This window comes from Methanococcus maripaludis, assembly GCF_002945325.1.
GTDB classification, from domain to species: Archaea; AGJL01; Methanococci; order Methanococcales; family Methanococcaceae; genus Methanococcus; species Methanococcus maripaludis.
In genome coordinates, this window is record NZ_CP026606.1 from 288,356 (window position 1) to 344,800 (window position 56,445).

At 32.4% G+C, this 56,445-nt stretch carries 65 protein-coding genes and 1 pseudogene (2 of these 66 only partly in view); 34 read left to right on the forward strand and 32 right to left on the reverse strand.

Annotated features, from left to right (window positions below; all coding sequences use genetic code 11):
• The 5 genes from ftsY to MMJJ_RS01495 all read left to right on the forward strand — a co-directional run.
• A protein-coding gene (gene ftsY / locus MMJJ_RS01475; RefSeq protein WP_104837369.1) for a signal recognition particle-docking protein FtsY crosses the window boundary here: on the forward strand, window positions 1–1,080 show its 3' portion. 72 nt of this gene lie to the left of the window's left edge; only the last 1,080 of its 1,152 coding nucleotides appear in the window; its start codon lies beyond the left edge, outside the window; its stop codon occupies window positions 1,078–1,080.
• Between the two features lie 99 nt (window positions 1,081–1,179).
• Window positions 1,180–1,746, forward strand: a complete 567-nt coding sequence (locus MMJJ_RS01480) for an ECF transporter S component (protein WP_104837370.1) — start codon at window positions 1,180–1,182, stop codon at window positions 1,744–1,746.
• A gap of 162 nt (window positions 1,747–1,908) precedes the next feature.
• Window positions 1,909–3,150: a uracil-xanthine permease family protein gene (locus MMJJ_RS01485; protein ID WP_104837371.1), complete on the forward strand. Its 1,242-nt coding sequence runs from the start codon at window positions 1,909–1,911 to the stop codon at window positions 3,148–3,150.
• Window positions 3,151–3,186: 36 nt separating this feature from the next.
• Window positions 3,187–3,882, forward strand: a complete 696-nt coding sequence (gene upp / locus MMJJ_RS01490) for a uracil phosphoribosyltransferase (RefSeq protein ID WP_013998949.1) — start codon at window positions 3,187–3,189, stop codon at window positions 3,880–3,882.
• 90 nt (window positions 3,883–3,972) lie between these two features.
• Window positions 3,973–5,550: a Na+/H+ antiporter NhaC family protein gene (locus MMJJ_RS01495; protein WP_104837372.1), complete on the forward strand. Its 1,578-nt coding sequence runs from the start codon at window positions 3,973–3,975 to the stop codon at window positions 5,548–5,550.
• A gap of 121 nt (window positions 5,551–5,671) precedes the next feature.
• On the opposite strand, the gene MMJJ_RS01500 is transcribed toward MMJJ_RS01495, so the two are convergent.
• Entirely contained in the window at window positions 5,672–6,652 is a 981-nt protein-coding gene (locus MMJJ_RS01500; RefSeq protein WP_104837373.1) for a transcriptional regulator, read from the reverse strand.
• A 122-nt stretch (window positions 6,653–6,774) separates the two neighbouring features.
• Between MMJJ_RS01500 and MMJJ_RS01505 the strand changes: the two genes are divergently transcribed.
• The 4 genes from MMJJ_RS01505 (at window position 6,775) to MMJJ_RS01520 (ending at window position 9,475) form a co-directional block, all read left to right on the forward strand.
• Window positions 6,775–7,251: a DUF2124 domain-containing protein gene (locus MMJJ_RS01505; RefSeq protein WP_104837374.1), complete on the forward strand. Its 477-nt coding sequence runs from the start codon at window positions 6,775–6,777 to the stop codon at window positions 7,249–7,251.
• A 110-nt stretch (window positions 7,252–7,361) separates the two neighbouring features.
• Window positions 7,362–8,744 (forward strand): ATP-binding protein, encoded by a 1,383-nt coding sequence (locus MMJJ_RS01510; protein WP_244901543.1) that lies wholly within the window; start codon window positions 7,362–7,364, stop codon window positions 8,742–8,744.
• A gap of 130 nt (window positions 8,745–8,874) precedes the next feature.
• On the forward strand, window positions 8,875–9,261 hold the full coding sequence (locus tag MMJJ_RS01515; RefSeq protein WP_104837376.1) for a DUF2178 domain-containing protein: 387 nt from the start codon (window positions 8,875–8,877) through the stop codon (window positions 9,259–9,261).
• Window positions 9,262–9,271: 10 nt separating this feature from the next.
• Complete coding sequence (locus MMJJ_RS01520; protein WP_104837377.1) at window positions 9,272–9,475, forward strand: helix-turn-helix transcriptional regulator; 204 nt, start codon at window positions 9,272–9,274, stop codon at window positions 9,473–9,475.
• Window positions 9,476–9,489: 14 nt separating this feature from the next.
• Here MMJJ_RS01520 and MMJJ_RS01525 read toward each other — a convergent pair whose 3' ends face one another.
• From MMJJ_RS01525 to rpsB, 6 genes are all read right to left on the reverse strand, one after another.
• Window positions 9,490–10,410, reverse strand: coding sequence for a ketopantoate reductase family protein (locus MMJJ_RS01525; protein ID WP_104837378.1), 921 nt, complete (start codon window positions 10,408–10,410; stop codon window positions 9,490–9,492).
• A 102-nt stretch (window positions 10,411–10,512) separates the two neighbouring features.
• Window positions 10,513–10,707, reverse strand: coding sequence for a YwbE family protein (locus MMJJ_RS01530; RefSeq protein WP_011170615.1), 195 nt, complete (start codon window positions 10,705–10,707; stop codon window positions 10,513–10,515).
• Between the two features lie 9 nt (window positions 10,708–10,716).
• Window positions 10,717–11,607 carry a DMT family transporter gene (locus MMJJ_RS01535; RefSeq protein ID WP_104837379.1) on the reverse strand — a complete coding sequence of 297 codons (891 nt, stop codon included), beginning with the start codon at window positions 11,605–11,607 and terminating at the stop codon, window positions 10,717–10,719.
• A gap of 85 nt (window positions 11,608–11,692) precedes the next feature.
• Window positions 11,693–12,382 (reverse strand): 30S ribosomal protein S3ae, encoded by a 690-nt coding sequence (locus MMJJ_RS01540; RefSeq protein ID WP_104837380.1) that lies wholly within the window; start codon window positions 12,380–12,382, stop codon window positions 11,693–11,695.
• A gap of 12 nt (window positions 12,383–12,394) precedes the next feature.
• Entirely contained in the window at window positions 12,395–13,003 is a 609-nt protein-coding gene (locus MMJJ_RS01545; RefSeq protein WP_104837381.1) for an HVO_0476 family zinc finger protein, read from the reverse strand.
• 29 nt (window positions 13,004–13,032) lie between these two features.
• Complete coding sequence (rpsB, locus tag MMJJ_RS01550) at window positions 13,033–13,695, reverse strand: 30S ribosomal protein S2 (protein WP_011170611.1); 663 nt, start codon at window positions 13,693–13,695, stop codon at window positions 13,033–13,035.
• 367 nt (window positions 13,696–14,062) lie between these two features.
• Here rpsB and MMJJ_RS01555 point away from each other — a divergent pair, with 367 nt between their 5' ends.
• Entirely contained in the window at window positions 14,063–15,688 is a 1,626-nt protein-coding gene (locus tag MMJJ_RS01555) for a Na/Pi cotransporter family protein (protein ID WP_104837382.1), read from the forward strand.
• A gap of 62 nt (window positions 15,689–15,750) precedes the next feature.
• Here the strand turns inward: MMJJ_RS01555 and MMJJ_RS01560 are convergent, their stop codons facing one another.
• Genes MMJJ_RS01560 through MMJJ_RS01580 form a run of 5 tightly spaced genes read right to left on the reverse strand, consistent with a single transcriptional unit; the run spans window position 15,751 to window position 19,641 of the window.
• Entirely contained in the window at window positions 15,751–16,239 is a 489-nt protein-coding gene (locus MMJJ_RS01560; RefSeq protein WP_104837383.1) for a DUF2115 domain-containing protein, read from the reverse strand.
• A gap of 43 nt (window positions 16,240–16,282) precedes the next feature.
• Window positions 16,283–16,843 (reverse strand): TIGR00267 family protein, encoded by a 561-nt coding sequence (locus MMJJ_RS01565; RefSeq protein WP_104837384.1) that lies wholly within the window; start codon window positions 16,841–16,843, stop codon window positions 16,283–16,285.
• A 27-nt stretch (window positions 16,844–16,870) separates the two neighbouring features.
• Window positions 16,871–18,490, reverse strand: coding sequence for a SulP family inorganic anion transporter (locus tag MMJJ_RS01570; RefSeq protein WP_011170607.1), 1,620 nt, complete (start codon window positions 18,488–18,490; stop codon window positions 16,871–16,873).
• Window positions 18,491–18,538: 48 nt separating this feature from the next.
• Window positions 18,539–18,769, reverse strand: a complete 231-nt coding sequence (locus tag MMJJ_RS01575) for a KEOPS complex subunit Pcc1 (protein ID WP_104837385.1) — start codon at window positions 18,767–18,769, stop codon at window positions 18,539–18,541.
• Complete coding sequence (locus tag MMJJ_RS01580) at window positions 18,766–19,641, reverse strand: phosphoadenosine phosphosulfate reductase domain-containing protein (RefSeq protein ID WP_104837386.1); 876 nt, start codon at window positions 19,639–19,641, stop codon at window positions 18,766–18,768. Before MMJJ_RS01580 ends, MMJJ_RS01575 begins: the two co-directional genes overlap by 4 nt.
• Before the next feature lie 204 nt (window positions 19,642–19,845).
• On the opposite strand from MMJJ_RS01580, the gene MMJJ_RS01585 reads away from it, so the two are divergent.
• The 5 genes from MMJJ_RS01585 to MMJJ_RS01605 all read left to right on the forward strand — a co-directional run bounded on the left by MMJJ_RS01585 (window position 19,846) and on the right by MMJJ_RS01605 (window position 24,310).
• Window positions 19,846–20,970, forward strand: coding sequence for a type I restriction endonuclease (locus MMJJ_RS01585; RefSeq protein WP_104837387.1), 1,125 nt, complete (start codon window positions 19,846–19,848; stop codon window positions 20,968–20,970).
• Window positions 20,971–21,178: 208 nt separating this feature from the next.
• Window positions 21,179–21,697 (forward strand): adenine phosphoribosyltransferase, encoded by a 519-nt coding sequence (locus MMJJ_RS01590; protein WP_104837388.1) that lies wholly within the window; start codon window positions 21,179–21,181, stop codon window positions 21,695–21,697.
• Window positions 21,698–21,739: 42 nt separating this feature from the next.
• Entirely contained in the window at window positions 21,740–22,951 is a 1,212-nt protein-coding gene (locus tag MMJJ_RS01595) for a U32 family peptidase (RefSeq protein ID WP_104837389.1), read from the forward strand.
• 91 nt (window positions 22,952–23,042) lie between these two features.
• On the forward strand, window positions 23,043–23,936 hold the full coding sequence (locus tag MMJJ_RS01600; protein ID WP_104837390.1) for a radical SAM protein: 894 nt from the start codon (window positions 23,043–23,045) through the stop codon (window positions 23,934–23,936).
• A gap of 101 nt (window positions 23,937–24,037) precedes the next feature.
• Window positions 24,038–24,310, forward strand: a complete 273-nt coding sequence (locus MMJJ_RS01605) for an ACT domain-containing protein (protein ID WP_011170601.1) — start codon at window positions 24,038–24,040, stop codon at window positions 24,308–24,310.
• Window positions 24,311–24,385: 75 nt separating this feature from the next.
• Here MMJJ_RS01605 and MMJJ_RS01610 read toward each other — a convergent pair whose 3' ends face one another.
• From MMJJ_RS01610 to ilvC, 3 genes are all read right to left on the reverse strand, one after another.
• Complete coding sequence (locus MMJJ_RS01610) at window positions 24,386–24,937, reverse strand: methanogenesis marker 17 protein (protein WP_104837391.1); 552 nt, start codon at window positions 24,935–24,937, stop codon at window positions 24,386–24,388.
• Window positions 24,938–25,012: 75 nt separating this feature from the next.
• Window positions 25,013–25,207 (reverse strand): MoaD/ThiS family protein, encoded by a 195-nt coding sequence (locus tag MMJJ_RS01615; protein WP_104837392.1) that lies wholly within the window; start codon window positions 25,205–25,207, stop codon window positions 25,013–25,015.
• A 57-nt stretch (window positions 25,208–25,264) separates the two neighbouring features.
• Complete coding sequence (gene ilvC / locus MMJJ_RS01620) at window positions 25,265–26,257, reverse strand: ketol-acid reductoisomerase (protein WP_011170598.1); 993 nt, start codon at window positions 26,255–26,257, stop codon at window positions 25,265–25,267.
• A gap of 119 nt (window positions 26,258–26,376) precedes the next feature.
• Here ilvC and MMJJ_RS01625 point away from each other — a divergent pair, with 119 nt between their 5' ends.
• Window positions 26,377–27,342 carry a bile acid:sodium symporter family protein gene (locus MMJJ_RS01625; protein ID WP_104837393.1) on the forward strand — a complete coding sequence of 322 codons (966 nt, stop codon included), beginning with the start codon at window positions 26,377–26,379 and terminating at the stop codon, window positions 27,340–27,342.
• Between the two features lie 21 nt (window positions 27,343–27,363).
• Here MMJJ_RS01625 and MMJJ_RS01630 read toward each other — a convergent pair whose 3' ends face one another.
• Window positions 27,364–27,816, reverse strand: coding sequence for a hypothetical protein (locus MMJJ_RS01630; RefSeq protein ID WP_104837394.1), 453 nt, complete (start codon window positions 27,814–27,816; stop codon window positions 27,364–27,366).
• Between the two features lie 604 nt (window positions 27,817–28,420).
• Between MMJJ_RS01630 and MMJJ_RS01635 the strand changes: the two genes are divergently transcribed.
• Both MMJJ_RS01635 and MMJJ_RS01640 read left to right on the forward strand, forming a co-directional pair.
• Window positions 28,421–29,944, forward strand: a complete 1,524-nt coding sequence (locus tag MMJJ_RS01635; protein WP_244901544.1) for a DUF4041 domain-containing protein — start codon at window positions 28,421–28,423, stop codon at window positions 29,942–29,944.
• An 18-nt stretch (window positions 29,945–29,962) separates the two neighbouring features.
• Window positions 29,963–30,379, forward strand: coding sequence for a zinc-ribbon domain-containing protein (locus MMJJ_RS01640; RefSeq protein ID WP_104837395.1), 417 nt, complete (start codon window positions 29,963–29,965; stop codon window positions 30,377–30,379).
• 86 nt (window positions 30,380–30,465) lie between these two features.
• Here the strand turns inward: MMJJ_RS01640 and ilvN are convergent, their stop codons facing one another.
• A complete protein-coding gene (gene ilvN / locus MMJJ_RS01645; RefSeq protein ID WP_104837396.1) occupies window positions 30,466–30,975 on the reverse strand; it encodes an acetolactate synthase small subunit in 510 nt (169 codons plus the stop codon).
• A 13-nt stretch (window positions 30,976–30,988) separates the two neighbouring features.
• On the reverse strand, window positions 30,989–32,752 hold the full coding sequence (locus tag MMJJ_RS01650; RefSeq protein WP_104837397.1) for an acetolactate synthase large subunit: 1,764 nt from the start codon (window positions 32,750–32,752) through the stop codon (window positions 30,989–30,991).
• A gap of 161 nt (window positions 32,753–32,913) precedes the next feature.
• Here MMJJ_RS01650 and MMJJ_RS01655 point away from each other — a divergent pair, with 161 nt between their 5' ends.
• The 3 genes from MMJJ_RS01655 to MMJJ_RS01665 are packed head-to-tail and all read left to right on the forward strand — an operon-like array spanning window position 32,914 to window position 35,893.
• A complete protein-coding gene (locus tag MMJJ_RS01655) occupies window positions 32,914–34,449 on the forward strand; it encodes a carbamoyltransferase C-terminal domain-containing protein (RefSeq protein ID WP_104837398.1) in 1,536 nt (511 codons plus the stop codon).
• A gap of 10 nt (window positions 34,450–34,459) precedes the next feature.
• Window positions 34,460–35,473 (forward strand): RNA 3'-terminal phosphate cyclase, encoded by a 1,014-nt coding sequence (rtcA, locus tag MMJJ_RS01660; protein WP_104837399.1) that lies wholly within the window; start codon window positions 34,460–34,462, stop codon window positions 35,471–35,473.
• Window positions 35,474–35,476: 3 nt separating this feature from the next.
• Window positions 35,477–35,893: an archease gene (locus tag MMJJ_RS01665; protein ID WP_104837400.1), complete on the forward strand. Its 417-nt coding sequence runs from the start codon at window positions 35,477–35,479 to the stop codon at window positions 35,891–35,893.
• 1 nt (window position 35,894) lies between these two features.
• Here the strand turns inward: MMJJ_RS01665 and MMJJ_RS01670 are convergent, their stop codons facing one another.
• Window positions 35,895–36,095 (reverse strand): hypothetical protein, encoded by a 201-nt coding sequence (locus MMJJ_RS01670; RefSeq protein WP_011170590.1) that lies wholly within the window; start codon window positions 36,093–36,095, stop codon window positions 35,895–35,897.
• A gap of 213 nt (window positions 36,096–36,308) precedes the next feature.
• Here MMJJ_RS01670 and MMJJ_RS01675 point away from each other — a divergent pair, with 213 nt between their 5' ends.
• Complete coding sequence (locus MMJJ_RS01675) at window positions 36,309–37,253, forward strand: malate dehydrogenase (RefSeq protein ID WP_104837401.1); 945 nt, start codon at window positions 36,309–36,311, stop codon at window positions 37,251–37,253.
• A 16-nt stretch (window positions 37,254–37,269) separates the two neighbouring features.
• Complete coding sequence (locus MMJJ_RS01680; protein WP_104838572.1) at window positions 37,270–38,145, forward strand: cation diffusion facilitator family transporter; 876 nt, start codon at window positions 37,270–37,272, stop codon at window positions 38,143–38,145.
• A 4-nt stretch (window positions 38,146–38,149) separates the two neighbouring features.
• Here the strand turns inward: MMJJ_RS01680 and MMJJ_RS01685 are convergent, their stop codons facing one another.
• A complete protein-coding gene (locus tag MMJJ_RS01685; RefSeq protein WP_104837402.1) occupies window positions 38,150–39,163 on the reverse strand; it encodes a DUF354 domain-containing protein in 1,014 nt (337 codons plus the stop codon).
• Window positions 39,164–39,305: 142 nt separating this feature from the next.
• Here MMJJ_RS01685 and MMJJ_RS01690 point away from each other — a divergent pair, with 142 nt between their 5' ends.
• The 4 genes from MMJJ_RS01690 (at window position 39,306) to MMJJ_RS01705 (ending at window position 41,262) form a co-directional block, all read left to right on the forward strand.
• Complete coding sequence (locus tag MMJJ_RS01690; protein ID WP_104837403.1) at window positions 39,306–40,283, forward strand: methanogenesis marker 12 protein; 978 nt, start codon at window positions 39,306–39,308, stop codon at window positions 40,281–40,283.
• Window positions 40,284–40,430: 147 nt separating this feature from the next.
• Window positions 40,431–40,784: a 50S ribosomal protein L7Ae gene (gene rpl7ae, locus MMJJ_RS01695; protein ID WP_011170585.1), complete on the forward strand. Its 354-nt coding sequence runs from the start codon at window positions 40,431–40,433 to the stop codon at window positions 40,782–40,784.
• Between the two features lie 39 nt (window positions 40,785–40,823).
• Window positions 40,824–41,054, forward strand: coding sequence for a 30S ribosomal protein S28e (locus tag MMJJ_RS01700; RefSeq protein WP_011170584.1), 231 nt, complete (start codon window positions 40,824–40,826; stop codon window positions 41,052–41,054).
• Between the two features lie 19 nt (window positions 41,055–41,073).
• Complete coding sequence (locus MMJJ_RS01705) at window positions 41,074–41,262, forward strand: 50S ribosomal protein L24e (RefSeq protein WP_011170583.1); 189 nt, start codon at window positions 41,074–41,076, stop codon at window positions 41,260–41,262.
• Window positions 41,263–41,356: 94 nt separating this feature from the next.
• Here the strand turns inward: MMJJ_RS01705 and MMJJ_RS01710 are convergent, their stop codons facing one another.
• The 8 genes and pseudogenes from MMJJ_RS01710 to MMJJ_RS01745 all read right to left on the reverse strand — a co-directional run bounded on the left by MMJJ_RS01710 (window position 41,357) and on the right by MMJJ_RS01745 (window position 50,290).
• A complete protein-coding gene (locus MMJJ_RS01710) occupies window positions 41,357–43,594 on the reverse strand; it encodes a beta-propeller domain-containing protein (RefSeq protein ID WP_104837404.1) in 2,238 nt (745 codons plus the stop codon).
• A 109-nt stretch (window positions 43,595–43,703) separates the two neighbouring features.
• Window positions 43,704–44,249, reverse strand: a complete 546-nt coding sequence (locus MMJJ_RS01715) for a winged helix-turn-helix domain-containing protein (RefSeq protein WP_104837405.1) — start codon at window positions 44,247–44,249, stop codon at window positions 43,704–43,706.
• A gap of 39 nt (window positions 44,250–44,288) precedes the next feature.
• Window positions 44,289–45,521 carry a COG1361 S-layer family protein gene (locus tag MMJJ_RS01720; protein WP_104837406.1) on the reverse strand — a complete coding sequence of 411 codons (1,233 nt, stop codon included), beginning with the start codon at window positions 45,519–45,521 and terminating at the stop codon, window positions 44,289–44,291.
• Between the two features lie 215 nt (window positions 45,522–45,736).
• Window positions 45,737–46,462: an ABC transporter ATP-binding protein gene (locus MMJJ_RS01725; RefSeq protein WP_104837407.1), complete on the reverse strand. Its 726-nt coding sequence runs from the start codon at window positions 46,460–46,462 to the stop codon at window positions 45,737–45,739.
• Between the two features lie 2 nt (window positions 46,463–46,464).
• Window positions 46,465–47,658: an ABC transporter permease gene (locus MMJJ_RS01730; RefSeq protein WP_104837408.1), complete on the reverse strand. Its 1,194-nt coding sequence runs from the start codon at window positions 47,656–47,658 to the stop codon at window positions 46,465–46,467.
• A gap of 154 nt (window positions 47,659–47,812) precedes the next feature.
• Complete coding sequence (gene rbr, locus MMJJ_RS01735; RefSeq protein ID WP_104837409.1) at window positions 47,813–48,394, reverse strand: rubrerythrin; 582 nt, start codon at window positions 48,392–48,394, stop codon at window positions 47,813–47,815.
• Between the two features lie 142 nt (window positions 48,395–48,536).
• Window positions 48,537–49,703 (reverse strand): ATP-binding protein, encoded by a 1,167-nt coding sequence (locus MMJJ_RS01740; protein WP_104837410.1) that lies wholly within the window; start codon window positions 49,701–49,703, stop codon window positions 48,537–48,539.
• Between the two features lie 181 nt (window positions 49,704–49,884).
• Window positions 49,885–50,290: pseudogene (locus MMJJ_RS01745) on the reverse strand (metal-dependent transcriptional regulator).
• 111 nt (window positions 50,291–50,401) lie between these two features.
• Here MMJJ_RS01745 and MMJJ_RS01750 point away from each other — a divergent pair.
• The 4 genes from MMJJ_RS01750 (at window position 50,402) to MMJJ_RS01760 (ending at window position 53,522) form a co-directional block, all read left to right on the forward strand.
• A complete protein-coding gene (locus MMJJ_RS01750; RefSeq protein ID WP_104837411.1) occupies window positions 50,402–50,608 on the forward strand; it encodes a FeoA family protein in 207 nt (68 codons plus the stop codon).
• A 114-nt stretch (window positions 50,609–50,722) separates the two neighbouring features.
• Window positions 50,723–50,860 carry a hypothetical protein gene (locus tag MMJJ_RS09260; protein WP_013999028.1) on the forward strand — a complete coding sequence of 46 codons (138 nt, stop codon included), beginning with the start codon at window positions 50,723–50,725 and terminating at the stop codon, window positions 50,858–50,860.
• Between the two features lie 15 nt (window positions 50,861–50,875).
• Entirely contained in the window at window positions 50,876–52,819 is a 1,944-nt protein-coding gene (gene feoB / locus MMJJ_RS01755; protein ID WP_104837412.1) for a ferrous iron transport protein B, read from the forward strand.
• 94 nt (window positions 52,820–52,913) lie between these two features.
• Entirely contained in the window at window positions 52,914–53,522 is a 609-nt protein-coding gene (locus MMJJ_RS01760) for a GNAT family N-acetyltransferase (RefSeq protein WP_104837413.1), read from the forward strand.
• A gap of 101 nt (window positions 53,523–53,623) precedes the next feature.
• On the opposite strand, the gene MMJJ_RS01765 is transcribed toward MMJJ_RS01760, so the two are convergent.
• On the reverse strand, window positions 53,624–54,022 hold the full coding sequence (locus MMJJ_RS01765; protein ID WP_104837414.1) for a winged helix-turn-helix domain-containing protein: 399 nt from the start codon (window positions 54,020–54,022) through the stop codon (window positions 53,624–53,626).
• A 167-nt stretch (window positions 54,023–54,189) separates the two neighbouring features.
• On the reverse strand, window positions 54,190–54,396 hold the full coding sequence (locus MMJJ_RS01770; protein ID WP_011170572.1) for a TOBE domain-containing protein: 207 nt from the start codon (window positions 54,394–54,396) through the stop codon (window positions 54,190–54,192).
• Between the two features lie 323 nt (window positions 54,397–54,719).
• Between MMJJ_RS01770 and MMJJ_RS01775 the strand changes: the two genes are divergently transcribed.
• From MMJJ_RS01775 to MMJJ_RS01785, 3 genes are all read left to right on the forward strand, one after another.
• Window positions 54,720–54,989 carry a 50S ribosomal protein L34e gene (locus MMJJ_RS01775; RefSeq protein ID WP_011170571.1) on the forward strand — a complete coding sequence of 90 codons (270 nt, stop codon included), beginning with the start codon at window positions 54,720–54,722 and terminating at the stop codon, window positions 54,987–54,989.
• Between the two features lie 9 nt (window positions 54,990–54,998).
• The gene (gene cmk, locus MMJJ_RS01780) at window positions 54,999–55,535 is read left to right on the forward strand and encodes a (d)CMP kinase (protein WP_104837415.1); all 537 of its coding nucleotides are present in this window, start codon (window positions 54,999–55,001) and stop codon (window positions 55,533–55,535) included.
• Window positions 55,536–55,617: 82 nt separating this feature from the next.
• Window positions 55,618–55,851 carry a 50S ribosomal protein L14e gene (locus MMJJ_RS01785; RefSeq protein ID WP_011170569.1) on the forward strand — a complete coding sequence of 78 codons (234 nt, stop codon included), beginning with the start codon at window positions 55,618–55,620 and terminating at the stop codon, window positions 55,849–55,851.
• Between the two features lie 119 nt (window positions 55,852–55,970).
• Here MMJJ_RS01785 and MMJJ_RS01790 read toward each other — a convergent pair whose 3' ends face one another.
• Complete coding sequence (locus tag MMJJ_RS01790) at window positions 55,971–56,372, reverse strand: pyridoxamine 5'-phosphate oxidase family protein (RefSeq protein WP_011170568.1); 402 nt, start codon at window positions 56,370–56,372, stop codon at window positions 55,971–55,973.
• Between the two features lie 63 nt (window positions 56,373–56,435).
• A protein-coding gene (locus MMJJ_RS01795) for a TIGR00266 family protein (RefSeq protein ID WP_104837416.1) crosses the window boundary here: on the reverse strand, window positions 56,436–56,445 show its 3' end. Its footprint extends 659 nt past the window's final position; the window shows 10 of its 669 coding nt (coding positions 660–669); its start codon lies beyond the right edge, outside the window — the gene reads right to left on this strand; it ends in the stop codon at window positions 56,436–56,438.

Sequence of the window (56,445 nt, forward strand, 5' to 3'; positions counted from 1 at the left end):
GAAGCTAAAGCTGTAGAAGAATCCAACTTAAAAGAAACTCCCGAAATAATTGGTGAAGAAAATAAAACCAATTTAGAAAAACCAGAAAAAGATTTAAAAGAAATAAACACTGAATCTTTTGAAAAAAAGGAAAAAATTGGATTTTTAGACAAATTAGCCGTTACAAAAAGCATTAAAAAAGTTCTTGGAAAAGATGTGATATTAACAGAAGACGATATTGAAGACGTGCTTGAAGAAATGGAAATGGAACTTTTTGAAGCAGATGTTGCATTTGATGTCGTTGAAAAAATCATTGAATCATTGAAAAATCAGCTTGTAGGGCTTAAAATATCTGCAAAAGACGATCCAGAAGAAATAACCATAAATGCACTTAAAAAATCGATAAAAGAAATATTGTCACAAGAAAAAATTGATGTCTTTAACCTTATCGATGAAAAAAAGGCTAATGAGGAACCTGCAGTATTATTATTTGTTGGAATAAATGGGACTGGAAAAACGACCTCAATATCTAAACTGGCCTACATTTTAAAAGAAAAGGGTTATTCTGCAGTAATGGCTGCAGGAGACACATTTAGAGCCGGCGCAATAGAACAGCTTGAAGAACACGGTAAAAATACGGGAATAAAAGTTATAAAGCACCAGAAAGGGGCAGACAGTGCTGCGGTAATTTATGATGCAATAAGCCACGCAAAAGCAAAAGGATTAAACGTAGTCCTTGCAGATACTGCGGGAAGACAGACTACAAACATTAACTTAATGGATGAAATCAAAAAAGTAGTCCGAGTTACAAAACCAGATTTAATCATTTTTGTTGGAGATTCACTTGCTGGAAACGATGCAATATCCCAGGCAGAAGAATTTAACAATGCAATCAATATCAATGGTGCAATACTTACAAAAACAGATGCTGACGCAAAAGGGGGCGCTGCACTCTCAATTGCTTATTCGATTGGAAAACCAATTTTATTCATGGGTGTCGGTCAAAGGTATTCTGACCTTCAAGAATTTGATGTTGATTGGATGATAAAAAAGCTCTTTTCAGAGGAGAGTACTAAATTATCGTCTGAAAGGCAATTTTAATCCATAATTTTATCATTATAGGGATTATCGCCCAAATTAATTGGTAAATTATATAAATATTAAAAACCTAACTTTTTTAACTAATTTACCGGTGGTATCGTGAATAATAAATTACCTTATTTGATAACTGCCTTTGGTATATCAATTAATGTTTTGGGCGGCTTCATTGCCACATCTTATGATTTACCAATATTTCTAAACAATTTGGGCACTATATTATGTGGATTACTACTGGGACCTGCAGGCGGGGCACTAACGGGCCTTTTCTCAAATTTAATTATTGGTTCTACGGTTAATTCTGTTTATATTCCGTTTACAATTGTAAATGTTGTTGTTGGTTTTGTCGCAGGTTACGCTGCAATTAAGCATGATCGAGAATTTACTTCGATGATATTACATGCTTTTTTGATATCAATTATAGCACTGTGTTTAGTAATACCAATAGAAATGTTTATTTTTGGAGGTCCGCTTGATCAGACCATTCTTTCATATGCAACGACTATCAATCTAAATACTGGATTAAATATCTCTGCAGCAATATACTTTGCAGAATTTCCGTTAATGATCGCAGACATTGTTTTATCCGCAATTTGGGCTTATGTAGTTTTAATGCTACTTCCTAAAAAAGTGCTGGATATATTAAAAATTAACAATGAAAATATCTAATTTTTTTAATTTTTAAATAATTCATTTATATATTCCTAAATTCTAAAAAAATAAATCATTTTAATATTCTTCTTTTTTGAGATATTTTATATAATATTTTATCCATATTTATTTGGATAAACACGTTTTTAATTGTTAATACTTTTTTGGAGGATACAAAAAATGAAAAGAATAGCACTAGGTTTTCAACACGTACTTGCAATGTTTGGTGCAACAGTAACAGTTCCCCTTGTTGTAGGTTATGCAATCGGACTTTCGATGTCTGAAATCGCATTATTACTCCAGGCGGTACTTCTTGCAATGGGGGTTGCAACACTGCTTCAAACGTTTGCAGGTTCAAGATTTCCAATTGTACAAGGTTCAAGTTTTGCATTTATACCAGGATTAATTGCAGTTGGCTCTGGAATGGGTCTTGCTGCAGTTGAAGGTGCTTTGATTATAGGCGGTGTTATCGAAGCTGCCACAGGTGCATTAGGACTTATTGGAAAATTAAAAAAGCTTTTTTCACCAATTGTTACTGGTGTTACAATCATGCTTATTGGTTTTAGTCTTGCAGATGTTGCTGTTCAATATTCGTTTAATTACTTTGCAGACCCTGCAGGAAGTTCGATAGTAACTTCAATACTTGTTGCTGCACTCACATTTATCACAACAATACTCGTATCGTTACAGGGAAAGGGAACATTAAAAGCAATGCCTGTTATAATCGGGGCTGTTGTCGGGTATGTTATAAGCATGTTTTTAGGTCTTGTGGATTTTTCAATGATGAACCAGCTTTCATGGTTTGCACTGCCAAAACTTATGCCTTGGGGAATGCCTGTTTTTGATGTTAATGCAATTATAATATTATTGTTTGCATTTATGGTCAGTATTATCGAGAGTGTCGGAGATTACCACGCAATTTCAACGATTGCAGATTTAAAAATCGATGATAACAAGATAAATAGAGGTATCGCTTCAGAAGGATTTTCCTGTACCCTTGCAGGGCTTTTTGGTGCATGCGGTACAACAAGTTATTCAGAAAATATAGGTCTTGTTGCTTTAACAAAAGTATCAAGCGTTCAGGTAGTTCAAATTGGTGCTGTAATATTGGTTCTTCTGTCAATGATTCCTAAATTCTCAGGTCTTTTGGCATCCATTCCTGCACCGGTCTTGGGAGGACTTACAACCGCACTCTATGGTATGATCAGCATTACAGGTCTTAAATTAATAAAAGATAAAGTTGAATTAAATGATAGAAACACGCTCATATTAGCAAGTGCACTCGTACTTGGTCTTGGTGCACCGCAACTTCCTGCAGAATTTTTAAGCCTGTTTCCAAAAATCATTTCAAGCATTTTAGAATCAGGAATGGCAGTTGGTGCAATAACCGCAATATTAATGGACCAGTTGTTAAAAAAATAATATTATAAAATAAATTAAGGATTTAGAGGGTAAATTATGATAAAAGATGAAAGATGGGAAGGAGTTTATTCCTTTGAAGATTCACCTTATTTGATGGAAACACTGACCAATTTAAGAAATGTAAGCACTGAAAATATTTCTTTTAGAAAAGGGCTTGTTAGACTTGGAAGATACATGGGTTACGAACTCACAAAAACCATGGAATTTGAAGAAATGCATGTTCAAACACCTTTAGAAAAAACCAAAGGAATTTTTCCAAAAGATAGGTCAAATGTAGTCATTATAACCATTTTAAGAGCTGCATTTCCATTAATGGAAGGATTAATAAAAAATTTTGAATCTGCAAAAGTAGGAATCGTTTCTGCATCAAGAGGACATGCGCCTGATTTTAAAATAGAAATGAACTACATAAAAGTTCCACAAGTTACGCCCGAAGATACGGTTATTGTATCTGACCCAATGATTGCAACAGGATCTACACTAATTCATGTTTTAAAAGAGTTTAAAGATTCTAAACCTAAAAGACTGATGATAGTTGGAGTTCTTGCAGCGCCAGAAGGAATAAATGCAGTAAAAGCAGAATTTCCAGATGTCGAAATATTCGTAACGAAAATCGATGATAAATTAAATAACGACGGCTACATCGTACCGGGACTCGGGGATGCTGGAGATCGAGCTTTTGGGGAACCTTTCAAAGTTTCAATGCTTCCACAAATGCACAATTTAGAATAAGCATTTATATGTTTCTATTTCTTTTTTTAAGTAATTTATATATAGAATTTATTAATAATGTATTAAAATAGACTTTTTGGAGGTATATTTATGGATTTTGGCATACTATCTTTATTGCCACCTGTTGTAGCAATTGGATTGGCCTTGATTACTAAAAGAGTTTACATGTCTCTTTTCTTGGGTATCTTGGCAGGATCACTCCTTTACAACAACTGGAATATTGTTGCATCTGCATCACATATTGTAAATACAATTATTGGAAGTGTTGAATTAACTTCGATTACAGGAATTTCATCATTCACGGGCGTTGGAAATCTCTGGAATTTGTTAATATTATTGTTTTTAGTAATGCTTGGTATATTGATTGCATTAATCACGAGAGCAGGCGGAGCTCTTGCATACGGAAACTGGGCATCTACAAAAATTAAATCAAAAGAAGGTGCAAGCCTTTCCACATCGTTACTTGGTATTTTGTTATTTATTGATGATTATTTTAACTGTTTAACTGTTGGAACAGTAATGAAACCAATTACTGACAAATTCAAAATCTCAAGAGCCAAACTTGCATATATCATCGATTCAACAGCAGCACCAGTATGTATTTTAATGCCTGTTTCAAGCTGGTTTGCAGCTGTTGTTGGAAATTTAGGTGAATCAGGTGTTGGAACAGGAGCTCTTTCAAGCATGAGTCCATCAGGCGTGTTCTTTTCAGCGATACTATACAATACATATGCACTTGTTGCGCTGTTCATGGTTGCATTTATCATATCCTTTAAAAAAATGGATTTTGGTCCAATGAAAGTTCACGAAAAAGTTGCTACGGAAACTGGCGATTTATTCAATGGCGATGCAGAAACTGCAGCAATCGAATCAGAAATTGAACCATTAAGCGGCGGAAAAATTTCCTACCTTGTTCTACCATTAGTAGTTCTCATTTTAGCAATTATCTTTGCATTTATGATTTCAGGAGGCCTTTTTGCAGGCGCCGGAGTTATTGAATCATTCTTAAGCATGGATGCATCATGGGGTCTTTTCTGGGGAGGTTTAATATCGTTATTGTTTACAGTGATCTACTTTACAGCTTCAAAAGCAGTTCCTGTAAACGATATTGCAGGCCTTTTTGCAAAAGGTTCAAAATTAATGCTCCCTGCAATTACAATCCTTATACTTGCATGGTCCTTAGGTTCAGTAATTGGGGACCTTGGAACTGGAACATACCTTTCATCATTAATCCAAAACAGCTTGCCGGTTCAAATTTTACCTGCAATACTTTTCCTGTTATCCGGATTCATGGCATTTTCAACAGGTACTTCATGGGGTACTTTTGGAATCATGCTCCCGATTGCAGTTCCTATGGCAGTTGGACTTGGAATGCCTGAATTCGTTGTTCCATTCGTTGCTGCAGTTTTAGGTGGTGCAATATATGGTGATCACTCATCCCCAATATCTGATACAACCATTATGAGTTCAACAGGGGCAGGTACGAAACACATCGACCACGTCCAAACACAACTCCCATACACGACCTTGATAGGAATCATGGCGTTTTTAGGTTACTTGATTGTAGGATACACCATAAATTTAGGTTACTGGGTAAGTGGACTTATTAACCTTGCATTCGTAGCTTTTGCAGTATATATTGGTGCAAGCTTCCTTTCAAAAAAGTAAAATATAATAATAACTTTTTTTAATTTTTTTAAAATAAAATAAAATAAAATAAAATAAAATAAAATAAAATAATTTTAAAAATAGAATTCTTTAAAAAATTTAAAAAATAGTAATTTTATAATTATTTCGTTGTTTTTTTCCTTTTTTCTATAAAGTCGAGTAAATCTACGGTATCTCCAATTTTTTCAAGTTCGGATATACTCATACTTGTAATTCTCTTATCTTCATTGGTTTTTTTCTCAAGAACGAGCAAAGAATGACTGTTTAATATTTTAGAAATTTCATCAACAATCATTGCCTTTCTTCTTATCTCTTCATTCTCAGTTTCTTGAATATTTGTAAATATAATATTTTGATTTTCTGCATCTTCCCCTTTTGATTCTTCTGCTACGGCATCAAAAGGAGCTTTTGTAGTTTCAAGTAAATTAAAGCCCATATCGCCTAAAATATCAATAACGCGTATCTTAAAATCTTCTCCTTCTTTCAATATCTTTTCAAAAGCATCATCACGACTTTTCTGGGATTTTAATCCATCTATACAGTCCATTATGTTAATTCCTTTAATTAATGGAACATCTAGATATTCTTCTATTTTTATTGCAACTTCAGCAGAAGGATTTGCTTCGTTCTGTTCGTATTTATAGATTGTTTTTCTTGAAACTCGAGATACTTCTGCAAGTTCTCCAACAGAAATCTTTAATTTTTCACGAGTTTCCCTTAAAACCTTTCCATCAATATTTACAAAAAATCCGCCCCTGTTTGCATAAACTACTGGAGGCTCGCCCACCAATTGCTCCCGAAACGTATTAAAAGTAACTGCTTTTATACCGTATCGCTCATATACGGCCCCTTCTTCCATTACTGAATTTCTCGTACGAGTTCCAATAATTACAGGTACTGCTTGAAGCATTTTTGAAATATTTAACAGTTCTTCAGACTGTTCAGTGCTCAAACTATCTATGTTTTTCAAAATCTTTATTAATAATCTTAAATTCCCTTTTTTAGCGATTAAATCAAAACAAGACCTTCCAAAAGGTTTTGATATCACAAAATGGGATTCATAAAGCAGATCGATGCATTCTGAAAGTAAAACTTCTCTCATAACAATTACCAGTGTGGTTTTAAACCACATATTTTTAATTCTAAATCTAATCCACAAAGTATTTATGTCTTGCGGAAAATCTATATAATAGTATATAAATATTGGCCAATGGCGGTGATAATGTGAAAAAAATAGCAGAAGATAAGGGAATTTCTTCACAATTAAGACATTTTAAAGCAGCAGTATCAGAATATGGCTCTAAAAGTATCCTTTACAGCGGTTCAAAAGGAGTATGTCTTCCTTTTGCATTATTAAATGCTTATGCTGTAAGAACTATTGAAGAACAATATTTTACCCCTGATGCAAAATTAGATGAAATTTCAAAACTTAATTTGGGAAGTTTGGGCTACAATTACAGTAACTTGGATAATAATACCGAAATTAATCCAGAAATGCTGGTATTAATGGGAGGGCTTGCAATGCCTCATTCCAAAGTTACCACCTCAGATGTAAACGCACTAATTGATAAAATAAGCCCTAAAAAAGTAGTAGGGATCTGTTTCTCGAGCGTTTTTCAAAAACAAGGCTGGGATAAGGATATTGATTTTGACTTGATAATAGACAGCCAGTTAGAGCCCGTCACAGTTTATGAAAAATAAAATATAATATTTAGTTTTTTAATCGCAACTAAATTATAAAATGAATTTTAAATTAGTTCATAAGTAAATTCTTAAATTTAAAACGGTGTAATCTAATGGTAAATCCCCAGATGTCATTTCTTAATAACCAAAATTCAATGAAATTTAAGTTTAGAAAGCTTCTAATCGACTCCAATAGGATTATAATATATAGAAATCTTCTTGACGATAAAATAATAGGCTATTTAATAAATATAATACGAGAACTCTCAGAAGATAAACCGGATGAATCAATAGTGGAAAAAAATTACTATGGATTAACCCATGATTTGATTATAAAAGCTGAAAATGAAAATCTCAGCGGAAATATTTTAAAATCATACATCATGAACGCCATTTTAAAAGATGAAAATATATTCGCGATATCTTGTGAAAAGCATTATGGTAACTTGGAAAGCCTTTATGAACTTGCATTTAAAGATATAGGCGTTTTAAAACGAATTATGGATATAGACACCAAGCATTTACGGAACATTATGGATTCAGAAGATGAAACCATTGAAAATTACACACCCACACTTTACAAGGATGAAAAAACCGTATTTTCAGATTATAGGGAAGAACTTTTAAATATTGATTCTGTTCCTGAACTTTTAGATTCTATTATCGAATATTATTATAAAATCGGTTCCGGTGAACTGGTAGACCACGTAGCATTTAGGTGGAATAATAAAACCGGATTTTCAGGAATTAAATACTGTGATTTAGTGGATATGGAAAACATTGTTGGATACAATTACCAAAAAGAAATTATTTTGAAAAATACCTCTGCTTTTATCGAAGGAAATCCTGCAAATAATATTTTACTTGTCGGATCTAGGGGAACTGGAAAATCATCCCTTGTAAAATCCCTTGTAAAAGAATACTGTCTTGATGGTTTAAGAATTATCGAACTTAAAAAAAGCCAATTAAAAGATTTTGGACAGATGGTAGACCATTTACGGAATAGAAATAAAAAATTTATAGTATTTCTCGATGATTTATCCTTTGAAGATAATGAAACTGAATATAAAGAATTAAAATCAGTTCTTGAAGGAACCTTAGAAAAAAAACCGGAAAATGTAATAATTTATGCAACTTCAAACAGGAGAAACCTCATAAAAGAATCCTGGTCAGAAAGAGATTCAGATATTCATTCAAACGATTCAATAAATGAAAAAATGTCACTTTCAGACAGATTTGGAATAACTTTAAGTTTCTATTCACCAACGCAAGAAGAATACTTAAATATGGTTAAAAAACTTGCTATTGAAAACGGGATTAATCCGTGTAAGGCCGATGACGTGAAATTTTATTCGATGAATATTGGAAAATTGTCCGATCAAACAGGAATGATTATGGCATGGGAAACACTTCGTGAAGATGCTGTAAAATGGGGCATGTCGCAAAACGGCTTTTCGGGACGAACTGCAAAACAATTTATAGATTATATCATTGGAACTTACAAAAATTAACTCTTTTAATTTTTTTAAATTATGCTATTAACGTGGACTTTTTACATTAAATTTATATATGTAAAGCATACTTAACATTATGTATAATTATAATTACATAATGTAAACTATTATAAACAAAGGTGTTTAAATGGATTTAAAAACGTATAAAAAATATCTTAGGATATTAATCATAACTGTTGCAATTTTGGTAAGTTTGGCAGTAACTACTGGAAATGGATATCTTGCGGTTTTAATAGTTGTAATCGGAATTTTTACCAAAATGAACCTTAGAAAAAAACTCGATGAAGTAATAGAAGATGAACTTCTGCATAAAGTCGCTGAAAAAGCATCATATTTGACAATACAAGTTGTATGCTTAATTTTTGCACTTTTAAGCGTATTTTTAACGGGTTTTAAGAGTTATGTGCCAGAATATGCGTTAATTGGAACCTTGTTAGCGTATTCAGCACTATGTATTTTATTTGTAAACATGCTCTTCAGATACATATTTAGTAAAAAATACGGCATAATTTAAGGTAATATTCATGAAAAACAAAATTAAGGTATTTAGGGCAATGCACAATTTAACCCAAGAAAATCTTGCAAAAAAGTTAAATGTGACACGTCAAACAATTATTGCAATTGAAAAAGAAAAATACGACCCTTCCCTTGAATTAGCCTTTAAAATTGCAGAATTATTTGAAGCAAAAATTGAAGATGTATTTATTTACGAATCATGTTCAAAATAAAAAATTTTAAATATTTATTCCTTTTTTGATTTTAAATTTTCAAGGAACTTTATCTGTTCAGTAATAAATTTATTATACGGCGTTTTTATTCCAAATTCTTTTGCAATAGTCACAACTGCACCATTTAAAAAATCTATTTCTGTTATATTTCCTTTTGAAATATCCTGAAGCATTGAAGAATGGTGTGCAGCAGTATTTGGAAGCTGGAACTCTTTTAAATATTTTAAATATTCTTCTGACGTTTTCCAAGGCAGAATTACTCCTTTTTTGGAAGTTATCTCAAATATTTCAGATACAATATTTTTAATAATATTCCATGAGTGTTCATTTGAAAGTTCACCATATGGGACATTCATAACTGCTCCAAGCGGATTTAATGCACAGTTATAAATCGTTTTTGACCATATTGCCCCCTGAATATTTTCTGTTTCATTAACAGGTATTCCAGAACTTTTTATTAATTTTACAAAATCAGTTACTTCTTTATCCGTTCCATTTGGGAATCTTCCAACGGTCATCGGGCCCCCTTCTACTGAAACGTGTACTTTTGCGTCCCCCTTCCATTCAAAACCAGTTATAATAGTTCCGCCAATCACTTTATCTGTATATCTTAAAATTATTTCTTCGTTTCCAACACCATTTTGCATGCTGATAACATTTTTACCGTTTATAACATCCTTAAATTGTTCGCATATTGATTTTGTTGCAAGTCCTTTTGAAGATATAATAATATAATCAAAATCGCGTTCTGGAACATTTTCAGAAGCTTCAAAGTTAAAAGTTCCTTCCCCCCAGATTCCAGTCATTTTAAAACCAGATTCGCGTATAATTTTTGCATTTCTCTCCCTTGTTACTGCAAAAACATCTGCTACATTTGATAATTTAGCAGCTAGACATAATCCAACAGCACCTGCCCCAATAATTAAAACATTCATTTAAAAACCCTCGTTTTCAAGTTAAACTAAATTTAATTTAAATATCTGTAAAAATAGTATTAAAAGATTTAGATAACTAGTTAAAAATAAAAAATATTATTCTTATTTTAAAATTTCCTGAACTCTTCCAACCTGCCCATCTTCAAGCCTTACCTTTATTCCGTGTGGGTGATAGCTTGAATTTGTAAGAAGGTCTTTTACAATTCCAGTAGTTAATTTACCAGTTTTTTGGTCTTTTTTGAGGACTATGTTTACCTTCAATCCAGCTGTTATGTCGGACCTGTTTTTTCCATTCATATTATCACATTATAAATTTATTTTTAATTTGCCACCATTTTCAGAGATATAAACTCCAAATAACACCAAAACCGCCCCAATTATTGCATAAATATTTGGAATATTTTTTAAAATTATGGCATCTGTAATCATTGCAACGATTGGGATAATATAAACCCCATTTGTTGTCGTACTTGCACCTGCAAGTCTTATTGCCATATTCCAGAATAAATAAGCTATTGCTGAACAAAAAATTGCAAGGTAAAGTAGTGAAAATGCAATGTATGGATTTAACAATATTGTAAACTCAAACATGCCGTTATATCCAAGTTCTATAATTGTAAATGGTATAAAGAATACTGCACCAATTAACGTTATATCCCTTGTAACTTTTAAATCATCGTGTTTTTGAAGTTTTTGGATTACAAATGTGTAGAGTACCCAGGTACAAACTGCACCAAACATCAATATATCCCCGAGCGGATTTAACTCGAGTACAAATTTTCCATTTAATATCAAAATGAAGACTCCAAAAAGCCCAATTAAACTTCCGAAGTACTTTATTTTGCTTGGAATTTTCTTTTCCACCATATCTGATACCATCAGATAAAATATAGGTACCGTTGCTGCAATTAATGATGCATTAGTTGCAGTAGTATACTTTAAAGCCACATTTTCGAATAAATAATATGAAGTAATCCCTAAAAAACCCGCTAACACAATGTATACAAAATCTTCTTTTGAATATTTCGTAAAATTTCTTATAAAGAAAATTAAAATTACGGCTGCAATTACAACGCGTATAAATCCTATTGTAATTGGTGGAATAAACTCTAAAATAATTTTTGTTGATACAAATGAAATTCCCCAGAAAATTACGGTTAAAAACATTAACAAAATGCCCAAGGATCTGTCGTTCATAATTCCACCAGACAATAATGGATAAATAAGGGTAAACTTTAAAAAACAGAAGATTACTTAAAAATTAAAAAATTAAAAAGAGGAATTATTCTTGTGTTTCAGCAGCAGCAGCAGCAGCAGCTTCTACTACTTCCTCAGCAGCAGCTTCTTCCACAGGTGCTTCAGCAGCTTTTCCAAATTCTATAACTTCGGATTTGAAGATTTCTACTCTTTTTAATGGGAACATTTTTTTACAGTCGCCGTAGATTTTTGAACCTAATCCGCCCATTAACATAGCGTGTACGAATTCAGCAAATGGAGTTTCTTTTGCCATGTCTTTGATTATTTGTTCCATTCTAACTCTAATTTCTGTTTTGTGGTGGTCTCTTGCTCTTACAGCTGTTAAAACTAATGCTTTAACTCTTACTTTGAAACCATCTTTTGTTCTTACTTCAACGATTGCGTTGATTTTGCTTCTTCTTCTTCTTCTAACTTGTGATTTTAAGTATTCTCTTGTTGTGTCGTGACCTACAAACTGTGATGTAGCGTTGTTTCCACTTACGCCATCAACTTTGAAATACATTCTTGTCATGTGTTTTGAATGTTCGTTTGTCAAGTCTCTTAAGCTGATTTCTGAAATCCTGCCGATCAAGTTTGCAGGGTCGTTTGCTGGAGTTTGTCCAATTACGTCTCCACCGAATGATTGTGGTGTGTAAATATCATACCATACTTTGGATTTCCATGTATCTTTGGCCACTCTTTTTCCTTTAGCGGACCTAGCTTTCATTCTTGCCATTGTTACACCTCATTATAACATATATTCGGTTAAATCTGTGTAATCTCTAAGTGGTTTTACAGGTTCACCGTATATTCTTTTGATTTTACGGGCTAATTCCCTTGAAAAATTTCCTTTTTCTGTTTTTATCTGTTTTATTCTGAAGAAATCTCGTCCTGCACGATATATCTTCTTTTCTTCGAATACATAATCTTGTGGAACAAGTATATTGAATGAATATGTACTTTCTCTCGAATTTATAGATATGCCAACTTTTTTAGGAACATCTATTGATCTTGCCCATATCATCTTTAAATCTTGTGCAGCGGATGAAGAAACTCTTCTTGAATCTTCAGTTTCTAAAGCAGTAATTTCAACAGATTCGTCAAACGCCAAGATTACATCTTCAACTTTCAAAATCTCATCTGTCGCAATTTGAAGTACAGATTGTTCTGATTCGTCGTATCTGCTTATCACTATTTTAATATCTTTTAATTTGAAATTTTTTTCTATATCGTGTACAGTTCCACATTCCTGACACTTTACAGTAATTTTCAAATGTTTTTTCGATTCTTTTTCTTTTAATACAGTGTGGAGAGTTACTTCATCGCAACCCGGGCATTCGAGATACAAATCTTCCATTTAAACCACATAAATCTTTTTAAGAAGAATTATCTTCTTCTTCTATGGAACCTTCCTCTTTGTCTGTTTGAAGGGTTCATTTTTACTTTAACATTCATTGCTTTTTCGAGGAACTGGTCGTATGAGAATGGAGCTTCTTCACCAATAAGTCCTCTGTTTTTCATGTATTCTCTTGCAATAAGGTAGTACATTAATGATACTGATTTTCTACCTTTGTTGTTCGTAGGGATGATGAAATCGATGTGTGCTGTTAAGTGTTCTGTATCACACATACCAATAACAGGGATTCCGATTTCGATTGCTTCTTTTAATGCTTGTTTGTCAACCCTAGGGTCGCTCAAAAATAAAACTTCTGGTTCAGCGAATTTTCTAGCTGAAGGGTTTGTTAATGTACCTGGAACGAACCTTCCAGCTACCGTGTTTATTCCTGTAACTTTTCCGAATTCTTTTAAAGGACCTACTGAGTAAACTCTTCTTGTAACAGCCATGATGTCTTCAGGCTCATAGTTTGATAAGAATTTAGCAGCGAGTCTTAACCTTTCATCAGTCTTTCTAACGTCTAAAACATATAATCCGTCAGCCCTAACCCTGTAGATAAATCTTCTCATATCTTCAGTTTTTTGCTGAGTACCGATGTGTATCCCAGACGCCAAATAGGTGTCTAAGGTTGTCAATAGATTTTCATCTGACATTTTTCTTCCTCCAAAAAAGTGGTTTCTTGACTTTGATAAAATAAAGCCTTTTGCGGTATATTTTTTTATGTGTATTTGTGTTTTAGTCTTTCAAATTCAAAAATTGACTATTAGAAAAATTTAAACAGTATATGAATATGTAATTTACTATATATACTTTTCTAAAAAACGGAAATTGACCCCATTTACATACTTTTGAAATAATATTTTTTTAATTATTAAAAAAGTTTTAAATAAAGTTAGCTCCTTAAGTGATAATTCGAACTAGATTTTAAAAACCTTGATGTTCATATATTATGAATTATTTTATAATTAAAATGAATATAATATTGCATTATCTCTGATATCGATTATATTGGTGGAACAGATGGAATTTGCACTTATAGCAGGTGTTCTTGGTGGGCTCGCATTATTCATTTACGGTATGAATTTAATGGGTAACGGGCTTCAAAAAGTCGCAGGAGATGGATTAAAGCGACTTATCGAAGTTTTAACTAAAAATAAATATCTTGGAGTGTTAGTTGGAACTGTTGTAACGATGCTAATCCAAAGCAGTAGTGCAACAACAGTTATGGTTGTTGGTTTCGTAAATGCATCCTTGATGAACCTTACTCAAGCCATTGGGGTGATTATGGGTGCAAACATTGGGACAACAGTTACTGCACAGCTTGTTGCATTCAAATTAACAGACATTGCCCCGCTAATTGTTGCAATTGGGGTGATTATGCAGCTTGTCTCAAAAAAACGAAAACACTCAGATATTGCTGAAGTTTTAATTGGTTTTGGTATTTTATTTATTGGAATGCACACAATGTCAAGCGTATTAAAACCACTTGCAGCTGAACCATTCTTTACAAATCTGTTAATGGATCTTGAAAACCCAGTTCTTGGATTATTCGTAGGTCTTGGAATGACGCTTATGATTCAAAGCAGTAGTGCAACAATTGGACTTTTGATTGCTGTAGCATCAACAGGTGCATTAAGCCTTGCTGTTGCATTTCCAATATTATTTGGTGACAACATCGGAACTTGTGTGACAGCCCTTCTTTCAAGTATTGGTGCAAACAGGACTGCAAAAAGAGCAGCTCTCATGCACTTGATATTCAATATTACAGGTGCATTAATATTCATGGTTTTGATTTACACAACACCGTTAATTCCATGGATTCAAAGTTTAAGCGCAGGTAGTGTTGAAAGGCAGATTGCAAATGCACACACGATATTCAACGTTACAAACACGCTTATAATGCTCCCATTTGCAGGATTTTTCGTTTATGCAGTTGAAAAATTAATACCGATAAAAGACTACGAAAAAGAATTTATGCCCATAAAACATCTTGATTCAAGAATTATTATGGAAACACCATCCATTGCTGTTGGTCTTGGGGTAAAAGAAGTCGTGGAAATGGGAAAATTTGTACGTGAAAACTTAAGACTCTCAAAAGAGGCCCTTGTAAATAAAAATGTCCAGAGTATCAAAGAAGTGCACGAAAAAGAAAAAATAATCGATACAATGGCTCACGAAATTACAAATCACTTAATTGAACTTTCGAACCAAGAAATTTCGGATAGTCAAAAATTAAAAATTACAAGCCTTATAAGTAACGTTACAAGCCTCGAAAGGATTGGCGACCTTGCAGAAGACATTGTAGAACATGCTGAAAATGTAATTGAAGACAATATCGAATTTACAAACACTGCAGTTGATGAACTCAATTTCATGTTTGATAAAGTAATAGTTTCGATAGACACTGCAATAGAAGCTTTTGAAACTGAAGATGAAGTACTGGTCGAAAAAGTAACATTCCTTGAAGATGAAGTCGACAACCTTGAAAAAACATTTAGAAAACAGCACATAAAAAGATTAAACGCTAAAGAATGTGCCCCAAAAGCAAGTATTGTATTTTTGGACATTATTGGATATCTTGAAAGGATATCTGACCACGCTGTAAAAATTGCAACAGGCCTTGAAGAAGAAGAGTTTGATGCATAAAAAATTTTAATTTTTAATTTTTTAAAAACAGAAACAAAACAATTATAATAAAAAATCTATTTTTAAAGTTCATTTAAATCTTTACAAATGCAAAATTCACATATCGAAAGTTCATTTGATTGTGCATTTTTTATCGGACAGTAATAATTTCCATTTTTTTCGATTATCTGCTTTCCACCAGGAAATCTTGTAGTTAAAGCGTGTAGTGGTCGTTCATTTATAAAAATTAAGTAATTTATAACTGTTTTTACAAGTTTTTCGTAAGATTCTCGTCCAGTTTGTTTAGAACCCATACTGCAAAGTCTTAAATCAACCCGTTTTATTTCTTCATCTTCAATTTCAAAATCTTCAATTTCTTCTTCGGTTTTATTTTTTATTTCTTTCAAAACTTCGGGGAAAAATGTAAAAAAGTCTTCAATATATCCTTTTTTATAATCTTGTGGCAAATAAGTCATATCTTTTTCTAAATAGACTTTTGCATTCATTAAATCAAAAATACTTACATCGTAAGATTCTTCTTTGAGTTTAGAAAAAAATTTTCTGCTTTTCATAAGTTTCACAAAAATATTGGATTATTAAGTAAATATTATCTAATTATCCAAATAGACTTTCAACACCAAAACAGATCATTGCAACGATTACTCCGCCAAGAACCATTTTTAGCCCCGAAATTAAAAGATTATCTCTTGAGAGCTTTCCAATGAAAATTCCAAGTCCTAAAAGTATCAATAAAGTAAATGCTATTGCCATTATTAAAGCAGTGCTCTGTTCAAATATAAAAAACGGAATTACGGGAATTACCGCACCAACACAGGTTGATAAACCATCATAGGTCCCACTGTACATCGTTTTATTTAATTTGTACTGGTATTCATGAGTTCCTTTTAAATTCCCGTTACCAATTAACAGGCTTTTTTCCTTTTTTTCCCGTTCTTCTTCAATTATTGCACGTTCTGCAGTTAATGCACCAAGTATATTTGATATACCGTTTGCAATTCCACCGCCGATTCCTGCTGCAATAATTATCGAGGTTTCCCCACCACTTGCACCGATAACTACCCCAAGTGTCGAAAGCGAACCATCGATCAAACCCCTCACAACATATCTTGTATCAAATTCCTGCTTGAAATTTCTTAAAACTTCTTTAATTTCCACTAAAAATCCCCTTTTTAATTTTGAGAGTTACTCTAATTTATCATCGGCCACGTGCCATATCAAATTATCGAGAATACTAACTTCTACAATATTGTCTGCTTTTTTAATTAATTTATCACAATCCTTGCTCAAATTAAGAAGGTGCAATTGCTTTCCATGCTGAGTATATTTCTCTGCAACCGTATTTATTGCTTCAATTGCGGAATGATCATAAACCCTTGATTTATTAAAGTCTATAACCACATCAATTGGGTCATTTTCATAATCAAATAGGTCTTTGAATTTTGATGTTGATGCAAAAAACAAAGGGCCGTGAAGCATGTATACTTTTTTGTTCTTCATAGATTTTGTACTTGCCCATACATCTTTTCCTCGATCCCATGCAAAAACAAGTGCTGCTAATATAATTCCCAAAAATACCGCTGTTGCAAGGTCTAATACAACAGTCATGATTGAAACAACTGCAATAATTACTGCATCGGAAAGTGGTATTTTTTTCAAAATTCTAAAGCTAGACCACTCGAAAGTGCCAATTACAACGATAAACATGACTCCAACAAGTGCTGCAAGCGGAATCATTTCAATTATCGGAGCGCCCCATACAATAAATACCAGCAATAGTACTGCAGCAGAAGCTCCTGAAAGCCTGCCTCGTCCACCGCCCCGAATATTTATCATGCTTTGGCCGATCATTGCACAGCCACCCATTCCGCCAAAAAATCCGTTTAAGATGTTTGCAATACCCTGACCAATACATTCCTTATTACTTCTACCGCGAGTTTCGGTTAATTCATCAATTAATCTTAAAGTCATTAATGATTCGATTAATCCAACACATGCTGCTAAGAATGAATAGGGAAGAACCGTTTTAATTGTATCCCAATTTAACGGAACATTTGGCAAAGCAAAGGAGGGCATTGAAACTGCGAGCGTTGTTTTTAGAGGTTCTATTGATTTTATAAAATCAAGAACTGTTAAAACTGTGTATCCTGCATTATTTAAGAAATACGAAATTATCGTTACAGTAATTATTGCCACAAGCGTTGCGGGAACTGCACGTGTGATTTTTGGCAGGAAAATTGATATAGCCATTGTTATTGCAATTAAAACAAGCATTATTGAAAGAATTGGCCAAGGCAGTAAATTTCCATCTGCACCATAAAATTGACCGATTTGTGATAAAAATATTATTATTGCAAGCCCATTTACAAATCCAAGCATTACCGGGTGCGGAATAAGTCTTACAAACTTACCAACTTTAGATATACCAAAAAATACCTGAAGAATACCCATCAATAAAACCGCAATAAAAAGATATCCAAGTGCAGACTCCATTCCACTGGTTTGAACTTTTGATATCACCAATGGGGCAAATATAACTGCAACAGAACCTGTAGCTCCACTTATCATTCCAGGACGTCCCCCAAGTAATGCAGTTACAATTCCCATAATAAATGCGGCATAAAGTCCGATTGTAGGATCAATTCCAAGAATAAATGAAAATGCAATTGCTTCTGGAACCAGTGCCAGCGCTACGGTTAAGCCGGATAGCACATCATTTTTTACACTTCCATTTTTTGGAATTACCAATTCAACTATTTTATTTTTTAAATCCTTAGTTTCATTCGTGTTTATTTTTTCATTCATTTTTAAATACCTTATATTTTATTGATTAAACGAATTTTTCGCTTTAAATTATTTTTTAAGATTTACAATATTTTCTGCAAGTTCGTAATTTACAAAAAAGTCATCGAGTATATTTTTTAAAGATCCAACTGAATTAGATTTAATATTAACTTTAATCTGTTCATTATCAAATTTAGTGTCAATTATAAGTCCATCGTCTATATCGTCAACTTTTAAGCTGTCTATAATTTTTTCTTTTGAATCGTAAGTCATTTCAAAATCTATTTTCATAAAAATCATTCTTTTAAATTTTTAAAATCGAGCCCTCTTCTTTTAAGCTCTTTATATATTTCTTCAGAAACTTCCGGGCACTCTAACGCTTTTTCTGCCTGTTCGCGTGTCATGAGCCCATATCTAATCATTGCAGAAACTCTATCGTATTCAAAACTAAATCCGTGCTTTTTCTTAAATTCAACAAGCGCTGGAGCAAGTACTAAACAGTTTGTCGTGTATCCACCAAGATCGGGTTTTTCCCAAGGAATTTCTTTTAATATCTTATATCTATCTTCTTCTGTTAATTTATATGCAACGAGGAGCCTCAACATATTTATTCCTTTTTTCATCTCCCTTATTGCAGTTGTACCAAATGGAAGTTCGTGTCCCGTCACAATCGTGTCGATATTCGTCTGTCTTGCAAACTGCCAGAGTTCGTGCATATTCATGTCAGAACATACTCTGCATGGAGATTCTCCTTTGGAAATGGTTTCCTTGAAGAATTTCGTAAAATCCTTGTTTATTACAAGCCAGTCTACTCCAAAATATTTTGCAACGTTTTTACAGTTTGTAAGCGCTTCTTCTGCTAAATAGCCGTTATCAACAGTTACACATAAAGGCCTAATTCTAAGTTCTTTTACGAGTAAATAAAGAGCAACAACGCTATCTTTTCCGCCAGAAAATCCCAAAATACAGTTGTATTTGTTATTTCTAATTCTGAGTTCATCTAAATATTCCATTACTTCGTTTTTCATTTCTTCGAAGTTTCTTGGAAATTTTAAGGCGTTTAAGCATTCGATGCAGATGTTTTTTCCTTCGTGTTTGAACATCGGGCGTGTTTTGCTGTTGTGAAGGCAAATTTCACAGTTTACCGTGTTTTTTCCTTTAATTTTTTCCATGATCTTCTACCAATACTAACTACTTAATTAAATTACTTAAATACATAACTCCAATAAAAATAATTTTACAAAAATTCTTTTTAAAATTTAGAGATTGATTTTCTTTTTAAAATTATATTCCCAATTAAATCGCAAATGAAATATATTCTTTTTTACAAATGAATATCCATAGTAATTATTATTAAAATTACGAAGGGGTTTAAAATGGGTTTTAAAGAAGATTTACAAAAATTATCCGTACAAGTTGGCGAAAGAAAAGATTATATCAATAATGAAGAAACTACAAAACAGTCATTAATAATTCCTTTTGTTCAAACACTCGGTTTTGAAGTATTTAATCCCTTGGAAGTACGGCCAGAATATATCGCCGATTTTGGAAAGAAAAAAGGCGAAAAAGTCGATTATGCTCTTTTTAAAGATAAAAAACCAGTCATGTTTATTGAAGCTAAATCAGTTACTGAAAATTTAAAAAACCATGATGCACAGCTTTCAAGGTATTTTAATGCAGTTCCAGAAGTTAAACTTGCAATTTTAACTAATGGTGTAGATTATAAATTTTTTACAGATTTAAATTCTGAAAATATGATGGATGATAGTCCGTTTTTAACGTTAAATATCATGGATTTAAAGGATAGTGATTATGAAACCCTTCAAAAATTTAGAAAAGATGAATTCACCAAAGAAGAATTATTAAATCATGCCGAAGAACTTGTTTACATGTCGGCATTAAGGGGAACCCTCAGAAATTTGTTTAAAAATCCAAATGACGATTTTGTAAGGTTTTTAATAAAAGATGTAAGTGAAATAAGAGTTACAAGTGCAGTGATTGAACGTTTTAGACCCCTAGTAAAAAAAGCAATATCTAATACAGTTTTAGATATTGTTTCTACAAGTTTATCTAAAGATGAACATTTAGAAGAACCAGAAGTTATTGAACCCGAAATTTTAACTGAAATTCAGGAAACTGAAAATTCACAAAAAAGAGAAGTAATTACGACACAAGAAGAACTCAGTGCGTATGATAGGGTTGTGCAGATACTTGGGAAATACGGTAAAGATATTTCAGATGTAAATTATAAAGATACAACAATTTACTTTGGAATATACCGTAAAAATATAACAAACTGGTTTTTGAGGTTTAATTTAGATTCTCAAACTAAACATATTATTACCAAACTAGAAATGGACGAAGCTAAATTATTGAGTAATGGTTTCGAAGTTGGACCGCCACAGAAAAGAAATGGCAATAGCAGAATATATTTTAATTCGATAGAAGACCTCGAAAAATTAGAAAATTTAATTGTAAAATGCTATGACCAATTAAAATAATCTCTTTTTAAATTTTAAAAAGAATATCTTTAATTTTTACATCTTTTTTATAATTTTAACCATTTTTAGAAAAAATACCTTAATATATAAGTAAAAAACACTCAATATTATATAAGTTTAAATAGGATATTAAAAAAGCCTAAAAATCTGTGCATTTGTAAATTATAATACGTTCTATTCTTCATACGAGTTTATCCCGGTGAATATAATGGATTTAAGAAAAAAGATAAGAATTGTAGAAAATTTTCCAATAGAAGGAATAAGCTTTAAAGATGTAACTCCGATTTTAAAAGACCCAAAAGCAATGAAGCATACGACAAAAGAGATTGCAAAATACCTCGAAGATAAAAATGTCGATGTTATAGTTGGCCCTGAAGCACGCGGTTTTTTATTCGGTGTTCCTGTTGCTCATGAACTTGATATAGGGTTTGTTCCAGTTCGAAAACCGGGAAAATTACCTTACAAAACTTTTTCAGTTGATTATGCACTTGAATACGGATCAGACAGCCTTGAAATTCACAGCGATGGAATTGAAAAAGGCCAGAACGTTGCAATAGTTGACGACCTTCTTGCAACCGGCGGAACTGTTTTAGGTGTTAGTAAACTTGTAGAAAAACTTGGCGGGCACGTTTCAGCGCTTAATTTTGTAATCGAACTCACAGAATTAAAGGGAAGGGATAAATTAAAAGGATACGACATACAGTCGCTTGTTAAATACGATTTATAACGCTTTTTTTAAATACTAATTATTTTGATTTTGGTGAAGAATATGGTTGAATTATTGGCCCCTGCAAGAGATTTATCGGGCTTGATTACTGCATTCAATAATGGTGCAGATTCAGTGTACTGCGGACTAAAAGAAATGAGTATGCGTGCAACCGCTAAAAATTTCGAAAGAAATGAGCTAATTGAAGGCATTAACCTCGCACACGATGCAAATAAGCGAGTATATCTATGCACAAACACGGTAGTTTACGAAGATGACGTTTTAAATGTAAATGAAATACTCGAATTTGCTAAATCTGCGGAAGTGGATGCCGTAATTGTAAATGATATTGGAGCGATGAGCCTTGCAGATGAATTAGGACTTGAAATTCACGTGAGCGTTCAAAACAACATTACAAATTCAAAAACTGCTGAATTCTTTTCGAAATTTGCAAAAAGAGTTGTTTTATCAAGAGAACTTACATTAACCCAAATTAAACAGATTAAAGAAAATTTAAAACTAAATAAAGTTGATTTAGAACTTGAAGGATTTATTCACGGGGCACTCTGCACTGCAATGAGTGGAAGATGCTATTTGAGTTCATATTTATTTAATAGAAATGCAAACTGCGGAGACTGCTTACAGCCTTGCAGACGTTCTTGGAAATTAGTAAATGAACACGCAGACGGAACTCACGAGCTAATTTGCGAAGGAAAATATCTTCTTTCACCAAAGGATCTCTGCATGATTGAACATATCCCAGAAATGATAGATGTTTTTGACTGCTTTAAAATTGAAGGGCGTGCTAAAAACGTAGATTACGTGATGCGTGCAACAAAAACGTACCGAAATGCCATTGATTCAGTAATTGATGGAACTTATGAAGAAAAATTGCCATTATTTAAAAAAGAACTCGATAAGATCTACAATCGAGGATACGATACAGGATTTTATTTCAGAGATATTGCCTGTAACCACGATTTACAGTACGAATTTGAAGGAAATATTTCGCCTTACAAAAAAATTGAAGTTGGAAAGGTTGTAAATTACTTTAAAAAGGTCGATGTTGCAGAAATCACCCTTATTGACGATTTAAATGTTGGAGACAGCGTTTTAATAATCGGGCAAACTACAGGATGCATTGAAGAAAAAATTGAGTCAATGCAGGTCGAAGGCGAAAACATTACTACTGCCAAAAAAGGTCAAAATGTTGGAATCAAACTTGAAAATTTAGTAAGAGAAAATGACAAAGTTTACATTCTAAAAGAGGATTAATTTAGTTTTTAAATTAAAATTCCGAAATTAGTACACTAAATTTTTATATTTAGAAGTATGAATTATGAATATCAAACTCATGGTGATTATAATGAAAGAAGATAAGATGTCTAAATTTGCACATATTACAAGCGTACACCCTTGCTACAACGAAAAACTCCACCACAAAATTGGAAGAGTTCATTTGCCCGTTGCACCAAAATGTAATATTGCGTGCAGATTCTGTAAAAGGAGTATCGGAGATGAATCAGTCTGTGAAGACAGGCCCGGTGTTTCACATCACATCATGAAACCAGCAGAAGTTGAAAATTATTTAAATGATTTACTTGAAAGAAGTCCAAACATCAAAGTTGCAGGAATTGCAGGACCTGGAGACAGCTTGTTCAATGAAGAAACTTTTGAAACATTGGAAGTTTTAAAAGAAAAATTCCCTGATTTAGTTAGATGTCTTTCAACAAACGGACTTTTACTTCCAAAATATGCTGAAAGATTGGCAGAACTTGGAGTAAAAACCGTAACAGTAACGGTAAACGCGGTAGATCCAAAAATTCAAGCACAGATTGTTGACTGGATATACTACGAAGGAAAAGTTTACCGTGGAGAAGAAGGTGCTGAAATTTTAATCAAAAACCAGATTGAAGGAGTTAAAAAACTGGCAGAATTTGATGTTGCAGTTAAAATTAACACGGTATTGATCCCTGAAATAAACATGGACCATATTGTGGAAATTGCAAAAACTTTCGAAAAAGATGCGTTCGTTCATAACGTAATTCCTTTAATTCCAATGTACAAAATGGAAAATTTAAGAAAACCAACCTGTGATGAAATAAGCAACATAAGAGATACTGCCGAAGAATACCTCCACCAGTTTAGAGCATGCCAGCAGTGTAGGGCAGATGCAGCAGGACTTATTACCGAACACAAACACCTTGGAGAAAAAGGTAAAAAATTAGACATTTACGATTTAAAACACTTCTCACACTAATTTCTTTTTTAAATTTTTTATTTTTTTAACCATAAGGTATAAATGATACTTTTTAAAGATAAAAGCTAGATAAGAAACATGATTTTTTAAAGGTGCTATTTATGGAAAATGTGGTAATTACCGTTGTTGGTGTTGATAAACCAGGTATCGTTGCAGAAGTTACAAAAGTTCTCGCACAAAACAGTGCAAACATCGTAGATATCAGGCAGACAATCATGGAAGACCTGTTCACAATGATCATGCTTGTTGATATTTCTAAAATAAGTTCAGACTTTTCAGAATTAAACGTTGCTCTTGAAAAGCTCGGATCAGAAATCGGAGTTAAAATAAACGTGCAACACGAAAATATCTTTAAATACATGCACAGAATTTAACTTTTTTAAATTTTCAAAAATACTTTTTTTAAACTTTAAAATAAAAATTAAAAGAGAATTAATCATTTAACGTAATTATTTAAATATTTTAAGCTCTTCTTGAAGTTTTACCGCTTCATTCATCCATTCTTCTTCTATCGGCTTTTCTGATGCAACCATTACTATGGTTTTATCCCTAATTGTTTTTCGAATTCTCATTCCTTCTGGAAAAACACGGTTCATAAAATCAAGGACCCTATCAATAAAATCCTCTTTTGCATCGTGAATTACCATGTTTAAATCAACTTCTGAATCTGTAACGACTTCAAATCTTGAAGGCTGATCCATAACATTTATTTTTGCTAAAAGCTCTGTTGCGTAAGTTTCATCATCAATATTTAATTTAGTTATCGTCTTTCCGTCAGATTTCTTTGATTCATCTATTGTTGCAATATCCCTTAATCTTATCAGCTTTGAAGTTGATTTTGGCAAAATTCCAATTATAAAATATGGAACGTCCTGTTTGCATATCATTTTTGCCTTTATGATAGATTTTCCTAAAACGAGGTCTTCGAGAGACGTTTGAATAATTCTTTCGTAAATTGCTTTTCCAGCTTCGTCATTACATTCGACATCAATATAAGCCATATTACCCCTGAATCTTAAAAATGGATGATTATTTTCTAAAGTAATATATTGTAAAAATAGTATATAAATAAAGTCTTAGCCACCTGAAACAATTGGAACCAGTCTTAAAGTGTCTTTTTCAAAAAGATCATCAGTTTCAGAAAGAATTTCGCCATTTCGAACAACGAGATTGTCTTTTACGTCTATCTTTTCGATGAAATCTTTTAACTTTGCATTTTCCGGCAGTTCAATTTCGGACAATTCTCCAGCATTCTTTATAAAAACTTTCAAAAGAACCACCTGATTTTAAAATAATAAAAAAATAGTTAAAAATGAAAAATAAATAAATTATTCTTCTTTTTCAAGACCGCACATTTTTCTTAATTTTGCGCCGACTTCTTCGATTTGTAAGTCTCCTTCGAGTCTTCTCATTGATTTTAAATGAGCATAGCTTACCTGTTTTTCGAGAAGGAATTCTTTTGTGAATCTTCCATCTTGGATTTCTCTTAAGATTTCTTTCATTGCAGCTTTTGAATCAGCTGTAACGATTCTGCTTCTTCTTGTAAGTCCACCGTATTCTGCAGTGTTACTTACATCGTTCCACATGTTTTTGAATCCTTTTTGGTAGATTAAGTCAACGATTAATTTCAATTCGTGGCAGGTTTCAAAGTATGCCATTTCTGGTGCGTATCCTGCTTCAACGAGTGTTTCAAATCCTGCTTTGATTAATTCGGTAACTCCACCGCATAAAACAGCTTGTTCACCGAAAAGGTCAGTTTCTGTTTCTTCTTTGAAAGTTGTCTGGATAACTCCAGCTCTTGATAAACCGATTCCTTTTGCCATTGCTGAAACAATATCAAATGCGTTGTTTGTTGCATCAATTTCGATACAGATTAAACCTGGAACACCGAAACCTTCTTCGTATGTTCTTCTAACCATTTTTCCAGGTGATTTTGGAGCAACTAATACCACGTTAACTCCTTTTGGTGGAACAATGAATCCATAGTGGATGTTAAAACCATGTGAAAAGCTGAGTGTTTTTCCTTCTTTTAAATATGGTTTTATCTGGCTTTCATAAACTTCTGCCTGTAATTCATCAGGTATTAAGATGTGGATGATGTCCGCTTTTTCAGCAGCTTCTTCAATGGTCATTACATTGTGACCGTCTGCTTTAGCGTTGTTCCATGAAGCACCGTTTTTTCTTAAACCAACAACAACGTTTAATCCGCTGTCTTTCATGTTTAAGGACTGTGCTCTACCTTGACTTCCATAACCGATTACTGCAATTGTTTTTTCTTTTAAAGCATCTAATTTAAAATCTGAGTCATAGAATACCTTCATTGTCTTCACCTCTAATCTCACAATCTTTTATAGTATAATCATATATAATGATATCTAAAATTAGGCATAAACTATAATAAATTACGGCAAAACACGAACTTTTGGGCGAGGCGATATTAATGGATCGGGGGGCTATTCAGCTAAAAAAGACTCTTTGGAAACTTACAAAATTTTCAGAAGATTATTTTGCATTACTGGTTATTTTAGGTTCAATTATTGGTTTTTTTAATCCGAGTATATTTGGATGGGCAATCCCCCACATTTCTCTGTTTCTCGGAATTATCATGTTTGGAATGGGTATGACATTAAATAAAGATGATTTTAAAACAGTTTTAGAAAGGCCAATTGACGTAGTCTTTGGATCAATTTTACAGTTTAGTTTAATGCCACTGCTTGCTTTTTTAGTGATTACAATATTTCATCTACCAACAGAACTTGCATTAGGGTTCATTTTACTGGGTTCATGCCCGGGAGGCACTGCATCAAATGTAATAACATACCTTGCAAAAGGAGACGTTGCACTCTCAGTTGCGATCACGACATTTTCAACACTTCTCGCACCAATGATTACCCCCATACTGGTACTATGGTTTGCTGGAACGTGGATAGATGTTTCAGCATATTCGATGTTTCTATCAATTGTAAAAATTGTATTAATTCCAGTAATTCTAGGAGTAATTATAAATAATTCACTTGGAAAAAAAATTGATTCGATAAGGCATGTTTTACCGCTTTTATCGGTTGTTGCAATAGTTTTAATCGTTGGTGCAATAATTGGAGTTAATTCAGAAAAAATTGTATCTTCAGGAGTTATTGTTTTACTTGCAGTAATAATCCACAATGCTTTCGGACTTTTATTTGGATATATCGGAACAAAAATCATTGGAATGGATGAAAAAAAATCAAGGGCTGTTACAATAGAAGTTGGAGTTCAAAATTCGGGACTTGCAGTAGCACTTGCAACAATCCATTTTTCACCACTTGCAGCAGTTCCTGGAGCAATTTTTAGCGTCTGGCATAATATTACAGGGCCAATTCTCGCAAACTACTGGTCTAAAAAAGATAAAAAGGAATCTTTTGTTTAATCCGTTCAAATTATAACTCATTTATATTTCATTTATAAATTTTTTTAAATCCGAAAAATTTTCTGGCTTTACATACAGCCTAAACCAGTTATCTTCAAAACCCCATAATATGGAGGGTATTTTCTTTTCTTTTAGTTTTAAATAGCCATAAAAAAGTCTAGATATTTTATCCATAATGTCAATTTCTCGAAATTCTGATATTAATTCAATTTTATCGTTTCTGTAAGGTATTCTAACGTTACAAATCCCTAATTTTTCAGAATTTATATCCTGAAATATCACTGTATCGTAGGTGCATAATTTTGAAAAGTATGCATTTATCGTATTCATCGAAATATCATTTTTTTCACACATCCACTCTTCATATACGCAGATATCTTTAAAAGGATGGTTTCTAGATACAATATTTTCCCAAATCTGATTTAGGGGCGCTTTTGAATAATAATTTCTGGTTTCGATATCCTCACCGTTCATGAGTACCACCCCAAAAACGTTATATAAAATAAATAAAACTAAAAGAATCAAACAGTTCAAAAGTTTAAAGGCAATAATATATCTGCCGTTCTTTGATATATATTATTCGGATAATCCATTCTTTAAACTTAATTTAGACAATTAATTGAAAGTAATACGAAAAAAAAGAAAAAATGACGGCTACCTACTAAATAAATAATTATAATATTCATTTAAAAATATATTAATGGGCAAAATATAATAATCCAAAAGAAGGGGATAATTATATAAATTTTAAAAATTATAAATTTTATCAGGAAATAATCTTTGATATTGCCTAAAACTCCGTTTTTTACGAAATTTTATGGGAATAATCGAAAATTAATTCCTACGAACTCTCTATTTAAGCTAAATCAGCTTATTAAATTGAGGCATTTGTTTTTGGAGCCCCCCTTCAAAAAATGCTTAATTTTTTTTCTATTTTTAAAAAAGTTTAGAGTTACCCCAATTTGGAAAATAAAATTTACATAGTATAATATTTTTCTTTTGTTCACAACCTATCAATTTTTTATACACCTCCTAACAAAGTTATGATTTATACTAAATAGCTTAATTTGGTGATTTTGTGGGGATTGGCGATATTTTCAACGCGGGAAAATTTAAAAAAGAAATTGAAAATTTAAAAAAGGAAAACGAACGTTTAACTCAAGAAATTGAAAATTTAAGAAAAGAAAACGATGAATTAAATAAAAAAGAGTTAAATCTTGAGCAATTGAAATATCTTGATTTAAAAAAGGAAATTGAAAATCTCGAAAGTACAAAGAAAGAGAAAGAAAATGCCTTAAAAATTTCTTTAGAGAATTTGGATCAAAAACGACAAGATAAAATATACCATATAAATGCAGAAATTAAAAGATTAGAAGAAGAAAAACAAGCTAAAATTAAAGGAATCGATCTAGAACTAAAAGCATTTACAAAAAAGACCAATTTAGAAATGAAAAAATTAAAAGAAAGAAAAAATGAACTTTTAGATACTATCGAGGATCTTGAAAAGAAAATTATCTCTTTTGAAGAAGAAATTTTAATACAATCTTTTGGATTTTATGATCCAAGGTATAATTTAACCACCTCCGAAGCATACAAAAATAAATTAACAGAAGTAAGAACTCAACAAAAAGAAATGGTTAAGAATAAAAAAGCTGTTGATTATTTTGACGGTTGGGAACTAAATGGAAGTAAAAAAGAAGGTCAAAAGATGAACAATGATAATATAAAACTCATTGTTAGGTCTTTTAATAATGAATGTGAAGCCAGTGTTTTCAAAGTTAAATATAATAATATAGATGCGAGTGAAAAAAGAATTAGAACGTCTTATGATACATTAAATAAGTTGGGGGAAAGAAATAGAATAACAATTACCTCCAGATACCTCAATTTGAAATTACAGGAATTGTATTTGGCTTATGAATACGAATTAAAGAAAAGGGAAGAACGTGAAGAACAAGCGAGAATAAAAGAACAGATGAGGGAAGAAGCCAGGGTTTTGAAAGAAATAGAAACAATGAAAGCCAAAATTGAAAAAGAAGAAACTCATTTTAAACAGGCAGTTGCCGGGATAAAAGAAAAAATGGAAAATGCGACTGAAACTCAGAAATTAAAATATGAAGAAAAATTAAGGGAACTCGAAGAGAAAATTAGGCTTTTAGAAAAAGATAAAGAAGATGTATACAACAGAGAACAGAATACAAGGGCAGGTTATGTATACATTATTTCGAATATCGGTTCGTTTGGGGATGACATATATAAAATCGGAATGACTAGACGTCTTGAACCATTTGAACGGGTAAGAGAACTTAGTGGGGCTTCCGTCCCATTCCCATTCGATGTTCATGCCATGGTATTTAGTGAAGATGCTCCAAAACTTGAAAATGCACTCCATAATTACTTTAGAGATAGACAATTAAATAAAGTAAACAACAAAAAAGAATTTTTCAAAGTTAATCTTCATGAAGTGGAGAAAGTTGTTAAAGAAAATCATAACAAAGTCGTTGAATTCACGAAAATTGCTGAAGCTGAACAATATCGCCAAAGTATTGCAATGGATAACAAAATAACTGAAAAAGAAGAAAAAATAGGGTATGAAGCTTAATTAGTAGGGGTGTCAATAATGCATTGTACAGAATGTGGATCTGAAGTTTTTGAAAACGAAAAATTTTGTCATAATTGTGGGGCCAAAATTAGTAGAAATTTTAAAACAGATATGTCAATTACTACGAACGAGGTTAAAGAACCTGCAATGCAAGTTAAAACGATAGAAGCTCCAAAAACCGCCAAAGTCATCGCAGTTACAAATGACCGGAAACCTACCACAATGGTAAAAATCATCGCAATAATTCTTTCAATATTTTTACCAGGTGTAGGTCATATGATTTTGGGTGGTTCTTATATAAATAAAGGACTCTGGATTTTTATTGGCACGATTGCATGTGCTGTAACAAGTTTTTTAATCCTTCCAATTCTCATACTTATGGGGCTCTGGATTTACGCCATTTTTGATCTTGCAAAAGTCCAAACTATTGATTAAACTACTTTTTTTATTTTTAAATATAAATCTCAAAAATAATTTGCTATTTAAAATATACATTCTTAAAAAACGTTTAAAAAAGAAAATTATGCTTTATTTGATTTTAAAATTTTAGATCCTCGCATAAGAGCAGTAAGTCCAGTTCTTGCAATTTCTTTTATGCCCATTGGCCTTACAAGGTCTAAAAAGGCGTTTACTTTTTGTTCGTCGCCAGTAATTTCAACAGTGAGTGTTTCAGTGCTTAAATCGATAATTTTTCCCCTAAATATATTTGCATACTGGATTACCTGAGATTTACTATCTTCAGTAGGCGCATAAACTTTTACAAGACATAATTCTCTTTGTACTGACTTTTTACTGTTTAAATCGGTAACTTTTACAACTTCTACCAATTTATTCAACTGTTTTACAACCTGTTCAAGTACTGTATCATCTCCCTGAACAACTATTGTCATTCTTGCAACATCAGGGTTTTCAGTGCTTCCAACAGTCATGCTTGAGATATTAAACCATCTTCTGGTAAACAGACCTGAAATTCTCTGCAATACGCCAGGTTTGTGCAAAACCAAAACTGAAATGATGTGTTTGTGTTCCATTGCAATCACCCGATTAGACCTTAGGACTAAGTATTTTTTTCATTTCGCTAAAGCATTGAGCTTTTGGAGTTGGCTCCTGTCGGTCAGGGAATAATATATTTGTCATGTTTCCTCCAGGAGGTACCATATGCAGTGCTTCTGACGGGTCGATTATGATATCGAGTAAATATGGTTTTCCACTGTTTAATGCAGTTTTGAAAGCTTCATTAATATCTTCAGGTTTTTCAACTCTCAAAGCACCGATTCCATAGCTTTCTGCAAGTTTTATGAAGTCAGGTGTTTCCCCAAGGTGTACTGCACACTGTCTTTTTCCATAGTATAAGTTCTGCCATTGGTAAACCATTCCAAGTGTCCTGTTGTCAAAAATTACAACGATAACAGGTATTTCGTATTCTGCAATTGTTGCAAGTTCTTGTGAATTCATTAAAAATCCACCGTCTCCAGTTACAGCAATTACATTTGCATCAGGCCTTGCAAATTTAGCACCAATTGCCGCAGGGAATCCAAAGCCCATCGTACCCTGACCTCCTGATGAAAGGAAAGATTTTGGAGCGCTTGTTTGGAAATAGTGTGCCATCCACATCTGATTTTGACCTACATCGGTAGTAAGAACCGTGTTTGTTAAACCGGGATCAACTTCTCTAAGTGCCGCCATCATTTCTTTGATAACCTTTTGGGGTTTTATTGGAGTATTGTCAAATTCCATTACAGGCATGGACTTTTTCTGAAGTTTTTTAACATTTTCCATCCATTCTGTTTTATTTACCATTTCTTTTTTCATCAAATGGATCAGAATATCTTTTAAAATTGCTTTTGCATCTCCAACTATTGGGATATCTACTCCAACATTCTTTCCAATCTCTGCTGGGTCAATATCTATGTGGATTACCTTTGTGTTTGGTGCAAAGCTTGAAAGATCCCCAGTAATCCTATCTGAAAACCTGCATCCGATTGCAATTAAAACATCGCTTTCGTAAACAGAATAATTTGAAGCTTGTGTTCCGTGCATCCCAACCATACCTAATGAAAGAGGGTGTTCTTCAGGGAAAACGCCTTTACCCATTAAAGTAGTACAAACTGGAATTTGAGCATATTCTGATAATTTTATAAGTTCAGGAGTTGCATTTGCAATCTGAACCCCGCCGCCTGCAATAATAACAGGTCTTTGTGCGATTTTCATTAATTCTGCAGCTTTTTTGATCTGTAAAGGGTGTCCAAATTTCGTTGGTTTATATCCTTGAAGATTAATTTCAGCAGGAATTGGGTATTTTTCTAAGTCTAAATCATCATCCTGAACATCTTTTGGCAAATCAACATGAACTGCACCGGGCCTTCCCGTTTTTGCAATTTCAAATGCTTTTCTAAATATTTTTGGAATTTCGCTTGTTTTTTGAATCTGGAAGTTGTGCTTTGTAATCGGCATGAAGATTCCAAGTGCGTCAATCTCTTGGAATGCATCATTTCCTATTAATTTTGTTGGAACCTGTCCAGTTAATGCAACAACTGGAGAAGAGTCTGCATGTGCTGTTGCAACTCCTGTAACAAGGTTTGTAGCACCTGGACCAGATGTAGCAACACATACACCTACATCGCCACTTGCTCTTGCATATCCATCAGCTGCGTGTGCTGCAGCCTGTTCGTGCCTTGTTAAAATGTGTAAAAAGTCACTTTGATAGAGTGCGTCGTAAAAGGGAAGTAATTGGCCCCCAGGGTATCCGAAAAGGACTTTTACATTTTCTGCTTCTAGGGCCTTCATCATAGCCTCTGCTCCTTTCATGAGATCACCAAGTAATAAAGACGTAATGGATTTAAAATTAATTCGTTTTTAATTTATTAACTCAAAATCTTATATAAATATTATGAAAACATAAAAATTGTAAGAATTGTTTATTTTAATTATCTCATCAGACATATATTAAATTAATTCAATGTGAAAGTATGATTTTAGGTATCTGTGATGGCCATGCTTCAAGTGCGTCGTTAATTGATGAAAAAAAAGTAATCTATGCTGCAAGCGAAGAAAGATTTACAAGAAAAAAGAATTTTAGAGGATATCCAGTAAATTCCATAGATTACGGGTTAAATTCTTTTGTAAGTAATGAGGATAAATTATCGGCAATTACTGTTGGTGGGCAGTTTAGAAAGGGGGGGCGGCTAAAAAAACTTAAAATTCTTCAGGAAAATTTAGAAATCCCGATGTATTACTTTAATCATCATTTATGCCATGCTGCAAGCTATAAACTATCAAATTTTAAAGAATGCCTAATTCTAACAATGGACGGTGGAGGAGATGGACTTTCTTCAACGCTATCTATAGGAAAAGGTTCAAAAATAGAAACGATTGCTCAAAGTGATTTAATCGATTCAGTAGGCGATTTTTACGCATCAATTACGGAACTACTGGGATTTAAACCAATGGAAGATGAAGGAAAAGTTATGAGTCTTTCAAGTTTTGAATCAAGTGATTCTAAAATTAATCTCGATACTATTGATTACAACGAAAAAACTAAATCTTTTAAAAATTATCGCGGAGTAATCGGCTCTGAATCTACAAAAGCATTAAAAAGAATTTTAGATTATTCAACGCCAAATAATTCATACGATATTCAAATTTCAAAATTTGCTCAAAGTAAATTAGAAGAAGTTGTTTTAAAACTTTTAAAGCAGTTTGTAAATGAAACAGGGATTAAAAATATTGTATTTAGCGGTGGGGTTGCACAAAACGTCAAATTGAATAAAAAAATAAGTGAACAGGAGTTTGTGGATAATTTATACGTCCCCCCATTTACAGGGGATGAAGGTTTAGCAATTGGATCGTCGATTTTGTGTTCTAAAAAAGATTTTGATTTAAAAAATACCTATTTAGGTTATGAAATTGATAATTATAATGTTGAAAAACTTGTTGAATCAGAAAAAAACTTCAAATTTAAATATGTCGAAGAAAAGGACATTCCTGAAATTATTGGCTCATTGATTCTGAATAATAAACTTGTATGCGTTTCAAGACAAAAAATGGAATTTGGACCTCGTGCTCTTGGAAACAGAAGTATATTAGGACTTCCAACAAAAGAAAATTCGAAAAGACTTGCAAAAACTCTTAAAAGAAATTCATTCATGCCTTATGCTCCAACAATTCTTAATGAATACTCTGAAATTTATTTAAAAAACAAGTTAGAAAGCCCGTACATGACCATGCTCTTTGATTGTTTTGAATCTAACAAAAAGGATATTGAAGGAACCGTTCATGTCGATGGAACTACAAGAGCGCAAACACTAAAAAAAGAATTTAACGAAACATATTACAATATTGTTAATTTTGTAAATGATAAAACAAAAATTCCTGCAGTTTTAAATACCAGTTTCAATTTACATGGTGAACCGATTGTCTGCAGTGAAATCGATGCTATAAATTCATTTAAAAAAGTTGGAGATGCACTTTTACTTGGAAATTATTTGATTGAAAAAATTAATTAGGAGAATATTTATGATCACAATTGATGGAAGTTATCTTGAAGGCGGAGGGCAGATTGTAAGAACCGCGGTTTCTCTTTCTGCAATAACTAAAAAACCAGTTAAAATCATAAATATTCGAAAAAACAGAAAAAATCCAGGGTTATCAAACCAACATATCGCTTGTGTATCGGCAGTTTCAAAAATTTGTAATGCAAAAGTTGAAGGGCTTATAAAAGGCTCTGAAACTTTAGTTTTTTATCCTGGGGAAATTATTTCTAAAAATTTTGAAATAGATATTAAAACTGCGGGAAGCATTTCTCTTGTTATTCAATCAATACTCCCGATTGCCCTTGCAATAGATAAAAATATTGAAATTACAATAATTGGTGGAACTAATGTCGAATTTTCACCACCAATCGATTATATTAAAAATATAACATTGAAATTTTTGGAAAATATAGGAATTAATTCAGAAATAACGATATTAAAACGAGGATTTTTCCCAAAAGGTGGAGGGATTGTCAAAATAACGCTAAAACCCTCAAAAATAAATCCATATGAACTAATTGAAAATGAAAATATCGAAATTAAAGGAATTGTTTTCAACCAGAACCTCGATGAAAATATTTCAAAAAGAATTAAAAAGTCAGCAAGTGATGAATTATTAAACAGCGGATTTTGCCCAGAAATTAAACTTGAAAAAACAAATGGCGAAAGTTCAGGTGTTGGAATATTTTTGTATACAAATTATATCGGTTCAGACTGCCTTGGAAAAAAAGGACTTTTATCTGAAGCCGTTGGAAAAACCGCATCTGAAAAGTTATTTGAAGAATTAACTACAAAAATGGCAATAGATTCGCATTTGGCCGATCAAATAATTCCATTTATGCCTTTTTCAGATATTAAAATAGGCGTTTCAAAAATTACAAACCATACACTGACAAATATTTATGTTGTCGAAAAATTCTTTGATGTTAAGTATAATATCAAAAAATACGAAGAAAAAAATGCAAACGGATACATAATATCCACTAAAGGTGTTTAAATTATGTATAATTACTTTGAAACTACCGCAGATATTGGGATAATTGCTTTTGGAAAAACTCTTGAAGAATCTTTTGAAAATTCTGCAAGAGGCTTATCAAATATTATGGTTGATATCGAATCAATTGAAAAAATTGAAAAGCATTCGTTTAAAGTTATTTCTGAAGACCTTTTCGGGCTTTTATATGACTTCTTAACAGAACTTTTGATACTCCATGATTCGGAGTTGTTAATATTTTCGGAATTTAATGTAAAAATCGAGAAAAACAAATGTTATGAATTAAGTTGTGTTGCTTTTGGAGATAGGTACTCAAAAGACAAATACGAACCAAAAGAAGAGGTAAAAGCAATTACATATCACAGAATGGAAATAATTAAGAACGAAAACTGCTGGAAAACACAGTTTATCGTAGATTTGTAATTTAACATTTCATTGAGATATCATATGCAGTATCTGCCCATGAATCCATGATAAATCTTGCATTTCTCCGACCAGACTTTTTGATGGCCATTTTTCTTAAAGTAAATATAGTTTCGTCCAATTCTTCTTTGGACATCATTGGAGCTTTTAATAACATTTCTACTGCCATTTTATCCATTTTGGAATCTTCTTCCAGACTCATAAATTATCCCCGAAAATCTGTCTATCCTGTATAAATTTAAAATATTAATATTAATTTTAATAAATTACGTTTATAATAATACTAATTTTAAATATATTATTATGATATATATAAATATCTGTAAAAGATAATATTAAAAAATTCCTGCATTCGGTTAGATATATATGTATAAAAGTCGATATAGGAATTGTTTTTAATGGCAAGGGTGAAACTATGGACGTATCAATTATTGGGGCATCAGGCAAAATTGGGAGTGTTTTATCATTGCTTTTAGCAAAAGAAAGCTACATAAAAAATATTAATTTAATTGCCCGAAATAGTTCCATCAATAAGTTAAAAGGACTTAAAATGGACCTTTATGATGCAATGGCCGCCGCGGGACAGGATACTAACATTGACATATGCTGTGACGATGATTTATCATGTACTGCTAACTCAGATATTACCATAATTACAGCAGGTATGGCCAGAACTGGAGAGATGTCGAGAATCGACCTTATGAAGGGAAATGCAAAAATTGTAAAAAATTATGTGAAAAATATTGCTAATTTTGGGGATACTAAAATATTCATGATTTCAAATCCTGTTGACCTGATGACTTACAAAGCACTTATCGAAAGTGGCTATGAAAAAAATCAAGTCTTTGGACTTGGAACGCACCTTGATTCAATGCGATTTAAAGTAGCAGTTGCAAAACATTTTGAGGTTCACCTTGATGATGTTAGAACAAGGATTGTTGGAGAACATGGCGACAGCATGGTTCCAGTAATCAGCGCGACTGCAGTAGGTGGAATTCCAATCAAAAGATTGCCAAAATATGAAGATTTCCCGTATGAAAAGATACTTGAAAGAATTAAAGGTTATGGGCAAGAAATCATAACTTTAAAAAACGGTTCTGAATACGGCCCTGCATCAGCAATTGTAAACATTGTACGATGTATTGCACATGATGAAAAACGACTTTTAACCCTTTCTACATACATCGAAGACGAAATCGAGGGTATTGAAGGAGGCTGCTGTATAGGAGTTCCTGTAAAAGTAGGCAAAAATGGAATTGAAGAAGTAATCCATATAAAAATGGAAGATAATGAAATTGAAGGATTTAAAAAATCTTTTGAATTAGTTAAAGGATACTGCAGACAGATTGAATCTATTTAATAAATGGGAAGATAGCGTGGAAGTTTCTGAAAGAATAATCATAGGAAATAAAATTTCAAAAATCACGATTGTTGCAAATATTGGCTTATCCATTCTAAAAATACTTACAGGAGTATTTGGTAGGAGTAGTGCTTTAATTGCGGATGGAATGCATTCATTTTCTGATATTTTAAGTACAGTTGTGGTTATGCTTGGATTAAAACTTTCAGAAAAGCCTGCAGATGAATCCCACCCGTATGGTCATGAAAGAATCGAACCTGCATTAACAAAAATTTTAGCGGTAATTTTACTTGTAACTGCCTTGATGATTTTTTACTGTGGATTAACCACCATTATTGGCGGAAATTACCAAATCCCTGGAAATATAACCATAATTGCGGCTTTGATCTCCATTTTTACAAAAGAATGGATGTATAAGTACACCAAAAAAGGTGCTGACCGAATTGAAAGTTCAGCACTCCTTGCAGATGCCTGGCACCACAGATCTGATGCATTTTCATCAGTTGGAACATTAATTGGTGTTGTTGGCGCAAAACTTGGGTATCCAATACTTGATCCCATTGCATCAATAGTAATTTCATTATTTATTGCAAAAATGGCATTTGAAATATATTTCAAAGCATTAAACCAGCTTCTCGATAGGGCGGCGGATTCAAAAACTATTGAAGAAATTAAAAAAATAATTCTTTCGGTTGACGGTGTTTTGGAGATAGATGTATTAAAAACGAGAATTCATTCAAACAAAATCTATGTTGACGTTGAAATTTCAGTTGATAAAGATTTATCATTAATTGAAGCGCATAACATCTCTGAAAACGTCCACTCACAAATTGAAAGAAAATTAAAAAGAGTAAAACACTGTATGGTTCATGTGAACCCGTATTTAAAATAATAAGTTAACTTAAACTTCCTACAACCTTTTCAAACATTAATTCGGTCGGATCTTCCAAAGTTATTCCGTTGTTTCTTTTTCCAATATTATCCATTACGTGATTTACGATTTCGTCTAAGTCTCTTGTGTGAATCATCCTTTCTTTTTCAATTAGGTAATTATCAACACCCAGAAGTTTTTCAGGATAGCATGAAATCGTTGGAACTCCCAAAACTGCTGCTTCACGGTTCATCGTTCCGCCAGCTCCAATCATTGCATCTGAATAATAAAGTAAAGATATTGCATCGATTGTTTTTGGAACAATTACACCCATTGATACATATTTTTCCCTTTGATCTTCATCTCTTGGAAATGCAACAATATTGCAGTCCATTTGACTCTTTAATTTATCAATTATCATTGGAATAATGTCTTTTTTCCCGTTACAGTACGAAGAATTTGGCCTTGGCCTCATTATTGTTATAGGCAATGATTCATCGATATTTAACTTTTCCTTTATCGATTCATCAATTGAAAAAGAAGAATTTAACCTTGAATTAACATTAGAAACTTCACACGTTCCTTCAAAAGAATCGATGTATTTTCCAAAAGAACTTCCGTTTAAAACCAGCTTTGTGCCTTCTGGACAGATTATGTCGTTTACAAGGGGGACTGTTAATCTATTCTGTGCACTTGCGTGTTCATTGTCTAAAACAAATATTGAATGGATATTCATTCCAAAAGCTACTCTTGGAAGCTCTACTGAGTGTTTTGCAATTGCGATTTTTGGTTCCAACTTCTTTGCAATTTTTGTGAGTTCAATTACTCTTTTTGAAGAATTTATGAGCTTTTCTTCTAACGAATCTGCATGGTTTCCAACAGAAATATAATCATAACCATAAATGTCGATTAAATCTTCTAAACTTTGAAATTTTCTCGCTGTTATATAATATTCAATTCCTTCCCGGTTAAACTTGTCAATTAACTGCGAGAAATAATGAATATGAGGGGAATTTGTTAAATCGATCCATACATCCATAAAATCACCAATATATCTCTACTGGATCACTAAAATTATTCTATTTAGCAATAATATTGAATCAAAAAGTTCTTAATAAAGTAGCACTGTTTTATATATAATTATTGGTATTTGAAATTTATTATCTTTTGTATGGGAGATTATGATTGTTGTAGGGATTGATCACGGCACATCCGGAATTACCGCATGTGTGATGGAAAACAAAACTGTAAAATCTATTTTTAAGATGAAAAGAACCGAAATAAACGAAAATTCTTTTTTAAAAGAACTTGAAAAACATGTTAATTTAAATGAAATCGACCTGATGGGTGTATGCTACTCTATGGGCGATGGAATAGCTAAAATAACGGATATAAAACGGGTTGAAAACAGGGGTGTAATTAACCTTGAAGGAATTGGAAAAAAAATTGGTGGCGGAACGAAAGTTTATGATGAAATAAAATCATCAGATATTCCAGCAATTGTTATTCCAGGACTTCACAATAGCGTAAAAAGTATGGATAAAAGATTTAACGCCCTTTTTTCGCATATTGCATCTCCTGAAAAAATATCCATCTGCTACAATGCATACAAAACGTTTGGTTTTGAAAATTTCATTCTTTCAGACATTTCTTCAAACACAGTTACGCTTTTAATAAAAGACGGTAAAATATTTGGCGGATTTGATGCTTGCGTTGGTGCTGTTGGAATATTACACGGGCCCCTTGATCTAGAATTAATTAGAAATATCGATGCAAATAAAATCACTGCAAATGAAGCTTTTTCAAAAGCAGGTGTTGTTAAAGTTACAGATTCTTACAAAGGCGTTGAAGATACAAAATTTGAAATTATGAATAACTATAAAAAAGACGATAAATGCACTTTGGCAGTTGATTCACTCGTTTTAAGTGTTTCAATGGAAATAAATTCGTTAATGTTTTTAACACCTGAAAGAAATGTAATTCTTGCAGGATCCATTGGAACATGGGAAAACCCGAACGTTTCTGAAATGATAAAAGAAAATATCGATGGAAATGTTCTTGTTTTAAATGGGGAAAGTGGTGCAATAGGCAGTGCAATGATTGCAGAAGATATCCTAAATGGTAAAAAGGAAATTCTTGGAATACCGGTTGATTTTTAAATTTTCTAAATTTCCAGTAGATTACACCATAACTATTATATACCACTTTTCAATATATGGTAGTTGCCGCTCTTTTAAAACCATGATGATATGAGTGGGCGCCATCCGGATAAAAAAATTTTTTTAAGTGATGAAGGAGGTCATAATATGGCTGTATATGTTAAATTTGAAATATCACAAGAACTCGAAGAAAAAACTGCGGAAGTAGTTGCTAACGCTGAAAAAATCAAAAAAGGCGCTAACGAAGTTACAAAAGCAGTAGAAAAAGGAATTGCAAAATTAGTTGTAATCGCACAAGATGTACAACCTGAAGAAATCGTTGCACACATTCCAGTAATTTGCGACGAAAAAGGAATTGCATACTCATACAGTTCAACAAAAGAAGCTTTAGGAAAAGCTGCTGGTTTAGAAGTACCTACATCAGCTATTGCAGTTGTTGCTGAAGGAAGCGCTGACGAATTAAAAGATTTAGTTGAAAAATTAAATGGATTAAAAGCATAAGTTTAGCAGCTAACAATTAAATAAAATCAGGTGATTTAAATGGCTGATGATATGGTATACCAGGAAGCAGTGGCTGCTGAAGTTATCCAAGTTAACGGAAGAACAGGAGTTACTGGTGAAATTTTCCAGGTAAGATGCAAAATCTTAGGTGGAAAAGACACAGGAAGGATTTTAACAAGAAACGTGAAAGGACCTGTTAAATTAGGCGACCTTATCATGTTAAGAGAAACCGAAAGAGAAGCAAAACAACTCGGTAAAAGAAGAAAATAATTCCCGCTAGGTGATTACAATGGAATGGAAAACATGTAGCTTTTGTGAAGGCACAATTGAACCTGGATGCGGAAAAAAATACGTTAAAAAAGACGGTTCAGTTATGCACTTCTGTTCATCAAAGTGTGAAAAAAATTTCAAACTCGGAAGAGTTGGAAGAAAATTAAAATGGACTAACACTTTCAAAAGAATTAACAGAGGACAATAATTCCTCTAAATCTCTTTTAATATTTGTTTTGAATTAAAATTAACTTTTTTGAAAAATATTTTAAAAATTTAAAAAAAAGAAATTAGTGTCTTAATTATTCGACTGTTATTTTATAGATTATTGTATTTATAGAACCTTCAACCCCTTCCCATGAGCGGTAGTAATCAAATGTTAGCTCTACTTCGCCTGATTCAGTTGCATTAAAAGTCCATTCGTGAACTCCACCTGCACCAACGATTCCATCATCTGTTTCATCTTCAATGTATTCGTCAGACAATAATTCTATTTTATCATCATCACTTATCGAATAATTCCAAGTGTAGCCAGTTGTAGGGTTTTCATCAAGTTTTATCGATATATTTTCCCCAATAGCAACTTTTTCATTGATAGTTTCTATTTCAACGTCTGTAAAATCTTCCACTGGTTCAATATATGGTTCAAGGTATGGATATTCATATTTTGGTAAATTAATCGTTTTTACAGTTTTCCAAGTATTTTCATCAATTACGTGTATTTCATAGTTTGAAAACGTGTAGAGATAGTCTCCAATATACAAAGACCTTAAAACGCTGTAGTCTTTGAAAACGTCATCTTTAACCATTTTAATTCCACTTTCTTTAACTTCGAAAGCGTATGCGTGGCTTCCTGCGGGAAGTACGAGTATTTCTTTTTCAGCATCCCACAAAAATGCATGGTGTTCGTAAAGGGCAACTGACCAGTACTCGTTTAATGAATATTTTGAAAGTTCTTTTGGATTTTCAAGATCAGTTGCATCGAATAATGAAATTTTTACCATATTTGAATCGTCTTTTCCAATCCCAATTAATTTATTATTTCCAATTGGATGTAAATAAGTAGAATATCCAGGAATTTTCAGTTCCCCTAGTAACTCCGGATTTTTTGGATCGTCTAAATCAATTACAAGTAACGGATCCGTCTCTTTATATGTTACAACATATGCTTTATCCCCCATAAATCTTGCAGAGTATATTCTTTCTCCTTCTTCAAGACCAGTCACTTTTCCAATAACATCCATATTTTCATCGAATACGTAGATGTTATTTGTTTGAATATCTCTAAATCTCCAGTCATTTCCAATTGTTGTTGCAATTCTTAAATTTCCTTCGTATTCGTCCATTGAAAAGCTGTTTAAAATGGTTCCAGGAACTTTTCCACTTGTTACTTTGAAGTCATCGAGACTTATTTTTGCAATACCTGTTCCTTCAAGTTCTTCCCAGTGTTCTTTCAAATAAATTTCATAATCATTTTCAATTTCATTTTCTAAATTATTTATTTCTTCTGAGGATAGTGTTTTTATGTAATCTTCGAGAATTTCAGTCATCTGTACGTATTTTGCACTGTCTCCAAAATCAGTATTTGAAAATACTCGATCAAGTTTGTCTGTAACTTCTTTTGGGAAATATTTATCAGCATTTTCCGCCACAAACTTCATCATCAGTTTATCTTCATCGTAATCCAGTTCATAAGCAAAATAAATATTTTCTTCTGAAACATATATTGTATTACTGTATGAACCAACCAGTGCAGCCGTATTTTCAATTTCTCCGCTTTCAACGTTTATTGATGAAATAATATACGTTGTTTCAAAGTTTTGGCGAATAATTTCGGGAATTACTGGAAGATAAATATCATCGTATCCTATTTTAACGTTATTCCAGATTATTGGCCCGGTTATTCCATATTCCTGAATTATTATGTATAATTCACCATCAATTAATCTTGAATCAACATATGACCCGTTTAAATCTTTTGCCCAGACCAATTCAGGCGTTTTTGGATTTGAAATATTGTAATTTTTAATTCCATCATAAGTAATTACGACTAAATTATCCCCTTCAAGGTAAAGATTGCCACCATCAGTGATATTTCCAATTACCTGAGCAGTTTCAGGAGGTAATGCATCAATTACGTAAGTACTCTGCCCACCATAATAATTAACCCATGCTGGACTTTGCGTCGTGTAAAATATATATTTTCCATTTGTTTTTACAATATCAGCTTCATCAACGCCCACTACCTGAACATTTGTCTCGGAATACCTCGCATCGGAATACCCAGAATCCCTTAAACTGTCTTCATTGGCAGTCGCATAAGTTATATCCTCTTTTACTGCAATATTACTGCTACCATAATAATAGCCTGAATCAGATGCCAGTTTTAAAAAATTATTAAAATTTCCCTCTGAATCTGCGGGAACCATATCAAAGTCTCCAGTATAACTTATTCCAGAATCGTTTTCCGGGTTATAAGTTAAAAAAACTGCAGAAGTTACTAAAATTAGCCCTAAAATAATAATTATATTGCGATTCATAAAATCACCATTTATATTAATAATAAACAATGTGTATTAACACTTAAAAATAGTTTTTAAATCGTTCGGTGAGTTCCGAACAGTTTTTAATTGAAAATAAAAAAAATGATTAATTTGATCTGTATGTTATTTTCGAAATTACGTGATATGCGATGAGTAAACTTATTAATATCAATCCTGTACCGATTAAAAGATTTAAATCAGAATTAACGACATTTACAGATTCTGAAATCCTGCAAGCCGTTACTTCAAATTCAGCACTTTTTAGAGCATCGTTTGTAGCCTGAAAAGTTGAATCCATTAACTGCATTTTGCTTCCAAGTTTAAGAAACAATATACTGTATAAACCGCTTAAAAATACGATTACAGACATCGGGAACAATATAATCATTTTTTCAAGATCATTCATAATTAAATACTGTCCTTTTTCCGTTAATCCATAGTATACCCATTTTCGACCATCTTCATTCTTTTTTACAAGCTCTCCATCAACCAGTATCGATAAATGTTCATGTACAGTTGATTTGGATAGTTTCAGACTTTTTGAAAGTTCTGTTACTGTGTAATTTTTATTTCCGAGTGCTTTTAAAATGGATATTCTTGAACGCGAAGATAGTGCTTTTAAAAATTTTTTATTAACTTCAAGACCTGTCATACTCAACCACTTAATAAAATTTAAGAAAAAAATAATTTATTATTCTTCTTCAGAGTCTTTCCTCTTCTTCCATCTTCTATATAAAATGTACGCTACAACTGCTAAAACGATAATTAGTCCAATAAATGTATAGTTAGTTCCTTCCTGTTTTACCTGGCTGTTAGCGGGATCCAGTTCAAATTCCTGTGTAATGGTGAATTCTTCGTGGTATTCATTAAAGTATGTCAGTGTTGCAGTGATATTTGTTTTTGAATCTCCAAAAACTTCTAATTCGTATATTCCAGAATCTGAATCATCTTCTTCCAAATCTCCGATATATCGAATATAGTTATCGTTTAATTCAACTGCACCATCAATTTCAAGTACGCAGTGCTTTAATTTTGAAGTTCCCCTGTTTGCAAGCGCAATTGTTACTTCCTGACCTCCAGAAATTGCTTTCACACCATCAAGATATAAAAACGGCTGGTTATCAAAAATTGTACTTTTTACTTTCAGATTTATCGGAATTGATGAAGTATATTCTGCACCATCTTCCCCAATCCATTCAATATTTGCATTTATTGAATAAATCCCATCTTCAGTCGTTGGAATTGCGTATGCATCAACTGTTATCAATTTCTGGGTTTGAGGGGATAGTGATTCCAAATAAAACGTCGTTGGTCCAACAATGTTTAAATCACTTGTTCCAGCTAAATTTAGCGTTAAATATTTTGCAGTTCCAGTTCCCTGGTTTTTAATATATACTTCAAGCTCTTCAGATTCTGAAGGGTTTATGGGGTTGTTATCGTCTAAATTAATTTCAAATTTAGCAATACCATATATTGGAACGTAATATATTTTTGTTAATGTTTTTTCTCGTTCATTTGGTTCGTCTCCTAATTCATATTCTGTTGCAGTTACAGTAACATCAATTCTATACTCGTCAGAAGGTGCATTCTCGCTTACATGTATTTTAAAGTATGCCGTATCACTTTCGCCCTCGTTAAGATGTGAAATTTCAGCTACACCTGTTTCAGGGTTTACTTGCTTTATTTCAAACGGATAATGTGGGCTTATCTCTACTTTTATATCCTTTAACTGCTTATCGTAGTTGTCGTTAACCACTTTTATCCAGATGTTTACATCGTCTCCAGGATGTATAACGTTTGGATTTGTTTCACCAAATTCAGAATTATCTACAACATACTGAGGATCATCCACAGATAATGCATAAGAACTTGTTAATAATGCAAATACAAGTAATAATAGTCCAGACTTAGCCAAAAGTCTCATCATATCACTCTTTTTAATTTTTAAGGTTGGATGTTATTTAACAAAATCATATATTAACTAACAATTACATTATCCCACCAACCATCTCAATTTTTTTATTTTGTATTTTTAGTTTTAAAGAATTATTCCAGTATTTTCTAAATCTTATCCTTTGGTTTATTCATCTTGAAAGTACTGAAAATTCCATATCTGCATAAAATTTTACCATTCAGCACTTAAGCCTCTTTTTTAACAACTTCGGTTTCAACAACCTCTCCATCCTTAACCTTATCGATTTCGAGAATTTCACCATCTTTCATCCGAATAACCTTTGTAGCGTATTTTATCATGTAGTTATCGTGAGTAACCATTACAATCGTCATTCCTTCGTGGTGTAAGTTCTCAAGTATCTCCATTACCTGTTTACCACTTTTACTGTCAAGATTTCCCGTAGGCTCATCTGCAAACAGTAGTTTTGGATTATTTGAAAGGGATCTTGCAATTGCAACCCTTTGCTGCTGTCCGCCTGAAAGTTGTGAGGGTTTATAATTTTCTCTTTCACTAAGACCTACGATATTCAATAATTCTTTAGCTCGTTTTTGTCTGAACGTTTCTTCTTTTCCATCCAGTGTCATAGGGAGTTCAACATTTCCTAAAGCAGTTAATGTCCCGATTAAATGGAATTGCTGGAATATAAATCCACTAATCTTTCTTCTAAATACTGCACGTTCATTTTCGTTCATTTTCGTGGTTTTTTTACCTTTTATGTAAACATCGCCTTTTGAAGGGACATCTAAAAGACCCAAAACATTCATTAATGTGGATTTTCCACAGCCACTCGGGCCCATTATCATTACAAATTCCCCTTCTTCAATTTTTAAATTAACCCCTTTCAAAACGTTGGATTTAGCTTCACCAACCCCATAAGTCTTGATTACATTTTTTGTTTCTATTAATATCATAATTATTCCCCTCTCAAAGTATCAACAGGGTTTAATTTTGCACCGCTTCTTGCAGGGAAATAACCGCTTAATATTCCAACTACAAATGAAAATACTAAAACTCCTACAATTAATTCCCAGGAAATCCATGCTCTAATCAATCCATATCCCGAAATTGCTGCGATATACTCGATAGCTTTTGCAATTAATATTCCAAGTATCGTTCCAATAATTCCGCCGAATAATCCTAAAAATCCAGCTTCAACTACAAATATTGAGAGGATTGTATTGTTTTCTGCACCGAGTGCTTTTAAAATTCCAATATCTTTTCTCCTTTCTAAAATACTCATGTGCATTGTGTTTGAAATTCCAACTGCTCCAACAAGAAGAGAAATTCCTGCAACACCAACTAAAAATATTGTTAAAACACTGAAAATACTGCTAATTGATTCAGCAAGCTGTTCTGCAGTTAAAACTGAGAAGTTTTCGTCCCCTCTTGAATCTTCAAGTTCGTCTTCAATATCTTCTGAAACTTTGGTTACATCTTCTCCGTCTTTTATTTTAACCATAAACATGTTGTACTCATCATCCACATCAAAAACCTCTGATGCAGCTTCATAAGGTATTACAATAGAATTATCGTCGTCAGGGTTTCCAATCTGTTCTAAAATACCCACAACTTTGTACTTTTTATCATTGATTTCAATTTTATCCCCAATATCTATTTCTCTATCGAATGTATCGTGTGCAAGGCTGTAACCAATAACACAGGTGTATTTATCGCTGTCTTTCATCCACCTACCTTTTTCAAGCTCATAACCATAAGCTTCTGTAAAAAATATCTGGTAGGTTGAAGATTTCGTTGCAAAAACACTCGAATAATACTCCTGATCGTGATAAGTTACCTGTGTTCCACCAAACCACCCATACAATACAACATCAACACCCCTAACGCCTTCTACTGCCTTTAAATCTTGATCATTAAAATTTTTAGACATTGCAATACTTGTGATCTGCTGTGAGGGGTATACGGTAATAACACTGGCCCCTGCTTTGGATATTTCTTCAGTAATATAATTCTGAACACCATACCCAAGAGAGATCAGACTAACTATTGCTAAAATGCCTATAACAATACCAATTATTGTTAAAAGACTCTGTGTCTTTTTTTGAGTTATGTTTCTTCCCGCAAAAGAAACAACGTCTTTTGGTTTCATTGATTTTCACCGGGTTTACCGATTGAAATTTGATAATTTAAATAAGTTCACTTAAACGAAAGAGTTTAATCATTATAAAATAGGTAATCTTGAGTTTATATTAGTTCTGACTTAAATTTAAAAATAAAAGACCTTAAAAAATTAAAAAAAAGGATTAATATTCTTCGCACTGCTTTTCAAAGTATGCTGTTGGGTGCCCACATGAAGGACATTCAACTGGCGCATCTTTTCCTTTTACAAGGTATCCGCATTTTCTGCAGGTCCAGTATATTTCTTCACCTTTTTTAAACATTGAACCATTTTCAAGCTGTGCAATTAATTTTTGGTACCTTTGTTCGTGGTGCTTTTCAGCTTCTGCAATTGCAAGTAATCTGTCTGAAATTTCAGCTAATCCTTCTTCTTTTGCAATTTTTGCAAATTCTGGATACATTTCAGTGTGTTCGTAATTTTCACCAGATGCTGCAGCTTTTAAATTTTCTACAGTAGTTTTGTATGCTGTAGGAACTGCTGCTCCATCAATAAGAATTTCAGCAGGTTCATTATCTTTTTTAAGCGAATTTATTAATTTAAATAACCATTTCGCATGCTCTCGCTCTTGTTCCGCAGTCATGGTAAATATTTCTGCTATTTTTTCGTAGCCTTCTTTTTGAGCAATTTTTGCGTATATTGTATACCTATTTCTAGCCTGACTTTCCCCAATAAATGCTTTTGAAAGATTTTCCATTGTTTTTTGCAAAACATTCACCTCTTTTGCCATATATCAGATTATGGTATTCATTTTATATATTATTTGTACTTTTAAACAGGTTATACACTTTCAAGTTAAATGAATAAATCACTGGAATAAAAAAAAATAAAAAAATATGACAAGATAAAACTTAAAAGAGTGCAAGTATTCCTTTAATAATGCCCGTATTCGCTACTTCGATACTTGAAGCCATTGCAATGTCTTTAAATTTGTCCTTCAAGCACGGTTCTGCAGATACTGCTTCATTTAGCAGTTTTTGAGTTTCCAAAAGATCAGACGAATCGATATTTCTTGACAGTAAAAACACTGCAGATATTGCTGCAACAGATTTATTATCATTCCTAAGCTCTTCTGAAAGTTTTAATAATGCATTTTCCAGATTATCCATGTTGTAGCTATTTTTCGAAAGTTTTCTGCTTAGAGCATCCCCATCAATTACTTCTGAAGGATATATCACAACTTTATTATCCTTTTCAAAGTTTTCGAGTCTTCTTTTTGAAGTAACAGAATCCGAATCAATTACCTCAATTTTTGAAATTTTAGGCAATTCTTCCTTTTTAATAACTTCTTTTTCATCAGTTTCAGTTTTTTCAGGAACCGATTCAATCTTACTCATCAATTTTTTGAGCCTTATATCAATTCCCTTCACAAAATGCAGAAATATACTTTGATTAAATTTATTAATCGTTTTTTCAGTTTTTCCTGAAATTTTGTAGGCTGATTTGACAAATTCCGAAATTTTAATCTTTCCAGAATTAATTTCGTTTAAAAATTTGTAAATTATTGAAATTTTCTCATCTTCGTCTAATGGAAGAGTATGTGCGTGCATTTTCGAATTTAAAAAATTATCATACCATTTTTCAAAATCTCGTTCTATTAAGTTGAATTTAAATATTACAAACTCTAAAACTTCATTATTTTTACAATAATTTAAAAATGCAGCCAGTGATTTTGTATATGTATCATAAGATGCGTTCGTTACTTCTTCAGCATAAATTTTAAATGTTTTATATGCTTTTTCAATTTCTTCTCTCGTAAATTTAGGATTTTCGAACGTATCCATTCCTTTTTCGGATAACTTTATAGAATAACCGGTTAATCCAGGATTATTTCCCATATCTATAAATCCCTTTTGTTTTAAGGTATCAATGTTTCGATAAAGATCTGCCCGATCTAACGATAATTCTTCTTTAAATATTTCACACGACAAAAAAGCGTCATCATCCCTGCTGTTTATCTTATAAAGATGTTTTAAAATGTTTTGTTGAATATCTTCATCACTGATATTTCCGGCCATAAGCTGCACCTTCAATTAATATTAACACTAAACTAAAATAAAATCAGAACAATTAACTATTGCAAATATAGTGGTAAAAAATATTTAACCGTTATGATTTAGTTTTTTTAGAAATTTAATGTCAAAAAAGTTTAAATTATGGATAATATTTAAAAAAAAGTTTAACATTTGATTATAATTATTACTTTAAATTTATTTTGTAGCCGTGAGGACACTTTTCAGGACGATCTATAAATTCATATAACTTTTCGATCGTTTTGTCAGATACAGCATGCTCTATTTTACATGCCTCTTCTTGTGCAAACTCAAGATCAAGACCTAAAATTTCAGTTAAAAAAATATTCAATAATCCTGTGTTTTCGAATCGTTTCTTTTGCAATTTTTTCGCCAGAACTTTTAAGATTTATTCCAATATACGGCTGATAATCTATCAATCCGTCACCGTGCAGTTTTTTTGCCATACTGGTTACTGCTGCGGGCTGAACCTTCATTAATTTTGCAAGTTCGGTTGTTTTTACCGGCCTTTTATTTTCTTTAATAAATAAAAATATGTTTTCGAGATAGTCCTCAATATTTTGTGATACCATGTTATCGCCAAATGAAAAGATATATATAGTTTCAAAAAGTTATAGAATTTAAGCTAAGTTAAATTATTTAATTTATCTTAATTAATTTGTATATATAACTTTGGTGGTCATATGGAAAATCTTTTGCTCAAAGACCCAGGATCATATATGGTAGTTAAGGTTGAAGGACACTGTAGAAAATTTTATGAACTTGGAATTCTTCCAGGCTGTAAAATAACCCTGATATCACGAACTAACCGAGGCCCTGTACTGATTAGGGTTGGAAACTCAAAAGTTGCCCTTGGAAGAGGCATGGCAGAATCGATTTTTGTAGAATAATTTAAGAAAATTCTATTCATAAAAATTTATAACATAATTTACAAAAAAATATTTAAGTCAGCTTAAATTATTTAACCTAATTAAAATTATGTGAAAAACTTTTGTGTGATAAATATGGAAAATTTAAAAAAAGAGAAAAAAGAAAATATTTTAGAAAGAATTCTCGTTAAAATTTCAAAAAAAATAGTGAAAGCCAGCTGCTCATGCTGTAGCGAGAAGAAAAACTGCAAAGGAAAGTGTAATACGGAATAAAAACTGGTGAATATGATGGATGAGAAGAATATTATTGCACTGCTTGGTCAACCAAACGTTGGAAAAACTACCCTTTTCAACCACCTAACCGGAATGAAACAGAGAATCGGAAACTGGCCTGGCGTTACTGTTGAAAAAAAGGAAGGGTTCTTTAAAAAAAATAGTGAAAGCTACATTGTAGTCGATTTACCAGGAATATATTCATTGATGTCGGATTCGATAGATCAAAAGATTGCAAGAGACTATCTCATCGAAAATAATGAAATAACAGTTATTGATGTAATCGACACCCCGAATATAAACAGGAACCTTTATTTGACGATACAACTTTTAGACCTTGGAATAAGCCCAATTTTATGCCTAAATTTAATCGATGAAGCGGAAAAATTTGGTATTTTTATAAATGATCAAAAACTGAGTGAAAAATTAGGTGTTCCAGTTATAAGGACTTCTGGAAGACATAAAATCGGAATTGATAACTTAAAAGAAACAATTTACAAATACAAAGCGGGTGAACCTGTAAAAATTACATATTCGCCACTTTTGGAAGAAAATATCGAAAAAATAATCAATAAATTAGAAAATACTCAGTATAATATCAGTGAAACCTATGAAAGGCTTCCTAAAAGATGGATTGCAATATCACTTCTTGAAAAAGACCCTGATGTCGTAAATGAATTTTCAAAATATCCAGAATTTATAAAATATGTAAAAGACATGAAACTTGAAATAGAGGACGAAATAAAACATGACGTTGAAAGCTACATTGTAGAACAGAGATACAAAAAATGTGATGAGATTTTAGCAGGCGTCATGGTAAATAGCGAATTATATGAAGATATAGATACAATTGTAATTCACCCAATTTACGGATTCATGATATTTGCTGTAGTACTCTACACCATGTACAACTTCGTATTTGGTGTTGGGGACATTTTTGCAGGATTTATAGGTACATTCTTTGAAATACTTGGAAATTATTTGATGACTATCCTTCCACAATCACTTTCTGGAGTAATTGTTGATGGATTACTTGCAGGAGTTGGAGGAGTACTCGAATTCTTCCCAATAGTATTCTTGATAATGTTTTCGCTATCAATTCTTGAAGATACAGGCTATTTATCAAGAGTTACTGCACTGACACATTCGATCATGTCTAAAATAGGATTAAGCGGAAAATCATTTATCCCATTAATTACAGGTTTTGGATGCAGTGTTCCTGCATTAATGGGTACGAGGTTTATCTCAAGCCATAAAGAAAGGTTAATTACGCTTTTAGTAACGCCCCTTGTTCCATGCTCTGCAAGATTTGTTATAATCGGATTTTTTGCATCATTTTTCTTCATAGAACATGCTGCACTTTTTACATTAAGCATTCTTGCAATTACATTTGCACTGCTCTTTTTGGTGTCATACGTATTAAGTAAATTCATGAAAGGTGAATCTGAAGAATACATCTTTGAATTACCCCCATACAGGATTCCAGATTGGGACAATATTATTAAAATGACCTGGGAAAAAAGCAAAGAATTTCTAAAAAAAGCAGGAACCGTTATTGCCGCAGGTTCCATTTTATTCTATGGACTTGTAAATTACCCCTCTCCCGATGCAAATTACGCCGCAGTTGTTGGAAAAATACTCGAACATGTAACGATTTACATGGGGCTTGACTGGAGAGCTGCTATATCCCTCGTATTTGGAATATTTGCAAAAGAACTTGTTGTTTCAAGTTTTAGCATACTGTATCCAGAAAATATCTCGGCAGCATTCAGCCCATTAAAAGCTTTCGTATTAACGCTTGTTTCGGTACTTTATATTCCCTGCCTTGCAACGCTTGCAACACTATACCTTGAAACGAGAAGTTTGAAATGGACTGCCTTTGGAATAGGTTACAATTTAGCACTTGCAACAGTTGTTGGAATAATAACATATAACCTTGGAACACTTCTTGGATTTTAATCCCGACCTTACTTTTTTTTACTTTGACCATTTAGAAAAAATTTTATACCATTTTAAATCAGGTTTGTATTATACTATATTTGAGGAGATAATTATGGATATAACGATTAGATTGGAAGATAAAAGTGATTTTAAAACTGTGGAAAATATAACAAGAGAAGCTTTTTGGGACGTATATCGACCAGGATGTGAAGAACATTTAGTTCTCCATAAATTAAGAAAAACAGATGTTTTTATTAAAGAACTGGATTTTATTGCTCTTGAAGGTGAAACTATTGTTGGAAATATTATTTATTCGATTGCAGATGTAATTAATAAAAATGATGAAAAATTTAAAATATTATGCATGGGACCTATTTCTGTGCTTCCTAATTATCAGGGTAAGGGGATTGGAACTCTCTTAATGAACCATTCCATCAAAGTTGCTAGAAAATTAAGATATCCTGGAATAATAATTTTTGGAAATCCCAATTATTACCATCGATTTGGTTTTAAAAATGCTAAAAATTACGACATCCAAACTTCAGAAGGCGAAAATTTCGAAGAATTTATGGCACTTGAATTAAATGAAGGTTCTCTTTATAATATTTCAGGCAAATTCTATGTAAATCCAGTTTTCATAGTTACTGAGGAAGAATTGAAAATTTTTGAAAAAGAGTTTCCATATAAAGAGAAACATGTTAAAGATTCTCAATTAAAATAAGACTTTTATTCAAGGCGTAATTAATTTAGATATTTTAATATAGTAATAATAATTAATATTTTTAAAAGCATTAATAAATTAAATAATATAAAAAAAGAAAATTAATTAGATTCTATTGTAATAGCAACTTTTAAAGCGTTTTCAACGTTTTTACCGCTAATTTTTTCATCAACTGACGCTAAATCATTTAACTTTTCAGTTATAGATTCAGAAATCAATTGTACTAATTCAGCAGGTGCTATTGCAGAATAAAGGTACGGTTTTTTACCGAGGCCTTCTCTATCCATTTTCTTTCGAATAACGTACTCTTCATTGTACATTTCAAATATTGATTCTCGAATAGTTGACGGGTATACTCCAGTTCCTTTCGCTATTTCTTCCACAGTGCTTTGTGGATTCATTCTTAAAAATATGTATATTTTTGCCCTAACTTCACTTGATAAAAGGGAAGATACATTGGCAATTAATGTTTTTTCGACACTCAGAATAGTTTTACTCATATTGACACCAAAATATTTTCGTTGGATTTATGTTCTTTGGATTTGGGTAAATAGTTATATATAAATAATGGCCTCAAAAGTATATTACTTTTCAAGATATATAAAGGGGTATTCGATTTTTTATTGTTGACCCCTAACAAAAAAGTTATTTGGCGTTAATAAAGTATTTATTTTTCAATCATGACCGAAGTCGATTTTACTAATGCAGTTACCGTATCTCCAACTTTTAAGCCAAGTTCTTTTTCTGCGTCAAGTGTAATTACTGAAACAATTGTATTTCCTCCACCAATGTCCACTTTGACTTTTGCAACTACCTGCCCCTCCACAATTTCAAGTATTTTTCCAGTAAACTGATTTCTAATACTCATTTTCATATATATCCCCCGTTTAAGATTATTTATTTATGATATAATTTTGAATTTAACAACATATAAACTTTCCAGTATTAAGATAACCTTTTTATATTTGGTTACGATAGTAATGATGTTATGGTACGGCCATAATTTGGACATTTCTCCAAATTTTGTTTTCTCTGCGATTTTTTAAAAATTAAACCTGCAGTGAATGCTATTTTTTTGAATTGAATTCTTTAAAATGGTGTAAAAAATGGCCAATATAGAAAATACCCTAAAATGTACCTAAACTTTATATACTTTTAAGTAAAATAGATTTTGGAAAACCATTTGGAGGTTATACTATGCCTGCCCCAAGATATAAGTCAGGTTCATCTAAAAAAGTGTACAGAAAAGCACCTGGAAACAGTTCAATCGTGCACTATAGAAGAAAAAAACAATCAAAAGCTGTATGTGGTGCTTGCGGTGCTTTATTAAATGGAGTACCTAGAGGAAGAGCAGTAGAAATCACAAAATTAGCTAAAACAGAAAAAAGACCAGAAAGACCATTTGGTGGCAACTTGTGCCCAAAATGTGTTAAAAAAATGATGGTCGCAAAAGCTAGGAACTTCTAAGGTGCTAAAATGATAATTACCGTTGGAGGATTGCCGGGTACAGGGACTACAACGACTTCTAAGTTACTTTCAGAAAAGTATGGGTTAAACCATGTCTGTGCAGGATTTATCTTCAGAGACATGGCAAAAGAAATGAATATGACCCTTCAAGAATTCAGCAGTTATGCAGAAACAAACACTGAAGTTGACAACGAAATTGACAGAAGACAGGTTGAGGCAGCTCAATCAGGGGATTTAATCCTTGAAGGTAGACTTGCTGGATGGATCCTCAAAAGAAGTGACATAAAACCGGATTTAAGCATTTGGCTTAAAGCAGACCCGATGGTAAGATGCATTAGGATCAGCGAACGTGAAAACGAGAACGTTGATCTAGCACTTGAAAAAATGATTTCAAGAGAAACTAGCGAAAAGAAACGATATAAAGAAATATATAATATCGAAATTGATGACTTATCAATATACGATTTAACAATCGAGTCCTCGAAATGGGACGCTAAAGGGGTATTTAATATCATCGAAAAAGCCATTGACAACTTGAAAGCTTAGATGGTAGTAAATCTCTCTGTTTGAAGTATGACATGTGATTGGCGACATTCGCATTAACAAAAAATAAGATGAGGTAATAATTATGGCAGCAATTGAAGTAGGAAGAGTTTGCATTAAAACTTTAGGAAGAGAAGCAGGAAACACCTGTGTTATCGTTGAAGTATTAGACAAAAACTTTGTAGTTATCGACGGTAGCGTTAAAAGAAGAAGATGCAACTTAAAACACGTTGAACCAACCGACAAAAAAGTTGACTTGGAAAAAGCAGCTTCAACCGAAGAAGTTAAGTTAGCTTTAGATGCGGCAGGCTTATTATAACTCCAAATCAGTGCTAAAATCGCACTTAAATTTCTTTTTTTTTAGAATATTTAAAAAAATTTAAAACTGTTTTAATACATCAAACTAAATTTAAAAAAAGAGAATTTATTTTCAAAAAATTAATCATCTGTTTCAACTAAGCTTCCAGCGTCAGGTCCAGGTTTTACACTGTATATACTTGTAATTGTGATAACAATTGCACCTTTTGGGGTTAATCCTGGAACTTTTACTTTGTTTAATTCTTTTGCTTTTTCAAAGTATTCTCCGTCAGTTACGATTTCAGCTTTTCCTTTGTACTGGAATGGGTGTGATCTACAGTTTGCAACGTTTATTGCAACTACGGGGTTTTCTTTAATGTTATCAAGTGTTTTTTTCATGAAATTGTCTGAAATTACGAGTTTGTCTCCAACGAACTGGTTTGCACCCATTGGAGCTACATTTGGAACTCCATCTTTTGAAGATGTTGCTAAAAATAAAAGACCAGTTATCTCAGTTTTCATTTCTTCTGTTAATTTAACCATTTATATCCCCTTTTCTATTTTTATTTCCATTTTAATTTTTGATTTGTAATTATTTAAACTTAATTATCCCTGT

What these genes read in the sequence shown, in the direction of transcription:
- MMJJ_RS01485 (WP_104837371.1), top strand. Translation starts at nt 1,909, where the DNA reads ATGAAAAGAATAGCACTAGGTTTTCAACACGTACTTGCAATGTTTGGT.
- upp (WP_013998949.1), top strand. Translation starts at nt 3,187, where the DNA reads ATGATAAAAGATGAAAGATGGGAAGGAGTTTATTCCTTTGAAGATTCA.
- MMJJ_RS01495 (WP_104837372.1), top strand. Translation starts at nt 3,973, where the DNA reads ATGGATTTTGGCATACTATCTTTATTGCCACCTGTTGTAGCAATTGGA.
- MMJJ_RS01500 (WP_104837373.1), bottom strand. Translation starts at nt 6,652, where the DNA reads ATGAGAGAAGTTTTACTTTCAGAATGCATCGATCTGCTTTATGAATCC.
- MMJJ_RS01510 (WP_244901543.1), top strand. Translation starts at nt 7,362, where the DNA reads ATGTCATTTCTTAATAACCAAAATTCAATGAAATTTAAGTTTAGAAAG.
- MMJJ_RS01515 (WP_104837376.1), top strand. Translation starts at nt 8,875, where the DNA reads ATGGATTTAAAAACGTATAAAAAATATCTTAGGATATTAATCATAACT.
- MMJJ_RS01520 (WP_104837377.1), top strand. Translation starts at nt 9,272, where the DNA reads ATGAAAAACAAAATTAAGGTATTTAGGGCAATGCACAATTTAACCCAA.
- MMJJ_RS01525 (WP_104837378.1), bottom strand. Translation starts at nt 10,410, where the DNA reads ATGAATGTTTTAATTATTGGGGCAGGTGCTGTTGGATTATGTCTAGCT.
- MMJJ_RS01530 (WP_011170615.1), bottom strand. Translation starts at nt 10,707, where the DNA reads ATGAATGGAAAAAACAGGTCCGACATAACAGCTGGATTGAAGGTAAAC.
- MMJJ_RS01535 (WP_104837379.1), bottom strand. Translation starts at nt 11,607, where the DNA reads ATGAACGACAGATCCTTGGGCATTTTGTTAATGTTTTTAACCGTAATT.
- MMJJ_RS01540 (WP_104837380.1), bottom strand. Translation starts at nt 12,382, where the DNA reads ATGGCAAGAATGAAAGCTAGGTCCGCTAAAGGAAAAAGAGTGGCCAAA.
- MMJJ_RS01545 (WP_104837381.1), bottom strand. Translation starts at nt 13,003, where the DNA reads ATGGAAGATTTGTATCTCGAATGCCCGGGTTGCGATGAAGTAACTCTC.
- rpsB (WP_011170611.1), bottom strand. Translation starts at nt 13,695, where the DNA reads ATGTCAGATGAAAATCTATTGACAACCTTAGACACCTATTTGGCGTCT.
- MMJJ_RS01555 (WP_104837382.1), top strand. Translation starts at nt 14,063, where the DNA reads ATGGAATTTGCACTTATAGCAGGTGTTCTTGGTGGGCTCGCATTATTC.
- MMJJ_RS01560 (WP_104837383.1), bottom strand. Translation starts at nt 16,239, where the DNA reads ATGAAAAGCAGAAAATTTTTTTCTAAACTCAAAGAAGAATCTTACGAT.
- MMJJ_RS01570 (WP_011170607.1), bottom strand. Translation starts at nt 18,490, where the DNA reads ATGAATGAAAAAATAAACACGAATGAAACTAAGGATTTAAAAAATAAA.
- MMJJ_RS01575 (WP_104837385.1), bottom strand. Translation starts at nt 18,769, where the DNA reads ATGATTTTTATGAAAATAGATTTTGAAATGACTTACGATTCAAAAGAA.
- MMJJ_RS01580 (WP_104837386.1), bottom strand. Translation starts at nt 19,641, where the DNA reads ATGGAAAAAATTAAAGGAAAAAACACGGTAAACTGTGAAATTTGCCTT.
- MMJJ_RS01585 (WP_104837387.1), top strand. Translation starts at nt 19,846, where the DNA reads ATGGGTTTTAAAGAAGATTTACAAAAATTATCCGTACAAGTTGGCGAA.
- MMJJ_RS01590 (WP_104837388.1), top strand. Translation starts at nt 21,179, where the DNA reads ATGGATTTAAGAAAAAAGATAAGAATTGTAGAAAATTTTCCAATAGAA.
- MMJJ_RS01595 (WP_104837389.1), top strand. Translation starts at nt 21,740, where the DNA reads ATGGTTGAATTATTGGCCCCTGCAAGAGATTTATCGGGCTTGATTACT.
- MMJJ_RS01600 (WP_104837390.1), top strand. Translation starts at nt 23,043, where the DNA reads ATGAAAGAAGATAAGATGTCTAAATTTGCACATATTACAAGCGTACAC.
- MMJJ_RS01605 (WP_011170601.1), top strand. Translation starts at nt 24,038, where the DNA reads ATGGAAAATGTGGTAATTACCGTTGTTGGTGTTGATAAACCAGGTATC.
- MMJJ_RS01610 (WP_104837391.1), bottom strand. Translation starts at nt 24,937, where the DNA reads ATGGCTTATATTGATGTCGAATGTAATGACGAAGCTGGAAAAGCAATT.
- ilvC (WP_011170598.1), bottom strand. Translation starts at nt 26,257, where the DNA reads ATGAAGGTATTCTATGACTCAGATTTTAAATTAGATGCTTTAAAAGAA.
- MMJJ_RS01625 (WP_104837393.1), top strand. Translation starts at nt 26,377, where the DNA reads ATGGATCGGGGGGCTATTCAGCTAAAAAAGACTCTTTGGAAACTTACA.
- MMJJ_RS01630 (WP_104837394.1), bottom strand. Translation starts at nt 27,816, where the DNA reads ATGAACGGTGAGGATATCGAAACCAGAAATTATTATTCAAAAGCGCCC.
- MMJJ_RS01640 (WP_104837395.1), top strand. Translation starts at nt 29,963, where the DNA reads ATGCATTGTACAGAATGTGGATCTGAAGTTTTTGAAAACGAAAAATTT.
- ilvN (WP_104837396.1), bottom strand. Translation starts at nt 30,975, where the DNA reads ATGGAACACAAACACATCATTTCAGTTTTGGTTTTGCACAAACCTGGC.
- MMJJ_RS01650 (WP_104837397.1), bottom strand. Translation starts at nt 32,752, where the DNA reads ATGAAAGGAGCAGAGGCTATGATGAAGGCCCTAGAAGCAGAAAATGTA.
- MMJJ_RS01655 (WP_104837398.1), top strand. Translation starts at nt 32,914, where the DNA reads ATGATTTTAGGTATCTGTGATGGCCATGCTTCAAGTGCGTCGTTAATT.
- rtcA (WP_104837399.1), top strand. Translation starts at nt 34,460, where the DNA reads ATGATCACAATTGATGGAAGTTATCTTGAAGGCGGAGGGCAGATTGTA.
- MMJJ_RS01665 (WP_104837400.1), top strand. Translation starts at nt 35,477, where the DNA reads ATGTATAATTACTTTGAAACTACCGCAGATATTGGGATAATTGCTTTT.
- MMJJ_RS01670 (WP_011170590.1), bottom strand. Translation starts at nt 36,095, where the DNA reads ATGAGTCTGGAAGAAGATTCCAAAATGGATAAAATGGCAGTAGAAATG.
- MMJJ_RS01675 (WP_104837401.1), top strand. Translation starts at nt 36,309, where the DNA reads ATGGACGTATCAATTATTGGGGCATCAGGCAAAATTGGGAGTGTTTTA.
- MMJJ_RS01685 (WP_104837402.1), bottom strand. Translation starts at nt 39,163, where the DNA reads ATGGATGTATGGATCGATTTAACAAATTCCCCTCATATTCATTATTTC.
- MMJJ_RS01690 (WP_104837403.1), top strand. Translation starts at nt 39,306, where the DNA reads ATGATTGTTGTAGGGATTGATCACGGCACATCCGGAATTACCGCATGT.
- rpl7ae (WP_011170585.1), top strand. Translation starts at nt 40,431, where the DNA reads ATGGCTGTATATGTTAAATTTGAAATATCACAAGAACTCGAAGAAAAA.
- MMJJ_RS01700 (WP_011170584.1), top strand. Translation starts at nt 40,824, where the DNA reads ATGGCTGATGATATGGTATACCAGGAAGCAGTGGCTGCTGAAGTTATC.
- MMJJ_RS01705 (WP_011170583.1), top strand. Translation starts at nt 41,074, where the DNA reads ATGGAATGGAAAACATGTAGCTTTTGTGAAGGCACAATTGAACCTGGA.
- MMJJ_RS01710 (WP_104837404.1), bottom strand. Translation starts at nt 43,594, where the DNA reads ATGAATCGCAATATAATTATTATTTTAGGGCTAATTTTAGTAACTTCT.
- MMJJ_RS01715 (WP_104837405.1), bottom strand. Translation starts at nt 44,249, where the DNA reads ATGACAGGTCTTGAAGTTAATAAAAAATTTTTAAAAGCACTATCTTCG.
- MMJJ_RS01720 (WP_104837406.1), bottom strand. Translation starts at nt 45,521, where the DNA reads ATGAGACTTTTGGCTAAGTCTGGACTATTATTACTTGTATTTGCATTA.
- MMJJ_RS01725 (WP_104837407.1), bottom strand. Translation starts at nt 46,462, where the DNA reads ATGATATTAATAGAAACAAAAAATGTAATCAAGACTTATGGGGTTGGT.
- MMJJ_RS01730 (WP_104837408.1), bottom strand. Translation starts at nt 47,658, where the DNA reads ATGAAACCAAAAGACGTTGTTTCTTTTGCGGGAAGAAACATAACTCAA.
- MMJJ_RS01740 (WP_104837410.1), bottom strand. Translation starts at nt 49,703, where the DNA reads ATGGCCGGAAATATCAGTGATGAAGATATTCAACAAAACATTTTAAAA.
- MMJJ_RS01750 (WP_104837411.1), top strand. Translation starts at nt 50,402, where the DNA reads ATGGAAAATCTTTTGCTCAAAGACCCAGGATCATATATGGTAGTTAAG.
- MMJJ_RS09260 (WP_013999028.1), top strand. Translation starts at nt 50,723, where the DNA reads ATGGAAAATTTAAAAAAAGAGAAAAAAGAAAATATTTTAGAAAGAATT.
- feoB (WP_104837412.1), top strand. Translation starts at nt 50,876, where the DNA reads ATGGATGAGAAGAATATTATTGCACTGCTTGGTCAACCAAACGTTGGA.
- MMJJ_RS01760 (WP_104837413.1), top strand. Translation starts at nt 52,914, where the DNA reads ATGGATATAACGATTAGATTGGAAGATAAAAGTGATTTTAAAACTGTG.
- MMJJ_RS01765 (WP_104837414.1), bottom strand. Translation starts at nt 54,022, where the DNA reads ATGAGTAAAACTATTCTGAGTGTCGAAAAAACATTAATTGCCAATGTA.
- MMJJ_RS01770 (WP_011170572.1), bottom strand. Translation starts at nt 54,396, where the DNA reads ATGAAAATGAGTATTAGAAATCAGTTTACTGGAAAAATACTTGAAATT.
- MMJJ_RS01775 (WP_011170571.1), top strand. Translation starts at nt 54,720, where the DNA reads ATGCCTGCCCCAAGATATAAGTCAGGTTCATCTAAAAAAGTGTACAGA.
- cmk (WP_104837415.1), top strand. Translation starts at nt 54,999, where the DNA reads ATGATAATTACCGTTGGAGGATTGCCGGGTACAGGGACTACAACGACT.
- MMJJ_RS01785 (WP_011170569.1), top strand. Translation starts at nt 55,618, where the DNA reads ATGGCAGCAATTGAAGTAGGAAGAGTTTGCATTAAAACTTTAGGAAGA.
- MMJJ_RS01790 (WP_011170568.1), bottom strand. Translation starts at nt 56,372, where the DNA reads ATGGTTAAATTAACAGAAGAAATGAAAACTGAGATAACTGGTCTTTTA.